At 49.2% G+C, this 57,671-nt stretch carries 56 protein-coding genes and 2 pseudogenes (1 of these 58 running past the window's edge); 15 read left to right on the top strand and 43 right to left on the bottom strand.

From position 1 onward, the window contains the following. Nucleotides 1-89: 89 nt before the first annotated feature. From ABID13_RS19115 to ABID13_RS19135, 5 genes and pseudogenes are all read right to left on the bottom strand, one after another. A pseudogene (locus ABID13_RS19115) lies at nt 90-233 on the bottom strand (recombinase family protein); the annotation flags it as partial. Nucleotides 234-378: 145 nt separating this feature from the next. Beyond that, nucleotides 379-573, bottom strand: a complete 195-nt coding sequence (locus ABID13_RS19120) for a hypothetical protein (RefSeq protein WP_002334813.1) — start codon at nt 571-573, stop codon at nt 379-381. A gap of 71 nt (nt 574-644) precedes the next feature. Then, nucleotides 645-1,589, bottom strand: a complete 945-nt coding sequence (mobV, locus tag ABID13_RS19125) for a MobV family relaxase (RefSeq protein WP_032548335.1) — start codon at nt 1,587-1,589, stop codon at nt 645-647. A gap of 182 nt (nt 1,590-1,771) precedes the next feature. Next, nucleotides 1,772-2,167 (bottom strand): replication initiator protein A, encoded by a 396-nt coding sequence (locus ABID13_RS19130; RefSeq protein WP_002584984.1) that lies wholly within the window; start codon nt 2,165-2,167, stop codon nt 1,772-1,774. A gap of 111 nt (nt 2,168-2,278) precedes the next feature. Then, nucleotides 2,279-2,692, bottom strand: coding sequence for a cysteine-rich VLP domain-containing protein (locus tag ABID13_RS19135; RefSeq protein ID WP_048929681.1), 414 nt, complete (start codon nt 2,690-2,692; stop codon nt 2,279-2,281). A gap of 454 nt (nt 2,693-3,146) precedes the next feature. Between ABID13_RS19135 and ABID13_RS19140 the strand changes: the two genes are divergently transcribed. The 4 genes from ABID13_RS19140 to ABID13_RS19155 all read left to right on the top strand — a co-directional run bounded on the left by ABID13_RS19140 (nt 3,147) and on the right by ABID13_RS19155 (nt 5,879). Continuing rightward, the gene (locus ABID13_RS19140) at nt 3,147-3,452 is read left to right on the top strand and encodes a hypothetical protein (RefSeq protein ID WP_021434975.1); all 306 of its coding nucleotides are present in this window, start codon (nt 3,147-3,149) and stop codon (nt 3,450-3,452) included. Between the two features lie 34 nt (nt 3,453-3,486). Then, entirely contained in the window at nt 3,487-4,287 is an 801-nt protein-coding gene (locus ABID13_RS19145; protein ID WP_021434974.1) for a helix-turn-helix domain-containing protein, read from the top strand. A gap of 36 nt (nt 4,288-4,323) precedes the next feature. Beyond that, the gene (locus tag ABID13_RS19150; RefSeq protein ID WP_021434973.1) at nt 4,324-4,839 is read left to right on the top strand and encodes a hypothetical protein; all 516 of its coding nucleotides are present in this window, start codon (nt 4,324-4,326) and stop codon (nt 4,837-4,839) included. A 173-nt stretch (nt 4,840-5,012) separates the two neighbouring features. Next, a complete protein-coding gene (locus ABID13_RS19155) occupies nt 5,013-5,879 on the top strand; it encodes an aminoglycoside 6-adenylyltransferase AadE (RefSeq protein WP_001255868.1) in 867 nt (288 codons plus the stop codon). A 628-nt stretch (nt 5,880-6,507) separates the two neighbouring features. Here ABID13_RS19155 and ABID13_RS19160 read toward each other — a convergent pair. Further along, nucleotides 6,508-6,630: pseudogene (locus ABID13_RS19160) on the bottom strand (helix-turn-helix domain-containing protein); the annotation flags it as partial. Between the two features lie 362 nt (nt 6,631-6,992). Here ABID13_RS19160 and hcp point away from each other — a divergent pair. The 3 genes from hcp to ABID13_RS19175 all read left to right on the top strand — a co-directional run bounded on the left by hcp (nt 6,993) and on the right by ABID13_RS19175 (nt 10,484). Then, the gene (gene hcp / locus ABID13_RS19165) at nt 6,993-8,630 is read left to right on the top strand and encodes a hydroxylamine reductase (RefSeq protein ID WP_007861382.1); all 1,638 of its coding nucleotides are present in this window, start codon (nt 6,993-6,995) and stop codon (nt 8,628-8,630) included. Between the two features lie 325 nt (nt 8,631-8,955). Beyond that, on the top strand, nt 8,956-9,504 hold the full coding sequence (locus tag ABID13_RS19170) for a DUF6323 family protein (protein ID WP_045092750.1): 549 nt from the start codon (nt 8,956-8,958) through the stop codon (nt 9,502-9,504). A gap of 32 nt (nt 9,505-9,536) precedes the next feature. Beyond that, the gene (locus ABID13_RS19175) at nt 9,537-10,484 is read left to right on the top strand and encodes a DUF6179 domain-containing protein (protein WP_053095346.1); all 948 of its coding nucleotides are present in this window, start codon (nt 9,537-9,539) and stop codon (nt 10,482-10,484) included. Here the strand turns inward: ABID13_RS19175 and ABID13_RS19180 are convergent. From ABID13_RS19180 to ABID13_RS19195, 4 genes are all read right to left on the bottom strand, one after another. After that, on the bottom strand, nt 10,473-11,378 hold the full coding sequence (locus tag ABID13_RS19180) for a Cof-type HAD-IIB family hydrolase (protein ID WP_048929680.1): 906 nt from the start codon (nt 11,376-11,378) through the stop codon (nt 10,473-10,475). The genes ABID13_RS19175 and ABID13_RS19180 overlap by 12 nt on opposite strands. Before the next feature lie 63 nt (nt 11,379-11,441). Next, complete coding sequence (locus tag ABID13_RS19185; RefSeq protein ID WP_045092748.1) at nt 11,442-11,984, bottom strand: GNAT family N-acetyltransferase; 543 nt, start codon at nt 11,982-11,984, stop codon at nt 11,442-11,444. 87 nt (nt 11,985-12,071) lie between these two features. Then, nucleotides 12,072-12,590, bottom strand: coding sequence for a permease (locus ABID13_RS19190; RefSeq protein ID WP_048929679.1), 519 nt, complete (start codon nt 12,588-12,590; stop codon nt 12,072-12,074). Continuing rightward, a complete protein-coding gene (locus tag ABID13_RS19195) occupies nt 12,587-13,075 on the bottom strand; it encodes a hypothetical protein (RefSeq protein WP_007861396.1) in 489 nt (162 codons plus the stop codon). The genes ABID13_RS19190 and ABID13_RS19195 overlap by 4 nt, the downstream gene beginning before the upstream one ends. 204 nt (nt 13,076-13,279) lie before the next feature. Between ABID13_RS19195 and ABID13_RS19200 the strand changes: the two genes are divergently transcribed. The 3 genes from ABID13_RS19200 to ABID13_RS19210 all read left to right on the top strand — a co-directional run bounded on the left by ABID13_RS19200 (nt 13,280) and on the right by ABID13_RS19210 (nt 17,470). Further along, entirely contained in the window at nt 13,280-13,789 is a 510-nt protein-coding gene (locus tag ABID13_RS19200) for a PAS domain-containing protein (RefSeq protein ID WP_048929678.1), read from the top strand. A 91-nt stretch (nt 13,790-13,880) separates the two neighbouring features. After that, a complete protein-coding gene (locus ABID13_RS19205; RefSeq protein WP_048929677.1) occupies nt 13,881-15,347 on the top strand; it encodes a GntR family transcriptional regulator in 1,467 nt (488 codons plus the stop codon). 56 nt (nt 15,348-15,403) lie between these two features. Beyond that, nucleotides 15,404-17,470, top strand: a complete 2,067-nt coding sequence (locus tag ABID13_RS19210; RefSeq protein WP_048929676.1) for a thioredoxin domain-containing protein — start codon at nt 15,404-15,406, stop codon at nt 17,468-17,470. Nucleotides 17,471-17,547: 77 nt separating this feature from the next. On the opposite strand, the gene ABID13_RS19215 is transcribed toward ABID13_RS19210, so the two are convergent. From ABID13_RS19215 to ABID13_RS19240, 6 genes are read right to left on the bottom strand one after another with little or no spacing between them, the layout of a single operon-like run. Further along, on the bottom strand, nt 17,548-18,285 hold the full coding sequence (locus ABID13_RS19215) for a phosphatase (RefSeq protein ID WP_007861401.1): 738 nt from the start codon (nt 18,283-18,285) through the stop codon (nt 17,548-17,550). Nucleotides 18,286-18,325: 40 nt separating this feature from the next. Next, nucleotides 18,326-19,168 (bottom strand): metallophosphoesterase family protein, encoded by an 843-nt coding sequence (locus ABID13_RS19220; protein WP_007861403.1) that lies wholly within the window; start codon nt 19,166-19,168, stop codon nt 18,326-18,328. Between the two features lie 33 nt (nt 19,169-19,201). Beyond that, nucleotides 19,202-19,984 carry a phosphonate ABC transporter, permease protein PhnE gene (gene phnE / locus ABID13_RS19225; RefSeq protein ID WP_007861405.1) on the bottom strand — a complete coding sequence of 261 codons (783 nt, stop codon included), beginning with the start codon at nt 19,982-19,984 and terminating at the stop codon, nt 19,202-19,204. Then, entirely contained in the window at nt 19,981-20,760 is a 780-nt protein-coding gene (gene phnE / locus ABID13_RS19230) for a phosphonate ABC transporter, permease protein PhnE (protein ID WP_007861407.1), read from the bottom strand. Before phnE (ABID13_RS19230) ends, phnE (ABID13_RS19225) begins: the two co-directional genes overlap by 4 nt. Then, on the bottom strand, nt 20,750-21,523 hold the full coding sequence (gene phnC / locus ABID13_RS19235) for a phosphonate ABC transporter ATP-binding protein (protein ID WP_007861409.1): 774 nt from the start codon (nt 21,521-21,523) through the stop codon (nt 20,750-20,752). Before phnC ends, phnE (ABID13_RS19230) begins: the two co-directional genes overlap by 11 nt. Nucleotides 21,524-21,546: 23 nt before the next feature. Then, nucleotides 21,547-22,464, bottom strand: coding sequence for a phosphate/phosphite/phosphonate ABC transporter substrate-binding protein (locus ABID13_RS19240; RefSeq protein WP_040415860.1), 918 nt, complete (start codon nt 22,462-22,464; stop codon nt 21,547-21,549). A gap of 277 nt (nt 22,465-22,741) precedes the next feature. Between ABID13_RS19240 and ABID13_RS19245 the strand changes: the two genes are divergently transcribed. Further along, on the top strand, nt 22,742-23,443 hold the full coding sequence (locus tag ABID13_RS19245) for a cyclic nucleotide-binding domain-containing protein (protein WP_048929675.1): 702 nt from the start codon (nt 22,742-22,744) through the stop codon (nt 23,441-23,443). Nucleotides 23,444-23,538: 95 nt separating this feature from the next. Here the strand turns inward: ABID13_RS19245 and rny are convergent, their stop codons facing one another. From rny to ABID13_RS19305, 12 genes are all read right to left on the bottom strand, one after another. Then, nucleotides 23,539-25,089 carry a ribonuclease Y gene (gene rny, locus ABID13_RS19250; protein ID WP_007861413.1) on the bottom strand — a complete coding sequence of 517 codons (1,551 nt, stop codon included), beginning with the start codon at nt 25,087-25,089 and terminating at the stop codon, nt 23,539-23,541. A 125-nt stretch (nt 25,090-25,214) separates the two neighbouring features. Beyond that, on the bottom strand, nt 25,215-25,841 hold the full coding sequence (locus tag ABID13_RS19255; RefSeq protein ID WP_045092740.1) for a regulatory protein RecX: 627 nt from the start codon (nt 25,839-25,841) through the stop codon (nt 25,215-25,217). Next, nucleotides 25,838-26,974 (bottom strand): recombinase RecA, encoded by a 1,137-nt coding sequence (gene recA, locus ABID13_RS19260; RefSeq protein WP_007861415.1) that lies wholly within the window; start codon nt 26,972-26,974, stop codon nt 25,838-25,840. The genes ABID13_RS19255 and recA overlap by 4 nt, the downstream gene beginning before the upstream one ends. A 329-nt stretch (nt 26,975-27,303) precedes the next feature. After that, nucleotides 27,304-28,347, bottom strand: a complete 1,044-nt coding sequence (locus ABID13_RS19265; protein ID WP_007861416.1) for an acyltransferase family protein — start codon at nt 28,345-28,347, stop codon at nt 27,304-27,306. Nucleotides 28,348-28,676: 329 nt separating this feature from the next. Further along, nucleotides 28,677-29,846: a ribose-phosphate pyrophosphokinase gene (locus tag ABID13_RS19270; protein ID WP_007861419.1), complete on the bottom strand. Its 1,170-nt coding sequence runs from the start codon at nt 29,844-29,846 to the stop codon at nt 28,677-28,679. Nucleotides 29,847-29,964: 118 nt separating this feature from the next. After that, complete coding sequence (locus ABID13_RS19275; RefSeq protein ID WP_048929674.1) at nt 29,965-30,945, bottom strand: ATP-binding protein; 981 nt, start codon at nt 30,943-30,945, stop codon at nt 29,965-29,967. A 15-nt stretch (nt 30,946-30,960) separates the two neighbouring features. Then, the gene (locus ABID13_RS19280) at nt 30,961-32,412 is read right to left on the bottom strand and encodes a DnaD domain protein (RefSeq protein ID WP_048929673.1); all 1,452 of its coding nucleotides are present in this window, start codon (nt 32,410-32,412) and stop codon (nt 30,961-30,963) included. A gap of 350 nt (nt 32,413-32,762) precedes the next feature. After that, on the bottom strand, nt 32,763-34,148 hold the full coding sequence (gene murC, locus ABID13_RS19285; RefSeq protein WP_045092895.1) for a UDP-N-acetylmuramate--L-alanine ligase: 1,386 nt from the start codon (nt 34,146-34,148) through the stop codon (nt 32,763-32,765). Between the two features lie 177 nt (nt 34,149-34,325). Further along, on the bottom strand, nt 34,326-34,823 hold the full coding sequence (locus tag ABID13_RS19290; protein ID WP_007861423.1) for a QueT transporter family protein: 498 nt from the start codon (nt 34,821-34,823) through the stop codon (nt 34,326-34,328). Nucleotides 34,824-35,037: 214 nt separating this feature from the next. Further along, entirely contained in the window at nt 35,038-36,159 is a 1,122-nt protein-coding gene (locus ABID13_RS19295) for a tyrosine-type recombinase/integrase (RefSeq protein WP_048929672.1), read from the bottom strand. 33 nt (nt 36,160-36,192) lie between these two features. Then, nucleotides 36,193-36,444, bottom strand: coding sequence for a DUF6809 family protein (locus ABID13_RS19300; protein ID WP_048929671.1), 252 nt, complete (start codon nt 36,442-36,444; stop codon nt 36,193-36,195). A gap of 577 nt (nt 36,445-37,021) precedes the next feature. Then, nucleotides 37,022-37,294, bottom strand: a complete 273-nt coding sequence (locus tag ABID13_RS19305) for a hypothetical protein (protein ID WP_048929669.1) — start codon at nt 37,292-37,294, stop codon at nt 37,022-37,024. 246 nt (nt 37,295-37,540) lie between these two features. On the opposite strand from ABID13_RS19305, the gene ABID13_RS19310 reads away from it, so the two are divergent. Genes ABID13_RS19310 through ABID13_RS19320 form a run of 3 tightly spaced genes read left to right on the top strand, consistent with a single transcriptional unit; the run spans nt 37,541 to nt 38,256 of the window. Further along, nucleotides 37,541-37,750, top strand: a complete 210-nt coding sequence (locus tag ABID13_RS19310) for a helix-turn-helix domain-containing protein (RefSeq protein WP_048929668.1) — start codon at nt 37,541-37,543, stop codon at nt 37,748-37,750. Nucleotides 37,751-37,771: 21 nt separating this feature from the next. Continuing rightward, the gene (locus tag ABID13_RS19315; protein ID WP_045092732.1) at nt 37,772-37,981 is read left to right on the top strand and encodes a hypothetical protein; all 210 of its coding nucleotides are present in this window, start codon (nt 37,772-37,774) and stop codon (nt 37,979-37,981) included. A gap of 2 nt (nt 37,982-37,983) precedes the next feature. After that, a complete protein-coding gene (locus ABID13_RS19320; protein WP_045092731.1) occupies nt 37,984-38,256 on the top strand; it encodes a type II toxin-antitoxin system YafQ family toxin in 273 nt (90 codons plus the stop codon). Nucleotides 38,257-39,048: 792 nt separating this feature from the next. Here the strand turns inward: ABID13_RS19320 and ABID13_RS19325 are convergent. The 11 genes from ABID13_RS19325 to ABID13_RS19375 form a co-directional block, all read right to left on the bottom strand. Then, entirely contained in the window at nt 39,049-39,381 is a 333-nt protein-coding gene (locus ABID13_RS19325; RefSeq protein WP_045092730.1) for a hypothetical protein, read from the bottom strand. A 189-nt stretch (nt 39,382-39,570) separates the two neighbouring features. Beyond that, nucleotides 39,571-41,427: a bifunctional DNA primase/polymerase gene (locus ABID13_RS19330; protein ID WP_048929667.1), complete on the bottom strand. Its 1,857-nt coding sequence runs from the start codon at nt 41,425-41,427 to the stop codon at nt 39,571-39,573. Continuing rightward, nucleotides 41,412-41,840 carry a hypothetical protein gene (locus ABID13_RS19335; protein ID WP_048929666.1) on the bottom strand — a complete coding sequence of 143 codons (429 nt, stop codon included), beginning with the start codon at nt 41,838-41,840 and terminating at the stop codon, nt 41,412-41,414. Before ABID13_RS19335 ends, ABID13_RS19330 begins: the two co-directional genes overlap by 16 nt. 3 nt (nt 41,841-41,843) lie before the next feature. After that, the gene (locus ABID13_RS19340; protein ID WP_048929665.1) at nt 41,844-42,044 is read right to left on the bottom strand and encodes a hypothetical protein; all 201 of its coding nucleotides are present in this window, start codon (nt 42,042-42,044) and stop codon (nt 41,844-41,846) included. Nucleotides 42,045-43,117: 1,073 nt separating this feature from the next. After that, on the bottom strand, nt 43,118-43,942 hold the full coding sequence (locus tag ABID13_RS19345; protein WP_048929664.1) for a TrmH family RNA methyltransferase: 825 nt from the start codon (nt 43,940-43,942) through the stop codon (nt 43,118-43,120). A gap of 41 nt (nt 43,943-43,983) precedes the next feature. After that, a complete protein-coding gene (locus ABID13_RS19350; protein WP_007861425.1) occupies nt 43,984-44,835 on the bottom strand; it encodes a sugar phosphate isomerase/epimerase family protein in 852 nt (283 codons plus the stop codon). Next, the gene (locus ABID13_RS19355; protein ID WP_048929663.1) at nt 44,804-45,850 is read right to left on the bottom strand and encodes a LacI family DNA-binding transcriptional regulator; all 1,047 of its coding nucleotides are present in this window, start codon (nt 45,848-45,850) and stop codon (nt 44,804-44,806) included. The genes ABID13_RS19350 and ABID13_RS19355 overlap by 32 nt, the downstream gene beginning before the upstream one ends. Nucleotides 45,851-45,885: 35 nt before the next feature. Beyond that, on the bottom strand, nt 45,886-47,484 hold the full coding sequence (locus ABID13_RS19360) for a glycoside hydrolase family 28 protein (RefSeq protein WP_048929662.1): 1,599 nt from the start codon (nt 47,482-47,484) through the stop codon (nt 45,886-45,888). A gap of 178 nt (nt 47,485-47,662) precedes the next feature. Then, nucleotides 47,663-48,514, bottom strand: coding sequence for a carbohydrate ABC transporter permease (locus ABID13_RS19365; protein WP_048929661.1), 852 nt, complete (start codon nt 48,512-48,514; stop codon nt 47,663-47,665). 6 nt (nt 48,515-48,520) lie between these two features. Beyond that, nucleotides 48,521-49,414, bottom strand: coding sequence for a carbohydrate ABC transporter permease (locus tag ABID13_RS19370; RefSeq protein WP_048929660.1), 894 nt, complete (start codon nt 49,412-49,414; stop codon nt 48,521-48,523). A gap of 80 nt (nt 49,415-49,494) precedes the next feature. Then, on the bottom strand, nt 49,495-50,844 hold the full coding sequence (locus ABID13_RS19375; RefSeq protein ID WP_048929659.1) for an ABC transporter substrate-binding protein: 1,350 nt from the start codon (nt 50,842-50,844) through the stop codon (nt 49,495-49,497). 431 nt (nt 50,845-51,275) lie between these two features. On the opposite strand from ABID13_RS19375, the gene ABID13_RS19380 reads away from it, so the two are divergent. Further along, complete coding sequence (locus tag ABID13_RS19380) at nt 51,276-52,403, top strand: glycoside hydrolase family 88/105 protein (RefSeq protein WP_007861435.1); 1,128 nt, start codon at nt 51,276-51,278, stop codon at nt 52,401-52,403. A gap of 100 nt (nt 52,404-52,503) precedes the next feature. Here the strand turns inward: ABID13_RS19380 and ABID13_RS19385 are convergent, their stop codons facing one another. The 4 genes in view from ABID13_RS19385 to ABID13_RS19400 are tightly spaced (at most 42 nt apart) and all read right to left on the bottom strand, a layout consistent with a single transcriptional unit that may run on beyond the window. Continuing rightward, nucleotides 52,504-53,907: a sugar transferase gene (locus ABID13_RS19385; protein ID WP_048929658.1), complete on the bottom strand. Its 1,404-nt coding sequence runs from the start codon at nt 53,905-53,907 to the stop codon at nt 52,504-52,506. Between the two features lie 42 nt (nt 53,908-53,949). After that, a complete protein-coding gene (locus ABID13_RS19390; RefSeq protein ID WP_048929657.1) occupies nt 53,950-55,689 on the bottom strand; it encodes a two-component system response regulator in 1,740 nt (579 codons plus the stop codon). Nucleotides 55,690-55,711: 22 nt separating this feature from the next. Then, complete coding sequence (locus ABID13_RS19395; protein WP_354021174.1) at nt 55,712-56,710, bottom strand: radical SAM protein; 999 nt, start codon at nt 56,708-56,710, stop codon at nt 55,712-55,714. A 40-nt stretch (nt 56,711-56,750) separates the two neighbouring features. Then, nucleotides 56,751-57,671 carry the 3' portion of a glycosyltransferase gene (locus ABID13_RS19400; protein ID WP_048929656.1) on the bottom strand. The gene runs 291 nt beyond the window's last position, so 921 of the gene's 1,212 nt are visible here — the last part of the coding sequence; its start codon lies off the right edge, out of view; its stop codon occupies nt 56,751-56,753.

Consider the following 57,671-nt stretch of genomic DNA (forward strand, 5'->3'; position numbering starts at 1 on the left):
CCGACGTAAAGAGTTATGCTATCTAACATACATCAAAAAGAGGTAAGATAACACCCTCTGCAAAAAAGGTATCGTTATCTTACCTCAACAAAGTTCGTTCCAGACCATCCATCGTCGATATATTCATCTATGACATTCAGGCCATGCTCGGCGGCATATTGCCGGAGCATCATGCGTTGTGTCTGAATACTCCCGCTTTCTCCTTGCAGTTCATCGTCCCGGCTCAATCTCATATAAAGCGCCGTGTTGTAAATCGTAGTATTGTAAGGTTGTTTCACCGTTAAAAATCCTCCTTCTAAAGAAACAACCCACGCTTACAATACTTTTGCTCTATGGCAATTATATCATAAGCGTGGGCGTGTTATCAATGATGGGCTATCAGGTTGAAGCGGCTTTTTCTGCGGTATGCCGCACCACATCTACAATCAGATCACCGAGGGGCTTCCCGCCTGCGGCGAAGTGTTCGGAGATTTTTATACGGTTGTTCCCACATACAAAATACTGCGTGCCGTTCTCTGCTTGTATGACCTGCCCTGTCCGGGGTGTAAAAATATCGCTTTCGCTTTTTGCCATCCAGTGTCCTCCATATTCAGTTTTCAAGGTACAATGCCGCACAGAGGCGGCGAAAATTTCTGCTTATACTATCACCTTTCCTTTACCGTGTGCCGCTGCTGCCGTTTCAGTTCCGCTAGTATATCCGGCGGGATACGGTCAACCAGCCGCTGTAAATTGTCCAGTTCGCTTTTCAGCTTTGCCCGTTCCATCGTATCTTTCATCTTGCCTTTTTCACTGGCCTTTGCCCTTGCTTCCAACTTCTCATTCTCCGCCAACAGGTCATTGATTGTGACCTTGTACTTTTTCAACTGCCCGGAGAAGTTCTCCATCTGCGGGAACCACTTTTTCAGCATGGAGAGGGCTTCCTCTTTTTTCTTTCCGGCGTTCAGTGGGTTAATGCCGTCAAGGGCGGCTTCAATGGCTCTGGCCTGTTTGGAGAGGGAAACCGCCTGTTTGAAAAGCCGGGTGGGGATATGCTTCCGGCCTGTCTTGCTGGCACTCTCCCCACGCTCCAAGTCGGGATATTTCTCCACCATATAGGCGTGAAAATCGTCCTGCCACTTCGTCAGGTTTGCCCGGTTGCCGATAATCTCTTTAGCGCACAGGCGGTTGTCCTTTGTCAGCGGAACAAAGGTCAAATGCAGGTGGGGCGTTTTCTCGTCCATGTGTACCACCGCCGACACGATATTTTCCCGTCCTACCCGGCCAATGAGGAAGTCCGACGCCCTTTGGAAGAACGCCTGTATCTCCTTTGGGGATTTCCCCTTAAAAAACTCCGGGCTGGCGGTTATCAGCGTATCGACAAACCGTGTGCTGTCCTTGCGGGTTCGGCACCCGGCCTGCTCGATACGGCTCTGAATGAAGTGGTAATAGCGTCCCGACCGCTTGACGATATGGAAGTTGTATTTACTCCGGCTTGTGTCAATGTCGGGGTTGCTGGCGTATTGTTCTTTCTGTCTTTCGTGATGGGCTTCCAGCGGCCTTGCCGGGTTGCCCTTGTGCTTCTCAAACCGTAAAATTGCGTGTTGTGCCATTCTGCTCCTTTCCCCATTCCTTTCCTATCCGGGGTTTTCCACAGGGAAAATCCCGCAGAAAATAGCTCGGATAGGATTGGAATGGATAGAATATAAATCAATCTTTTTATCTTTGTATTTCTATATACCGTCCGGTTTTCGTACGTCTCAGGAGTGATTTCCGTACTTCATGGGTACGGTTTTCAGTCCTCCGGCGTACCAGAACGGGATTTCTTGAAGTCGGTGTTTGGAACCGCTTCATAGGATTTTGGGAAAATGCGGTTGGGTTTTCCACATCCCTGCTTCTGGATCTCCACCAGTCCGGCATATTGCAGTTCCCGCAGGGTGTTCACCGCTTTCTGCCGCCCACAGTGGAGCAGGTCAACCACCTCGCAGATAGGGTAATACAGGAAAATCCGTCCGCAGTCATCCGCCCACCCATTCTTGCGGGACAACTCTGTCCGGCGCAGGATAAAGGCGTACAGAACCTTTGCCTCGTTGGACAGGGGCTTGAATGTGGGGGCTTCAAAGAGGAAATTTGGGAGCCGGGTGAAGCTGAACGCCTTTTCCGGCTGATGGATATAGATGGTATTTGTCATAGTGCGTTTTGTGGACGGTTAGAAGCCCGTTTTCCGGGGTGGGCGATACTTTATACCACCCGCCCCGGTTTGGGGCTTGCAAAGCCTGATAAATCAAGGCTTTTTTCGCTCCTAACTGTCCACAGCAGACCTCCTTTTCCGTTCACTTTCTGTTTTCTGCCGCCTGTGAACTCTGGCGGCACAGCCGGGGCAGTATTTTGCCCGGTTGGATTTAGGAACGAACACACCGCCGCAGACCGCACAGCGTTTCAAGTCCTTATCCCGGAAAATCTCCGCTTCCAGCGTCCCGTCCAGCGGCAAGACCGCCCAGCGAAACCACTTACAGCAGACCGAGAAAGAAACCGTCTGCGGGCAGGTGCAGGTGTCCCCATCGTCAAGGACAATGCAGTTGCCGTCCTCACAGCAACAGCACTCCCGGCGTATCAGGCTGGCCGCCTGTTTCTTCTGCGCCGGTGTCATGCGGTAAAGGGAACCGTTCGGCCTGCGTTCCAGCGGCGGCAAGTCTTTATAGGGGTTATCTCTCATGCGTTCCCTCCATTTTGCTTTCCGTTGCCGTTCTCCCCGAAAAGGTTTCCTGCCCCATGCCTGCGGCGTGTTCCCAACAGGGGCCCCCACAAAGTCGTCAGACTTTGTGGGGAGAGGAGCCGCAGCGGAGCGAGTGAGCTTTCGCCCTCTGGCGGAAGCGAATGATACGCAGCTTGCGGCGACGAGGCACGCTCCCCGCAACTTCGGGACAATTGTCCCGAAGTCCGGCTCCTTGCGGTGCTTCCCCAGCCGGGGTATCCCTTTTCGGACGGTCATTCTGTTTTCAAGGTGCTGTCCATCGATGAACTACCCTAAGTCTACACCTAAATGACCGCCCGTCCCGTATATCCAAGAGGTAGGAAATCCGTCCGGAAAACTCCCTATTTCCACGCTCTCGGAATTGTGGTAGAATGGAAACAACGGAACGACAAATCGAAATTGAACGAGGTGCAGGATGAAAACAGTTACAATATGTGGAAGTATGAAATTTGAAACAGAAATGCAAAGGATAGCATTTCTGTTAGAAACAAAACATAATATGAATGTTTTACAATGTGTATATAATGTAGATAATTTGGATATTACACCTATGGAACAGGTCTCTCTTGAAAATGCGCATTATAGAAAAATCGAACTCTCCGATGCAATTTATGTTGTGGATATTCAAGGATACATTGGAAATCAAGTTTCAAAAGAAATTGCGTTTGCAAAAAGTAAAGGAAAGAAAGTCATTTTTCATTCGGCATACAGAGGAAATTAATTTCCCGTTTATTGAACAAACAAGGAGGGAGAGCATGGAGTTATCCATACAGGAACGGCTAAAAGACCTGCGTGTGGAGCGTGGGCTGACATTGGAACAACTTGCGGAGCAGACCCATCTCTCCAAGTCTGCTTTGGGCAGTTATGAGGGGGACAAGTTCAAAGACATCAGCCACTATGCCCTTATTGAGTTGGCAAAGTTTTATGAAGTGACCGTTGATTATCTGCTGGGCCGCTCCCAAACAAAAAATCACCCAAACGCCGATCTTGCAGACCTGCGTTTGAGCGACGATATGATTGAACTATTGAAAAGCGGGCGGGTGGACAATTCCCTTTTGTGTGAACTGGCGACCCACCCGGATTTTCCCCGGCTCATGGCCGACCTTGAAATCTATGTGAACGGCGTAGCGGGAAAGCAGGTGCAGAGTGCAAACGCCATTGTGGACGCTGTGAGTGCAACGATTATGAAACAGCACAATCCCGGCTTGACTGACCCGCAGTTAAGGCAGCTTATCGCCGCCCATATTGACGACGACAGCTTTTGCCGCTATGTGATACAGCAGGATATAAACAAGATAGCCCTCGACCTGCGGGAAGCCCATAAGGACGATTTTTTCAGTGTCCCGGAGGACAACCCACTGGAAGATTTCTTGCAGACCGCAGAGGAAACCACCAGCCCGGACAGCGACCCGGAGCAGGCGGCTATGGCATTTATCTGTAAGCGGCTCAAGCTGAACTATGGGAAACTGTCAGAGGAAGAAAAGAAGTGGTTGAAAAAGATTGCACAGAAATCGGATTTGCTGAAAAATCCAAAGCCGCAGCGGGGACGCAAGTAAGAGAATAATAAATCAGATTATATGGAGGTATTGGTTATGAAAAAGTGGTTACTGATAATTTCAGCGACTGTTATTTGCGTTGCTGCCGCTTTTTTATATTTCTTTAGTTTAACTCCCAAAAGAGATACCATTACCAGCAGAGAAAGCATATTGAACACCGCAATTTCAAAAGGGAATGAATGGACTATCGCAAAAGAACTGGAACTTGGCGGTTATATCGTGAGTGGAGCATACAGTACAGATAATAAATCTACACTTGCTATCTTTGAACCAACAGGAAATGGAGACTACAAATTTAGTACATCAACAAACCGAAATAGTGATGAGATTATTGTCGGTGGCGTTGCAATAAACGGAGAATGGTATGATTTAATTTGGTTTAATGGTGCTAAAACAGAGTATGCTGAAATCACTTATACAATAAATGGACAAGTGCAAGATACATTGAGATACAACACAGATGATATGGATATTATCTCAATTAAAAACCCAGAAAAAGAGTATTCCATTCATGTGGCTTACTATGACAATGATGGAAATAAATACGAATAAATTGTTTTTCATCGAGAAAATAGCAAAGCCAGCCGAGCCAGTCAACGGTCAAGATGAACGGCGCATTTCATGCGCCGCCGTTGACAGTCCCGCCCGTCTTTGCTAAAGGGTAATCAAGGCGGGAAAGCCCTAAAATGGCTTCACACCTATTTCAATAATTGGAGGAGATAAAAATGAGATCAGAAAAGGAAGTTTATGATATTGTTTTGAATTTTGCAAAAACAGACAAACGCATTCGCATGGTTACTTTGGAAGGATCTAGAACAAATACAAATATTCCGCCTGATGATTTTCAGGATTTTGATATTACTTTTTTTGTTACGGATATGGACAGCTTCACAAGTGATGATAAATGGCTAGATATATTTGGTGAAAGGTTGATTCTGCAAAAGCCGGAAGATATGGAATTATTTCCAGCTGTAGAAAAGGGATTTTCATATTTAATGCTGTTTACTGATGATGTTAAGATAGATTTAACTTTGCTGCCGCTGGAACTGATAGACGAGTATTTTACATGGGATAAACTGGTAAAGTTACTGTTGGATAAAGACAACCGTATCGTAAAGCCGCCAATACCAACGGATATAGACTACCACTTGCAGAAGCCTACTCAAAGAATGTTTGACGATTGCTGTAATGAATTTTGGAATACTACAACATATGTAGTAAAGGGCTTATGCCGCAAAGAAATTCTTTTTGCTATTGACCATATGAATGATATAGTACGAAAAGAATTGCTTCGCATGATTTCCTGGCTGATTGGTATCAAACAGGGATTTCATTTCAGTTTGGGAAAAAACTATAAATTTATGAAGCAATATGTCCCAGAGGAATTGTGGGAACGACTTATGTCCACTTATAATATGGATTCCTATCCCCATATGTGGGAATCCTTTGAACAATGTATGGCATTGTTCCGGGAGGTTTCGTCAGAAGTGGCATGCCAGTTGGATTACCAGTATCCACTATATGATGAAAAAATCAGTAATTATGTGATTCGGCAAAAGAAAAAATATGGCATTGAAGATGATAACAAATAAAATTTTTTCAATCGAAAAAATTTATTTTGATTATTCAATTTTGAAAAACTGAATACCTCAAAATCAGAAAGAGCGCGGCCAAGCACTTTGAGGGATTGGCCGCCTTGTCCACCCATCCAGCGGGGCGGCGGGCGGCGGTCAAGGCCGGGTGTAACCCCGTTCATTTCAGCCTTGACGGTTGCCCGCTGTCCTGCTACTTTTCCGGGAGTGTGGCCACAACTTCGGGACACTTTGTCCACAAGTCGGAGCGTAGGACGAGGGACGGGGGCTTTCATATACGCTCTGTCTGCTGATGAAACCAGACCTGCGCTTGCGGCTCCACGCCACGCAAGCACAGCCCTGTTTTCTTGCCGCTTCAAATCTTGCCGCTTCAAATGCCCTTGCCCTCCCCGGCGGCAACGGCATTTTCACGACAACGCCGACAGAGCGTATAACACACTACACTTTGCTTCGCAAAGTCGTGTGCCAAATGGGGGCGTTGCCCCCTTTGGAAACCCCCACAAGAAAAGGCGATATGCTACCCCTCCACGGGGCGCATACCGCCTTTTCTTGTTATCCAGCCCTCCGGCTGTATTGGTTGAGCAAAAGTCAGCGTGGGATTGGTGTGGTATCTTTATCTAAGTGAACCCCCCCTCTCCCATTTTGAGATCGTCTTGTCACTGATGTTCATGGCATCAGCCAGCTGCTTCTGAGTCCATTTCTTTTCTTTCCTCAGACCCGCAATCAGCCCCCCTACCTTGGCGCAATCCATCATGCCCACCTCCGTTTACTATAATATTGGCAACAGTTCAGGATAGCGGGAAAATGGGGCAAAAGCGGGTGATAAACTTGCTTATAAGTCCGTTTTTGCATCCATTTCCACATCGGATGTCCTGAACCGTTGCATATGTTGGAACATTTATTTCCAAACCCTCTATGGAACAATTCCCAAGCCCTCTATAGAATACCCCCATACGCGCCGGATTACAATCAACGCTCCGTAGAGTCAGCGCTGGACAACCGAAAAATATTTTTACATTGTGTTGTTTCAACAACATACATGTTGTTTTGATTATATTATACTAAAGCCAACACAATAAAAACCTTGGGAAATCAAAAGGAGGATCCATCATTATGGAAAACAAAATGTTCTGTTACCAATGTCAGGAAACCGCAGGATGCACCGGATGTACCCGGGTGGGGGTCTGCGGCAAGAAGCCGGATGTGGCCGCCATGCAGGATCTGCTGGTCTATGTGACCAAGGGCCTGTCCGCTGTCACCACCGCGCTGAGAAAGGAAGGCGCTGAGGTCCGTCCTGAGATCAACCACCTGATCACATTAAACCTGTTTACCACCATTACCAATGCCAATTTTGACAAAGAGGCCATTGTCAGCCGTATCCGCGCAACCCTGGATACCAAGAAGGAACTGCTTTTACTGGTAAAAGACATGGATCAGCTTCCCGATGCAGCCCTCTGGTCAGGGGACGATTCTGCATTTGAGCCAAAGGCAGCCACGGTGGGCGTGCTCTCCACGGAAAATGAAGACATCCGCTCCCTGCGGGAACTCATCACCTACGGGCTTAAGGGACTGTCCGCCTACTCCAAACACGCCAATGTCCTTTTAGAGGAGGATGTCCAGGTGGATGCGTTCCTGCAGCGCGCCCTGGCCTCAACGCTGGATGACACCCTTACCGCTGATGACTTGGTAGCCCTGACTCTGGAGACCGGCCGGTACGGCGTGTCCGGCATGGCCCTGCTGGACAAGGCAAATACACAGGCCTTTGGAAATCCTGAGATCACCAAAGTCAATATCGGTGTGGGAACACGCCCCGGAATCCTGGTTTCCGGCCATGACCTGCGGGACCTGGAAATGCTTCTTGAGCAGACACAGGGAACCGGCGTGGATGTATATACCCATTCGGAAATGCTGCCCGCCCACTACTATCCGGCTTTTAAGAAATATCCCAACTTTGTGGGCAACTATGGCAATGCCTGGTGGAAACAGAAGGAGGAATTTGAGTCCTTTAACGGCCCCATCCTTATGACCACCAACTGCATCGTCCCCCCAAAGGACAGCTATAAGGACCGCCTTTACACCACCGGTGCGGCCGGATTCCCGGGCTGCAGGCACATTCCCGGCTCCATTGGGGAGGAAAAGGACTTTTCTGAGATCATCCGGCACGCAAAGCAGTGCGCGGCTCCCGCAGAGATTGAGACAGGCGAGATCATCGGCGGCTTTGCCCATAACCAGGTGCTGGCCCTGGCCGACCAGGTTGTGGCAGCTGTAAAATCAGGCGCCATTAAAAAATTCGTGGTCATGGCAGGATGTGACGGCCGGGCAGGAAGCCGCAGCTATTACACAGACTTTGCAAAGGCCCTGCCAAAGGACACGGTTATCCTCACCGCAGGCTGCGCCAAGTATAAATACAACAAACTGGATCTGGGCGACATTGGGGGAATCCCCCGCGTGCTGGACGCCGGACAGTGCAACGACTCCTATTCCCTGGCAGTGATCGCCCTTAAATTAAAGGAAGTATTCGGCCTGGAGGATATCAACGACCTGCCCATTATCTATAACATTGCATGGTATGAGCAAAAAGCTGTCATCGTACTCCTTGCCCTGTTATACCTGGGAGTTAAGAACATCCATTTAGGCCCCACACTGCCTGCTTTCTTAAGCCCCAATGTGGCTAAGGTGCTGGTGGATAACTTCGGCATCTCAGGCATCGGCACCGTGGATGAGGATATGAAGCTGTTCTTTGGGGAATAAATTCCTTATGCCCCACAAACTGATCCATCCATAAGAAAAGGGCGCTGCACTCAAATTCAGTTGATCCCACCCCATATCCCGTCTCCCGTTCCGGCGTCAGGACATGAAAATACCGGCGTCATCAACGCCGGTATGGGATTTCTTAAAATTGTTGCTATCTGCTGGTATGCCTGCAGATCACCTCTGATAACGCCCTGCTTGTGCTTGGCGCCATGCTTTTTCTATTTTCCACACCATTATAATACCACAAAAACGGCCTAAATACAAGACTTGTAATGGTCTCCCACCCGCCGTATAATGGGTGTCCACAAGAAGGAGGACACATATGGAAGAAGAAAAAGATTTCTATGAAATGCTGTGGCAGGGAAAGCAGTCCCAGGAGCTGGCAAGGCTGGCAGCATGCAACGAGGACACGGCCCGCTTTGGACTGTCCCTGTCCCAGGAAGAAGCCCTGGAGCTGGCAGCGTGCAGGAATGAAAGCCTGAGGAAGTGGAGACGCGTGGAATTTGGAAAAGGGATCCTGGAAACCCTCATATGGACATTCTGTGACTCCCCCTATCTGGAACAGGACAACTATATGGAAATGCTGGCCCGGCTCCAGGATATTTTCTATGAGTTCAAGGACAGCACCGCTGACCGCGTAACAGACCGGGAGCTTTTGAATTTTATGAGGGAGCAGTTTGACGAAGTATGCTTCGGAGACGCAGACTATCTGGAAGATACCTGCCTGGACCGTTTTGCAGCAGGTGTACGGGCCGGATATTCCGGATACCAGCAAAGCGAGGGCCGCGGAGTATACGAACAGTTCAGCGGCGAAGCCAGGTGGGATAAAGGCTTGTATCTCCAGGCCCTAAAAGACCTGTGCTGGCGTTAATCCCCCATTCCCGGCTATGAAGGAGGTTATCAATGGAATATCACATCGAACGTCTGCTGCCCATTGTGGCAGAACTGTCAGTCCGCTACACGTCCGGGGAGAGCTGCTCTGTCTCCTACGAGGCAGCCCAGGCCCTGATGGAGGCTGTTATTTACTGTATCCGTGAGTGCGTAACAGATACAGAACACGGAATCAGCGCCGGGCGCATGCCCCATGAGAGGGAGCTCTATGACCGGGGTGCACATCTCGTGATCCAAAAGACCCTGCAGGCCAAGGAAATCTATGAATCCATCCTTCCATGTTTTCATGATTACGGCTGCGCGAACTACAGGGATACCATATTAAAGGGAATGCCTGAATTCTTTGTCCGGTATGATCCCGTCTTTTTCCCGGGAAACCATTTGCTGACACTGGATTATCCGCTGCTTAACAAAACTGCCTGTCTGGATGGTTCCGCCTGCCAGGACCTGCTTCCCCAGCAAAATGGCCCCAGACCCCTAAGCCCCCTAAGAGGCATTGATCTGATTTTTAAATACCTGAAATCCATTGCCATGGAGGTGCATTTCCTGAACCGCTTCCATCCTGACACCATATGCAGGCTAATGGAACGGGTATCGCCGGATTACAGGGAGCTTTACCTTGACAATCTGTGTGAGCCGGTCCTTCTCTGTACGGTGAGCCGCCTGCTGGCAGCGGAGGCAGCCGGGTCGGATTTTTCCGCCCTAAGGGCTTTGGATATACCTCTGCTGACCGTTGAAGAATGCAACCTGCTGCGGACCCGCTTCCTATCTTCTTGCGTGGAAGAGATCTGCACATGCATAAAACCCGCGATCCGCGCAGCAGTCAGCCGGATTCCGGGAGCCGGTCCATATTTTGAACAGGCTGCTTCCGATTATGCTGTGCGGATACGCTTTGGAATTGATTCCGACTGTCTGGAAACAGTGCTCTACGCTTCAAACCAGACCCAATCATTTTCCTAACCCATTTTCCGATTCATTTCCCCAATCCGTTTCTCCAAACACATACGTTCTGATCGCCCAGGCCACCCCATCCTCCTCATTGGAGAGGGTGCGGTACCGGGCCGCTTCCAGGATGCACGGCATGGAGTTGGACATGGCAACGGTCCAGCCAAAGTCCTGGGTAAACATGGACAGGTCGTTGTCGCTGTCCCCCAGGACCATCACGTCCTCCAGCGGGATCTGCTTTCGCCCGGCATAATACTTAAGGGCCAGTCCCTTTTGGGCATTTTTTCCAGTGACCTCGATATTGGTGGGAAAGGAGGAGGCCACTGCCAGCTCCGCATAGGCCTGGAATTCATCTTTTATCTCCATCACGGTTTCCTCCGCCAGGTCATCGGCACATATTTTATAGACCGACACCTGGGAAGGGATCTCCGAGGAATGCCTGATAAAGGTGATGGAGTCCATCCGCTCCTCAACCCGTTCCCGAAGCAAAGGCGGCAGCCGGCCGGGATCCGCTATGCCGCCGTTCCAATGCCTGCACAGTTCGTCCAGCACCGCCTCCCTTTTTGAAGTGCTGTACCATCCGCCGGACGTCATGAATTTCATGGTTGCCCCCCGGCTTAGAAGCACTGCCTCGGCATCGGCCACATCCTGCCGCGCCATGGGTATTTCCAGCAGCCGTTTTCCTTCCCTGTCATAGACGGCAGCGCCGCTGAGGCAGATAAACCCACACTTGATCCCCTTGCTTTCCAGCAGGGCTTTGGCTCCGCCATAATCGCGGCCGCTGCATATTATAAACTCCACTCCATACTCATCCAGAGCCTGAATGGCCCTGATATTGGCCTCTGAAACATCAGAATGCCGATCCAGGAGCGTGCCATCCATATCGGACGCAATTAAACGTATTCCCACAAAGTTCCTCCTTCATCATCCCTGCCCCATATGTATTGGGGTGTTTTCTTTCTGTCCAGCTGCCTATAACAGCTTTTGATACAGTTCAAACCGATCCAGGCCGTATTTGCCGTATCCCAGATCCACTGTATCAATATACTGAAAGCCATACTTTCTGTACAGCCTGATCGCCGGCAGATTCTTTTCATATACATCCAGGCGTACGGCCTTTGCCCCCTCGGCTTCTGCGTGGCTTATGATAAAATCCATCAGCTGCATTCCCACCCCTTTGTTCAGATAATCCGGGTGGACCGCTAGGGTGTACACCACCAATATGTCCCGGTAATCCAGGTCCGTATGCCAGTCCGCCTTCTCATATCCCGGCTCAGGCTCACGGCGCAGGATCACAGTCCCCGCAATAGGCCCCGGTTCCCGGTTCCCGCACTCCCTGGCCACATACAGGCACCCTTCCCCGATCCCGCTCTCAGCAGTGTCCCGGGCCGGATAGATACCGCTGATCCATCCGGGATAATTAATATGTTTTCCCAAATGCTCATGTAACCTGCCATACAGCTGTTCCAGCTCGTCCGTATCAGCCGCTGTTCCCTTTTCGATCACCGTTGTCATATGCTGCTCCTCCGTTTACCCCAATGGGAAATTCACCTTTCCCCTCTCTTCATTATAAACAGTTTTTTACTTTGGCACAATCGTATTTTAGGATTGGTTCCTTCTGTACATCTCCTCCCTTTCCGTTTGTGTCAGCGCCCTCTCCACCAGGGCCGCTATGGCAAACACCGCCAGAAGATTCATTAAAAAGCGGCAAAGGGAAAACGCAGCTCCCAGGGAAGATATCTCAAACAGCAAAAGAGGGATCCGTACGCTTGCGCTGGAACACAGGAAAATGAGTACATTGGATATCCTGCCCCCCTTTTTCAGGAGCATGCCGGCAATGGGCAGCAGTGCGTAAATAGGCACCGCAGTTACAATCCCAATCAGCAGTGAGATGGCCATACCCCTAAGCCCGGAATCCGTTCCCATGATCTGCATCATTTTTTCTTTCTCCACCCACACGTCCATCAGGCCTACGCACAGAAAAACAGGGATCAGATTCCACAGAAACTGAACCGTCCCCTTTCCCGTATACACAAGCACATCCTTGGCTCCATCCGGCCGGATCACAATCAATACAGCGATCAGGGCCGCTGCCAGCCCCCATATCCTCTTGTTCTTCATGCCAGGATCACCCCCAATGCCCAGGATGTGATAAATGCGGACACAAAGAAAAAAAGGTTGCGCAAAATAGAAGCCTTCACTCCCAGATACCGTATCTCCAGTGGAAGCGTGGCAATTCCCACCGTGGTGAGCGTGGAGATAAACACTGCCATCTGGGGAATACCAGCCCCGCTTTCAAGGAGCCGGGAGACCATAGGAAACACTGCCAGCACCGGTACCAGGGCAACTGCTCCGGTCAAGGCTGACAGGACCATTCCCCTGAAACCGGACCCGGTTCCGATCACGTCCCGGATCATCCCCGGTGTCACGGCTGTAAATAGAATGCCCGTGATCAAAAGGATGGTGAGAAAATGGGGCAGCACTCCCAGAAACATGCGAAACCCCTTTTTTACTGCCTGATTTGTCTTTTCCCGGTCCTTACGGAAGGATACGGCCAGACAGGCTGCGGCCGCTCCATATAAAAGCCCTGTAAATGTCAGATTCATTGATCTACCTCCTGTTATTTCCTGTTTTGCCCATTATAATTTAAAACCATTAAAAAGTACGTTGCACAGGCAACCAAAGAGGCAAATCACCCTATTGCTTTTATTCCGTTTATTAGATATAATATGATCAAGGTAGATTTTCATATTGTTTGCTAAAGGGATCTATCCATTATTTTTACACCGACAAAGGAGAACAATTCAAATATGGTACTTCAGAATAATACATCGATTAACAGTGATCCCAGCAGGTCTGCTGCAGCTCCCACCAACAAATCCAACAAAATAATGGCCGGTACGGACAGCAGTATCATCAAGTGCATATTGGATGAAGATCTGACCATTCTGGTGGCAAACGCGTCCTTTTATAAGGAGATCGGCTATACCAAGGAGGATTTTCTTTCCAATTTTATGGGTCTGCGCCAGTATTTAGGCCAACACACCAAGGAATTTGACAAATTAAGGCTTGCGCTGACAGAGGCCGCGGCCAATGGAAGCAAGCATCTTGTCACAGCCTGCCTTCTGCCAGCAAAGGATGGAAGACTTTTATGGTTCCGTCTGAACATTATGTTAACCGGCGCCACAGCCAACAGCCGTCCCATGTTCTCCGCATCCCTGTCCGACATCACCGAACAGACGGATGCAGCCGAACCAAGGATGCAGTACCTCCACTGGATGATGGATGAGTATTCACGGGCTGTATGCTCCGCCTATTGACACCGGGCATCTTCCCTGTCTCCTGCTAAAGCATGGATTTCTTACCATGTTTTTTCAGCAACTATAAATACTCATGAAAGGAAGACGTCCCATGTCCAATTCCAACAGCAGGGAACGGACCATTTATCGGAGCCTGGCAGGAAAAATACAGCTGGGCTTTTATGATAATGAAACCCGCTTTCCCTCTGCCAAGGAAATCGCCAGCCAGTATCAGGTATCCTACTGTCCTGCCCAAAGGGCCCTTAAGATGCTTGAACAGGGTGGCCTTATTAAGCTTTGCCGCGGAAAATCCACTGCGATCCTTGACAAACCATACAGGGATTACCTGGAAAGCCCTGTTTTCAAACAACGTGCCCATTCCCTCTTAGATGTGATACGGACCCTGAATTTAATCCTGCCGGACCTCTGTTTATACGGCATGATCCACGGTGACAGCCGCCACCTGTCCGTACAGCCGGGTGACAGAAAGGCTCTCAGCATCCCCGGCAGATATCTCTACCAGCAGTTTGAAAATTCCTTTCTGGCCCTTGGAAGCCGGACCGCCCTCAGTCTCTATTATGACATCAGCTCATTTGCCGAAAGCGCCCTGCTGGATATCCTTTACTCCAAGCTGGGAAGTTCCAAAGCAGATGACCTGATGACGGATGTATCAGCGGAATACGATTACTGCGTCCGGAACAGCAGAGCGCTTCCCCCTGTCCGGATCAGGCAGCGCCTGGAGCATTTAAGCGGTATCTTTTATGGAATCATAGAATCTTACCTGCTGGAAGTCCCCGGTATCACGGCACCGGGTCAGAGGGAGGTCTTTTCCTGGGCGCCCCGCAAGGGACGCACACGGTACTGCGATACCCTGGCGATCAACATTGTATGTAAAATCAATCAGGGTGTTTATCCTGTTGGAACGCTTTTGCCAAGCGGGTCAGCGCTGGCAGATATCTACCATGTATCTGAGATCACCATGCGCAGGACCATCCATCTGCTGAACCAGCTGGGAGTGGTCAAGACCTTGAACGGAATCGGCACGCGGGTCATTTCCGCCAGCGGGCCTGAGCTCCTCTATAAGATCAGGGAACTGATGATGGAAGATCATCTCAGGGGTTTTCTGGAAGCCCTTCAACTGCTGGCAGTGACCTGCGAGCCTGTTATCATGCATTCATTTCCCTATTTTTCACAGGAGGCTGTGGACAGCATTGCTATGGCTGCCTCTGTACCGGATACAAAGGAGTCCACTACAGCTGTGCTCAACGCCGTGATGCAGGCAGTGATCCGTTTCTGTCCCCTTATGACCATACGGGACATCTACCGCAAGATCACACTGTTTTTGTCAGAGGGAAATGTCCTGCGCCCGGAAGTAACAGGTCCCGGGCCGGTCAGCGGATGGAACATGATCTCCCACAGGATACAGGAAAGCTGTGCTGCAAAAGACAGCGCATTGCTGGCAGGGACATTCCGGCTTTTGTCTGAGAGAGCCTTTCTGTCAACCAAACATGCACTTCTTGAATTAGGGATCAGTCAGGCAGAGGAGGTGGCCGGTGAGACTTTCCTGATTTCCGGTTAAGATCCGAAAAACCGCGGATACTATTCCCAAACGATCAGGAAAAGAGAGGAAGCAATATGCCCAATCATCTGTACAGCGAAAAATCCCCTTATCTGCTGCAGCACAGCGAAAATCCTGTGGACTGGTATCCCTGGTCCGACCAGGCGTTTCTCAAGGCGCAATCAGAAGGAAAACCGGTGTTTTTAAGCATCGGATACTCCACATGCCACTGGTGCCATGTGATGGCACACGAATCCTTTGAAGACAAAGAAATCGCCCGGATCCTAAATACCCATTTTGTGCCTGTGAAAGTGGACCGGGAGGAACGCCCGGAGATTGACATGGTATATATGTCGGTCTGCCAGGCCATGACAGGCCGGGGGGGATGGCCCCTTACCATCATCATGACGCCGGATAAAAAACCGTTTTTCGCAGGAACTTACCTGCCGCCCAGGTCCAGGTATGGGATGACTGGGCTGACGGAACTCCTTGAAAAGGTGTCCGGGCTTTGGGAGACAGACCGGGAACAGCTGCTTCAGATGAGCCGGCAGGTCATGTCCCTGATCCACGGCAGGGAAGGGAATGGGGCGGATGGGATGGGAACGGCCGGAGATGGGATGGATGGCACGGGAACGGCCAGGGATAGAACGGAAGATTCTGTATCATGGGAACTGGCTCATGAAGGATTTAAGGAGCTCAGCGCCATGTTTGACAAAAAACACGGCGGTTTTGGCCGGGCTCCCAAATTCCCTGCTCCCCATAACCTTCTGTTCCTAATGATGTACTACGCTGCGCGGGATGAGGATCATGCCATGGACATGGCGGAACAAACGCTGACAGCCATGGCCCGGGGCGGGATCCACGATCAGATCGGCGGAGGCTTCTCCCGTTATTCCACGGATGAAGCCTGGCTGGTTCCCCATTTTGAAAAAATGCTGTATGACAATGCCCTGCTGGCCCTGGCTTACCTGGAAGGATACCGGCTCACGGACAATCCCTATTACAGGCAGATCGCGGAAAGGATCCTGCTCTACGTGGAACGGGAATTAAGTGACAGTGACGGAGGATTCTACTGTGGTCAGGACGCTGACAGCGAGGGGGTGGAAGGAAAGTTTTATGTATTTTCAAAAGATGAGATCAGACAGATTCTGGATACCCCCCGGGAATATGATGATTTCTGCCAGTGGTTCGGCATTACGGAAAAGGGGAACTTTGAGGGGAAGAACATTCCCAATCTCCTTCACAACCCCGGCTATAAAGATACCTTCCCTTTCATGGGTCCGATCTGCAAAAAGGTATATGATCACCGTATCAAACGGATGGCTCTTCACAGGGATGATAAGATTTTGACTTCCTGGAATTCAATGATGATCACGGCTTATGCAAAAGCCGGTCTGCTGCTGGATCAAAAGGCCTATGAGAAAAAGGCCCGAAATGCTCAGATGTTTGTGGAACAGCATCTGGTGGATGAAAACCACAGAATGTTTGTGAGATACCGGGACGGCGAACGCGCCTTTCCGGGCAATCTTGACGATTATGCCTACTACTGCCTGGGGCTGCTGGCACTGTATGAGGCCACACTGGAGGTGGATTACCTGGAACTGGCCCTTAAAAGGGCGGCGCAGATGGCGGACCTGTTCTGGGACAGCCGGCAGGGAGGCTTTTACTTTTACGGCAGGGATGTCCAGGAACTGATCCACCGGCCAAAGGAGATCTATGACGGAGCTGTTCCCTCCGGAAATTCAGCCGCCGCCCATGTGCTTCTTGCACTGGCCTCCCTCACGGCAGAACCAAGATGGCAGGAGTTTGCAGACCGGCAGCTGGCATTTCTTGCAGCCGGTGCAAAGGGGTATCCCTCGGCCCACTGTTTCTCTCTCATGGCGTTTATGAAAGCCCTCTCCATATCCCGGGAGCTGGTGTGTGTATCGGCAGACAACAAGGCGCCGGATGAGCTTTTTGATTATATGAGGAGGCAGAAAAAAACGCCTATCTCCATTCTGTTTAAGTGCCCCGGGAATGAGGATCGCCTGTCCCGGATCGCTCCGTTTACAAACGCTTATCCCATTCCCGGGCAGGGAGTTCTTTACTATCTGTGTGAGAACCACACATGCGGCGTTCCCGCATCCACCCTGCCCGTATCATAATGCGCGGCGCCTGTCTCTGCCCGTATCATATTGCGCGGCCCGTCCCTGCCCGTATCATATTGCGCGGCCCGTCCGGCTCAGGCTTCCAGGCAGCGCCTCTTTCTTCTCCGGGCCAAAAGGTCCAGGAATCTCTCTGTTGAAGTATTGGCCACCAGTTCCTCCGGGAAATCCACCTCCCGGAGCACCTGGGGCGCCTGGTCAAACAGGCCCACCGCACCCGCATAGTGGGCGTCCGTACCCATGGAAACAGGGACCTGGTACTGTTTGCACAGCTTAAGCATGGTCTTCATATTCTCCCTGGTATTCAGACGGTAAAATGCTGTCTTTACAGAGGAGTTGTTGATCTCCAGCAATACCCCCTGCTCCTTTGCCTTTTTTACAAGACGTTCAAAATCCACCGGGATGTATCCGTCCTCCGGATGCCCGATGATATCCACATATGGATTTTCCATGGCCTTTAAATAGGCCTGTGTGTTTTCCTCCATGGTCCCGGCTTTTGTGCAGGCAGTGTGGAAGCTGGCAATACACAGGTCCTGCCGCTTAAGGATCTCCTCATCCAGATCCACATTTCCCTCAAAGTCCAGTATGTTCAGCTCCACCCCATAAAGCATACGGACACCGTACATTTCCCCGGGCAGCACATGATAGTTCATAAAATGCAGCTTATGGCTGGAATCCGCCAGGGCCGGGCCGTGGTCCGTGATGGCCAAAAGCTCCAGTTTCCTGTCCGCCGCCGCCCTGGCCATCTCCGCCACTGTGGAGTAGGCGTGGGCGCTGGCAATGGTGTGGGTGTGGGTATCTAAAACCAATCTCATGTTTAATTACCTCCTAAAAAAACTGCACCCTGAAGTTTCCTTAAAACGTCAGAGTGCCCAGTATACGGCCATTTGCAAAGGTCTCGCTTCTGCTCATCCTGACCATACCCTCTTCTATCCTGTAACTATTATAACCGTACTTTTCCTGGAACCGCACCTTCCCGCCTCCCACGTTATCCCCGCAAAAGGACAGGCTGTCCGCAATGTGGCAGGGACGTCCCGCGGCCAGGCCCGCGTAGTGGTGATGGGTATGGCCGCATAGGATCAGGAAGATCCCGCTGTCCCCGATCAGTTCCAACAGTCTGCCGCTTTCCGGCAGGGGCGGGATCTGCCCCTGTTCGCACAGCAGATGGTGGTGGGTTACCAGGATGGCCGGGTGGTTTCCCACTTCCTTTAAGGCAGTCCTGAGCCAGTTGAGCCGTTCCTCGTCCAACCTTCCGTCCGGAACCCCCTGAGCCGAGGTGTCAAAGGAGATCACAGCAGTCCCATCCACCCACTCCACCTGGTGATAGGGCCGGCTGTCACAGGAACCTGCAGTTCTTTCTCCGTCCGTCCCCTCCTTTAACCACCCTTCCCTGAAGCTTTGTTTGTTATCATGGTTACCCAATGTCACCACCAGGGGAACATCCCCGATCCGCTCCCTGATATGGTGTTTCAGGCTTCTGTAATCCTCTGCGTTCCCATCTTCCGTCAAATCGCCGGTGACAACCACCAGATCTACCGTCTCCCGGTCCCCTGCCACCCGGTCCAGGCATTCATCCAGGAAAACCGTGGGGTTCTGCATGGCGGACAGCATGTTCTGATATCCATCTCCATTGGCGTTCCTGAACCCTTTTCCAAATTCTCTCCTGTAATGAATGTCTGACAGATGTAAAATATACATTTCCTATATCCTTTCCTTTTTCTGTCTCAGCCCCTATTTCAGCTTTTTGCGAATGTAACCTGCCAGGCTGTCAATGGCAAATACCGCCACGATCACACCGATCAGGATCACGCTCACCTTATCCCAGTTTCTGGCCTGGATGGCAAATACCAGAGGCGCTCCAATACCGCCCGCTCCTACCAGTCCCAAGGTGGTGGCGCTTCTCACCGCGATCTCAAAATGGTTCAGTGAAAGGGAGCTGTATATGGGCATAAGCTGTGGGATCCTTGCAAAAAACATGGTCTGCCAGAACCCGGCGCCAACGGCCGTCATGGCCTCCACCGGGCTCTCCTCCATGGCCTCCATTTCCTCGGTATACAATTTGCCCAGCATACCGATCTGATGGACGCCAATGGCCAGCACGCCTGCAAAGGGCCCTGGTCCTACCATCTTAACAAAAATAATGGCATAAACCAGCTCCGGGAATGCCCGCAGCACATTACAGACAAATTTCCCTGCCTTGGCCACCCAGGGATAGGAACGCCACAGGTTGGATGAGCTTAAAAGCGTAATGGGAAGGGCCAGGATCGTTGCAATGGCTGTTCCCAAACATGCGATCCCCAGTGTGAGAAGCAGAAGGCTGATCAGATCCTCCCCGCTTCCGTCATAGATATATCCCCAGGCCGGCTTTGCCAGTCCCCGGAACACATCCCCTGCCATGGATGGTGAAAAATACGCCAGGCCTGAATAATCAATCCCTGCAGCGGAGTAGACCAGAACCGCCAGCACCACGGCTGCGATCACCCATTGTTTCCTTGTTCTCTTATCCGTCATCATGCCAGCCTCCTTCTGATCGCCTCGCTGAGGCCGTCCACGGCCGCCACCACCACAAGGATCAGGAGAATGATGATGGACACCCTGTCGTACTGGAGCAGGGCCAGGGATGAATTAAGGATGATCCCAATTCCTCCCGCGCCCACATAACCCAATACCGCGGAGGCACGCACATTTACCTCCAGGGCATAGAAGGTATACCCGGCCACCTGGCTCATGATCTGGGGTGCCACGGACCAGAACGCAACCTGCACCTTGTTGGCCCCCACTGACACGGCAGCCTCAATAGGCCCCTCATCTATGGCTTCTATGGCCTCATACACAAGCTGGGAAACCAGACCAAAGGTAAACACGGCAATGGTCATAACGCCTGTAAACTCCCCGATCCCCACAATAGCAACCATCAGGGCTGCCAACAGCAAATTGGGTATGGTGCGTATAATGTCCAAGAAAAACCGGATCGCTGATGTAACCACACGGTTTCCCGTCACCACGGTGGTGCCTAAAAATGCCACCGGCACTGCAAACACCACCCCCAGGGCAGTTCCCACCACCGACATCTGGAGGGTGGAGATCATGGGACCGATCAGCTTGGGAATATAGGAAAAGTCAGGTTTCAGAAAGCGGGACAGGAAGCCGGACATCTGCTCCAGGTTTCCGAACACATCCAGGATATCCGCCTCTGTGACCCCAGCGCTTGCCGCAACACACAGGCCGATCACAAGCACAATGAACAGATGCTTATACCAGTTGAAATGGATGGTATCTTTAAGCTTCATCGGCAGCCCCTTCCTTTTCACTTCCAATATCCTTTCCGTAAATCCGTTTCAATTCTTCTGAAGTGAGTTCTGCCGGGGTCCCGTCAAAAATAACCCTGCCCGCCTGGAACCCCAGGATCCTGCCTGCAAACTCCTTTGCCAGCTCCACGGAATGGATGTTGATGATCACTGTCTTTTTCATATTCCGGTTGATCTGTCTCAGGTCTTCCAGGATCTTTCTTGTGGTCACCGGATCCAGGGATGCCACCGGCTCATCCGCAAGGATGATATCCGCCTGCTGCACCAGGGTCCTGGCAATGGATACACGCTGCTGCTGCCCGCCGGAAAGCTCATCACTCCTGGAGTGGAGCTTGTCTAAAAGCCCCACCTTTTCCAGTGCCTCACTGGCCAGCCTGTAATCTTCTTTGGAAAATATTCCCAGAATGCTCTTCCAGGTTGGATAATATCCCAGCCGCCCTGAAAGGACATTCTTTTGCACCGTGCTCCTCTTTACCAGATTAAATGTCTGGGAGATCATGCCGATATGACGCCGGATGACCCTTAGCTGTTTTTTCCCTGCCCTGGTTACCGAGACATCGTTGATACGTATATCCCCTTCCGTAATATCATGCAGACGGTTGATGGAACGCAGGAATGTACTTTTCCCAGCGCCGCTGAGGCCGATCACCGCCACCAGCTCGCCATCTCCAATGGACAGGTCCACCTGGTCCAGCCCCTTTACGCCGTTGCTGTATATTTTGGAAACATGTTCAAATATAATCATAACGCGTCCCTTTCCATCCAACCTTACTCAGCTGCTTTTGCCGTATAGTCCTTTACCGTATCATACACAGAGTCATTTGCTTCCTCATATCCCTTGTGGTTCCATAAGGACATGGCCTCCTGGCCTGCTTCATCATCTTTCATGTTCAGGAACACTTCCTTGACCTTTTCCTTTAATTCCGGCTCCATATCTGTCTGGACCGCAATGGCGTCATTGGGAATGTCCCCTTCCGTGAGGTAGAGGACCCTTAAGTCCTTCAGCAGGTCATGATCTGAAAACTTGGACGCAAACACGTTCCTGGCGCCCTCAAAGACAAAGCACGCATCCTGCTGCCCGCTTAAGACAGCGGTCATCTCACTTGGGATATCATTGACCGTGGTGAGGGTGCAGTCCTTGGTTGGGTCAATTCCCAGATCCTTCATCTCCGCAACCGGATAAATATAACCGCTGGCCGAATTGGGGCTTAATGTGGCGATTCTTTTGCCCTTTAGATCCTCCAGTGTCTGAAGGTCACTGTCTGCCTTTACCAGCACCTCTCCCTTAAAGGTTCCGCTGAGCTTTCCCTCCTCAGGAAGGCCTGTCTCATGGCTGTAAGCTCCCAGCTGTGAGGTCAGGATCGCCTGCGCCGCTTTCTGATCCCTGGCCTGCACATAGGCGGCCGGAGGCATGATCCCGATATCCACCTTTCCTGAAGCCATGGCTTCCACAATGGTGGAATAATCAGTGGCCAGTGTTACATTTACTTTACATCCCAGCTTTTCAGACAGGTATTCTGCAAAGGGTTTTGCCTTTGCCTCCATGGAACCGTCATTATTGGTGGGTACAAACTGAACATTTAACTCCTTTGCCCCGGCAGATGCCTCTTTTTTACCGCCGCATCCGGCCAGCGCCAGCAGGCTTAACCCCAATGCTAATGTACAGACCACAACTTTCTTTTTCATGTCCCTGTTTCTCCTTTCGATGATACCGCTGTTTTCTTTGTCTGTTACCACTCCCAGCGCACAGGGGAACACACGGTTGTGCACTGAGGGCATATGAATCATAAAAAGTATACCAGACTGATTTCCCATTGCAAAATGACCTATGTCACATTTTGTATAATGTTTACTTACATTTTACGCCAATTTTCCAAAAAACCGCCTCCCGCTCTTGCGGCAGACCGAAACCTTGACTATAATGGGAGAGGAAAGGCCATCAGGCGGCAGAGGGAGGACTGACATGAGACGGGAGTATGATGAAGAAAAACTGCATTCTTATATCCGGGACAACCATCTTGAAAACTATATGTCCGCTGATATTTTTACCATCTCAGAACTGCTCCTGTTTGATAAAAATGATTATCTTGTGCAGGCCGGATATCCCGCCGACTACCTGTGTTTCCTTGTAAACGGAGAGGTCATCATCTCCTCCTGCTCCACCAATGACAAGAGTACCTGCATCAGCTACTGCCGTCAGTTTACCATTATCGGCGAAGCCGCCTCCCTGTGGCAGATGGCGCCCTGCCGCAGCGTCAAAGCCCTGACCCGGTGCACCTGTATCGGCATCAACCTGACCAAACACCGCCAGATTCTGTTAAACGATCTTTTGTTCCTGCAGAATATATGCCAGATCCTTACCTGCAAGCTGAACTCTGAGAACGAACTGTCCCAGACCTTGTCGGAACCGCTGGAGGTACGGCTCTCCCGTTTTGTCCTTACCTATTCCGTCAACCAGATCTTTACATTTCAGCTGACCAACTGCGCGGATATCCTTAACACCAGCTACCGCCACTTGCTGCGGATGTTAAAATGCTTCTGCGCCATGGGCGTCCTGGAAAAAGCCAGAAACTGTTATGTGATCGTGGACAGGAAACGGCTGGAGGAGATCGCAAACGGAACCCTTGTGATCGGAAATCCCCAGGGAGGGGAACCGGTCTCCTAAAGCGCGGCGGTATAATACCCATATAAAAAATGCCCTAAAACCTCAGAATCTTATATTCTTACGGTTTTAGGGCATTATCTTTGTTTTCTAATTCACTACTTCGCGTAGTCGGTAACCCGGCTCTCACGTATTACATTGACTTTAATCTGTCCCGGATACTCAAGCTCGTCCTCAATTCGCTTCGAAACATCTCTTGCCAGCAATATCATATCGTCATCGCTGATCTGCTCCGGAACAACCATGATACGAACCTCACGGCCTGCCTGAATAGCAAAAGACTTGTCCACTCCCTTAAAGGAGTTGGTGATATCTTCTAATTGTTTTAATCTGTTTGTATATGTCTCCAATGTCTCACGTCTTGCACCAGGTCTAGCAGCAGATATGGTATCAGCTGCCTGAACAATGCAGGAGATGAGGTTGGTGGGTTCAACATCGCCATGATGGGATTCCACTGCGTTCAGCACGGTTGCGGACTCTTTGTACTTCTTACAAAGATCTGCTCCCAGCTGTACATGTGTACCTTCCATATCATGGTCAACGGATTTACCGATGTCATGTAATAAACCGGCACGTTTTGCTAAACGTACATCCACTCCAAGTTCCGATGCCAGAAGTCCTGACAGCTGGGACACTTCAATGGAATGCTTAAGGGCATTCTGTCCATAGCTTGTCCTGAACTTCATCTTACCAAGTAACTTAACCAGTTCGGGGTGAATTCCATGGATACCAACCTCAAGACAGGCGGCTTCGCCTTCTTCCCTCATGTTGTTCTCCACTTCTTTCTGTGCCTTCTCTACCATTTCCTCAATTCTGGCCGGATGAATACGTCCGTCCACAATCAAACGCTCCAATGCAATTCTTGCAACTTCTCTACGTATTGGATCAAATCCGGATAACACAACTGCCTCCGGGGTATCGTCGATAATCAATTCCACACCAGTCAGGGTCTCCAAAGTACGGATATTGCGGCCCTCACGTCCGATGATGCGTCCTTTCATCTCGTCATTGGGAAGCTGTACAACAGAAACTGTTGTCTCGGCCACATGATCCGCGGCACAGCGCTGTATGGCTGTCACCACCAGATCCCTGGCCTTCTTGTCAGCTTCTTCTCTTGCCTTGTTTTCAAGTTCCTTAATTAATTTAGCAGTGTCATGTTTTACATCTTCTTCAACAGATTTTAAAAGATATTCTTTTGCTTGTTCGGAGGTTAGACCGGATATCCGTTCCAGTTCCTGTATCCCCTGCTCATACTGGGCTTCCACTTCAGCTGTGCGCTTACTGAGAACATTTTCCCTTCTGACCAGGTCAGCCTCCTTCTTTTCCAGGGCATCTGCCTTTTTCTCAACGTTTTCTTCTTTGCTTAATACACGTTTTTCATAACGTTGAAGTTCCGCTCTTCTTTCCTTGGTTTCCTTCTCTAATTCATTTTTCGTCTTTAAAGATTCTTCCTTGGCTTCCAGGAGAGCTTCTCGCTTCTTTGTCTCTGCGGTTTTTAATGCTTCATCTATTATTTCCCTTGATTTCTCTTCTGCACTTCCTACTTTGCTGTCGTACTGCTTACGCTCATAGTTACGTGCTGCAAACCAAGTAATAATAGCCACAATTATCATAGCGATAATCATCATAGGGACCATTATCTCTGACACAGGAGCACCTCCTTATTTAATTTTCATTGTACTAACTACAACGTATTAATTTTATACTTTTTTCAGAATTATGTCAAGTATCTTCCCTCTATTTTCCCGTTAATACAGTCAATATAGACAAATTTTCAGTCCTGCCAATTCTGGTCCATATGGTCCGTTAATTCCCGCATAACTCGGTTGATTATCTCATAAGAATACCCTTTTCTGCCTAAATAGGCAGATAATCGGCCCTTTTCCTCATATGAAATCTCTCTTTTCCCCCTCAAACGCTTGCACAAAAGCTGTCTGGCGCTTTCCTCATCATCCACTTTGGATTGTGAAAAAGCCTCCTCAATATACTCCTGGCACACTCCTTTTTGCTGCAGATCATAGACCAGCTGCCTGCGGCTCTTCTTCTCACCATAGGATCGGATATAGCTGTCTGCATAGTCCCTGTCATTAATAAAACCATACTCCTTCAGGAAATTCATGGCATAATCCACCGCATCTTCGGGGTATCCGCAATCGGAAAGCTTTTTTTTCATCCAGGATTCTGTCTTGCCTGAGGATTTAAGCAGATATAGGGCGCGCTCCTTAGCCCGCCCTAATAATACCTCATCCAGGATCCTGCGGTAAACCGCTTCCTCCAGTTCCTTTCCCTCTTCTATGCCAAACCGTTCCACCTCACCTCTGTATAAAACAAAGGCAAAGCCTTCCTCAAGGAAGACTTTGCTCTTTTTCTTATCTACAGGGGTGATGGATGTGACCATCATACCAGCCCGGGAGCATCTTCGGTCTTAGCTCCCTCCGGTGCCTTGGTCTTCAAGGTCTTGGCAGCTGCATTCTCAGCCGCCTCCATGGCTTCTTCGGCTCCCGGCAGCTCATATCTGGCCCTTACCTTTGCCTCCACCTCAGCCATCATGGCCGGGTTATCCGCCAGGTACTGCTTGGAGTTCTCACGGCCCTGTCCAATCTTGGCACCGCCGTAGGCAAACCAGGCACCGCTCTTCTCTATGATATTCTCCTTAACTGCCAGGTCCAGGATATCTCCTTCCTTGGAAATGCCCTTGCCAAACATGATATCAAATTCAGCTTCCTTAAACGGAGGCGCGATCTTATTCTTAACCACCTTTACCCGGACACGGTTGCCGGTCACTTCCCCGCCCTGCTTTAAGGTTTCGATCCTGCGCACATCCAGACGCACGGATGAGTAAAACTTCAGGGCACGTCCGCCAGTGGTGGTCTCCGGGTTGCCAAACATAACCCCTACCTTCTCACGGAGCTGGTTGATGAAAATAACAATACAGTTGGACTTGCTGATAACAGCAGTCAGCTTACGGAGGGCCTGGGACATCAGTCTTGCCTGGAGGCCAACATGGGAATCACCCATCTCTCCATCGATCTCCGCCTTGGGAACCAGGGCAGCCACGGAGTCCACGATCACAATATCAACGGCGCCGGAACGCACCATGGTCTCAGTGATCTCCAGGGCCTGCTCTCCGTTATCAGGCTGGGATATGTACAGGTTATCAATATCCACGCCGATATTCCTTGCGTACACGGGATCCAGGGCATGCTCCGCATCGATAAAGCCGGCAATACCTCCCCTCTTCTGAACCTCCGCCACCATGTGCAGCGCAACCGTGGTCTTACCGGAGGACTCCGGTCCGTAAACCTCTATGATCCTTCCCTTGGGAACACCGCCCAAGCCCAGGGCAATGTCCAGGCTGATGGAGCCGGTGGGAACTGTCTCGATATTCATATTAGCCCTGGAATCCCCCAGCTTCATCACGGATCCCTTGCCATATGCTTTCTCTATCTGTGTCAGGGCCGCATCAAGGGCCTTTAACTTCTCTTCTTTATTCATATCTCTGTTGATTATATTACTTTTCTCTTCTCTGGCCATCATATCCTCCAATGCGAACAAATGTTCTCTAACAGTTACAATCATAGTATAATTCAATGAAAATGTCAACCACTATTTTCCCGGGATTCCCCCTTTCCACGCTGTTCTTTCCTTGTGAGTACCGGGCGAACCGCCCCTTCACAGGTGCCTGTGCATGCACCCAACAGACCGCGCCGCGGCGCAGACCAAAGCTGTCGCAGGTAGATGCCTGCGGAAGTAGTTTTAGGATAGCATAGAAAGGAAGGTTTGGCAACAGGAAGGTTTGGCGGCAGGAAGGCAGCAGGGTTCCTCTGCCTGTCTGCATCCGCCTGTCCCTTTTGGCTCTCGCCTTAGCGGTTGCCGGAAAGAATGCGGTATAGTCCGGGTGAAAAGCGGGTCAGGACTTTTACCAGCAGGGTATTGATGGCTACCATCATAAGGGGCATGAAAAAGTAGGCAGCCAGCGCGGAGGCCGGGTGAGAAGGCAGGATCAGGGCTCCTGCCTTGTTAAAAAGGCGGACCCAGGCAAAGTGGATGGCATAGAGGAAAAAATTATGCTTCATCCACTCCCCGGCCAGGGGAAGGGGGAGAACCGCCAGGACGGACCAGACAGCGGCAACGCCCCATACCCGGTACAGGACGATCGCAAGAGCCCTGCCATGCAGAAGGCTTCCCGGAAGGGACAAAAAAATGAGCAAAAGCAGGGCAGAACCCAGGAGGGCAAACAGCTTTCCGGCGTGTGCCGGGCGTGCTTCAGCCCCTGCCCCCCATGCAGTGCGGTGAAGGCTTATATAGGCGGCAATGCAGAAATAGAACAGGGCATCCATGTTCAGGTGCGGAAAATCCCAGCCTTTCCACAGGGCAAAGGCGATCAGGAGCAGGGCCGCTCCCCCGGTCAGAGTCCGTCTGAAAACAGGATAGATAACAGGGGCCAGGGCAATGAGGATAAGGAGCTGGTACAAGTACCAGAATACGGGATTATAAGCGTAGTTTATAAGGGCATCCAGAAGGTTGGGCAGGTTAAAGGGAATGGGAGGTTTTCCTATGAGGCCGTGTATTGCCGGTATATGGGTGACTGCCACATACCCTGCATAATACAAAAAATTCCAAAGCAGATAGGGAATTAGGATGCTTTGAATGCGGGATCTCCATTTGGCGGCCAGAAGGGACCACTGAAAATTGCGGTAGAACAGATAGGAAGACACCATGAAAAAGCCGGGCACTGCGATCTGTCCCAGGTCTTCGCCCAGAATACGTTCCAGACGGCCCGCACGGGCAGCGGCCTCTGTGGCTCCCAGGTATAACTCTGCATTAAACGAATGCACCCATATGACAAGGATACTGAACAGAAATGTGATCCAGTAGATCCGGTTGCGAAACTGCCTGTCTTCCATAAAAGATATCCTCCCCTTGATAATGGTGTTCGCCAAAAATCTCCTGGCACTCAGATTTGAGAGATGGGTTTTTGTCGGTTGTACATAAATTTGTGAGGCGTACACGGTGTGTACGTTAAATCAATTTGTGTGCGGCCGGCGGGAAATCAGCCGCAAAGATGGGTGCCGGGGAAACTTCGATCGAACACAATGTACGCTCCCGAAAAAGAAAGACCGCTTCCCGGGACCTTACAGCCCTCATTACCGGAAAACGGCCTTTGGATCATTTGCGAACAGCAGGGTTCAGACACATACTGTGCTGTGTCGTCCACCGTACCTACGCTAAAGACCTAACTGCGGTACTGTGCCAGCAGCTTGTTGATCCTCTTGGTAGGTGTGAGCAGATCGCTTAATGAAGCATCATGATTCAGGTTGTCAATGATAAGGGCAATGTACTTGCTCATATCAACGTCAATGTAATACGGTCTTTCAAGCAGGTCAGGAGTCTGGTAAACCAGGTTGGTGGTCAGGATCCTGTCTATGATACCCTTTTCATAGTACTCGTCAAACTTGGTAAGCCCGCCGGTAAATAGACCAAAGGTAGCGCATACAAATACCTTTCTGGCTTTTCTGCGCTTCAGTTCCTTTGCAACATCCAGCACGCTTTCCCCTGATGAGATCATATCGTCAATGATCAGCACATCCTTGTTCTCCACGCTGGCTCCCAGGAACTCATGGGCCACGATTGGATTACGGCCATTGACGATTCTTGTGTAGTCACGGCGCTTATAGAACATACCCATATCCAGTCCCAGCATGTTGGCAAAGTACACGGCACGGCCCGTACCGCCCTCATCCGGGCTGATGACCATCATATGGTCGCTGTCGATTTGAAGATCGGTCTCATTTTTCAGAAGGTATTTTAAGAACTGATAAATCGGCTGAACCGTCTCAAATCCCCTGAGAGGAATGGCGTTCTGGACACGTGGGTCATGGGCGTCAAAGGTAATGATGTTCTCCACTCCCATGTTTACCAGTTCCTTAAGGGCCAGGGCACAGTCCAGGGACTCCCTGCCGGAGCGCTTGTGCTGTCTGCTCTCATATAAGAAAGGCATGATCACATTGATCCTGTGGGCCTTGCCCGCAGCGGCCGCGATCACACGCTTTAAATCCTGAAAATGGTCATCGGGAGACATATGGTTGGTCATTCCAAAAAGGGAATAGGTGAGACTGTAATTACATATGTCAACCATGATATACAGGTCATCCCCACGGATGGACTCAAGTACAAGCCCCTTGCCTTCGCCAGAGCCAAACCTGGGCGTAATCGCATTTATAATATAGGAATCCCTTTGATATCCTGAAAATGCAATCGTAGATTTGTGCTCGCTCTCCCGCTCCCGTCTCCAGTCTACCAGATAAGCATTTACCTTGTCCCCCAGTTCCGTACAGCTTTTCAGCGGAATCAGACCCAGCGGTCCTACCGGGATAGTCTCAATGATCTTTTCCTCATATAACATGGTTTTAATCCTCCTGTTTTAGCCGGCGGCCTCTTTGCCGGACCGGCATATACTTTTATACCATCATTCTCCATGGTTCGTCAAGGGCATATCCCTTAGGAATTACCATGTTTTGCGGTTATTTTTTTAACAGTCTGATATCCCCACCGTACAGCGGGATCATCCTGTACCCGCTCATGATCCTGGATGTCACCCTGTCCGTGTAGGAATCCCTTAAACGGGCCGGAGACAGATTGGTGGAAATAATCGTGGAGCGCTTCATGTTCATCCGCTCATTGATGCAGTAGAACAGCTGGGACGAGGTAAAGCTGTTGTTCAGCTCCGTACCCAGGTCATCGATGATCAGCAGGTCACAGTCCAGGATAAAGCGGTACATATCCCTCATATCCTCTGCATTTTCATAGTCAAACTTATTCCTGGAAAAAACCTCAAACAGGTCACTGGCGGTAAGGTAGACAACGGAATGGTACGTGTCCATCAGTTCCCTGGCAATACAGTTGGTGAGAAATGTCTTCCCCACCCCGGTGCTTCCTGTAAACAGAAGGTTCTCGTGCTGCTTGTCAAACTCCTTTACAAAATCCCGGCATTCCTTCACCACCCGTCTCATGTAGGCGGCATTGGTCATGCCGATCTGAGGAAGTATCTCCTTGTCATCATAGTATGCAAAGGACAGGGCTGAAAAATTCTCCCGCTCCAGAACATCCTCCAGATTGGACTGGTCATGGAGCAGCTTCATCTGGGCCTTGAGGAAACAGTGGCATTTCTTTCCGTCCACCAGGCCCGTGTCCCGGCAGTCAGGGCAGCGGTACTGTAGCTCCAGATAGTTGTCCGGATAACCTGCCGCCTTAATGATCAGAGCTTTCTGTTCCCGCAGATCCTGAAGATCCTCCCTCAGCTTGTCAAGAACGCCCGTCTCCCCCTCCAGCAGCTTCCTGGCGCAGGCCACGGAGCGGCCGGCGATCTCCGCCTCCAGTTCCTTGATCACAGGCAGCTTCCTGTAAATCTCCCGGCGGCGTTCCTCCAGCTGGTGGTGGTTCTCGATCTGCTGTCTTCCATATGCCCTCATGATTGCGTCATACTGGGAATTGCTAAGTGCCATTGTCTGTTCTCCTTACTATTGCTGCTGGCCTACCCATTCCTTTACCTGCTTTAACATCAGGGCATCGTAGTCCGTGTCCCTCTGTTCAAAATTATGGAACTGGTTGGGAGCTCCTTTTCTGGGACGGCTGCCCTGGGTGCTTACGCCTGTGTCATATTTCTGGAGGCGCTTGTCCCTGGCCTGGGCATTCTGCTCCTTGTCCGCCATGCGTTTGTGGTCCAGTTCCCTGATATCCCCCAGAACGCGGACTCCGGACTTCTTCCAGTCCGTGAGGATCTTATCCGCATACTGGAAGCTGGGGTTGTGGATCGCCGTGATGGTCCTGTCACAGGCCTCCAGCACGACCTCCCTGGTAAAGCCGTAATCCCTGAACCATTTATCCATTAGTTTCTGCTCCGGCGCGGCCGGCTTTCTGCTGTTGATTCCAAATGCCTTCATCACGGCAAAGGAATCCTTATTATAGGCGGATGAATAATCCTTGGCCTCCTGGGCCGTGCGGATCCCCTTTTCATGCCAGTTCCTGGCCACTGCCTCAATGTAACGCACTGAGGTATGGCCATTCTGTACACAGTATTCCACCAGGTACTCCAGCAATTCGCTTCCCATCCCCAGATCCTCATACAGGTAAGCGAACACTTGGCAGTCCCTTGGTGTAAAGACCTTATTCATATACTTCTGGGCAATGTAGAGAAGCTGGGAAAATTCCTCGTCCTGGGAAAGGCGGTTTACCTGTTCCGCTGAATACACAGGCGTGTCCCCGGCTTCCCGGACCTCAATTGTAGGTTCGCCTGAGGCCTGTCCCGCAGGGTTCTGCGCCATGGCATTCCGTCCCATAAGGTTCTGCCCTGTGGGATTCTGCCCCATGGGATTCTGTCCAGTGGAGTTTTGTCCCGCGTCATTCTGTCCCACGGAGTTCTGTTTCATACCGCTCTGTGCCGCGCTGCTCTGTGCCATGCTGCTCTGTGCCATGCTGCTCTGTACTATGCTGCTCTGTGCCATGCTGTTTTGTCCCGGGGGATTCTGTTCAGTGCAGCCCTGTCCCCGGCCATGTTGCTCACGGCCCACAGGATCATAGATCCCCTGTTCCCTTACAGCATATTCCCTTGCCCCCTGGTTCCTTAAAGGAGCTCCCCTTAAAGATCCATCCTTTAAACCGCGGTCACCGGCAGTCTGTCCGCTGGAGCTGGGCACTTCCCGGCACTCCGGGCAATCCCCCTGCCGCCCTTCCATGGCAGCCGTGATCACGCCCTGCTTTTCCCAGTATGAAAGCGCCCTCCGCACATCCGATTCCGTATGGTTAAGGGCGTCAGCTATCTGTTCTATGGTAATCTCTTCATCCTGATGGCGCAGCACATAGAGATATACCTTCACATATTCCCCGTTGGCAGCCGCCATATATTCATCAATAAACTCATGAGCCACCGCCGTGGACGGCACGCTCCATCTGTCCTTCAAATTCCCACCCATGTTCACCACTCCTTACTGCTGTCCGGCTCATTCCCCCTGCCCGCCGATACCGGGCTCCATGGAAAAAAGCCTGTCAAATACAGTGACAATGCCAATCAGGCGGCATATTCATATAATAACACATCCACTTACAAAAGAAAATAGGCGCATTTTTACACAATCCGACTTGTGGACATTGTGGATAATGTGGATAGATAGTGGACATAATTGTTCTCAGGCATGTCCAAATCCCCTTTTTTCCGTATAAATCCTGGAAATTCGGAATTGATTGACATTTTTTTATGTTAATCAAAGAATCCACATAGCTTCTTTACATAAAATGTTGAAAACTATGTGGATAATGTGGATAACTACTGCCCTAACAGCTTTTCCCCTACTTTTACAATGTCTCCGGCTCCCATAGTTATCAACAAATCACCGTTCATACAATTTTCCAAAATAAATGTTTCTATCTCATCAAAAGACGGGATATAATGGACCTCTGTGCCCAGCTTTTTGATCCGGTCCGCGATATCCCTGGAGCTCACTCCCAGGGTATCCGTCTCCCTGGCAGCATAGATATCCGCCAGGATCACCACATCCGCTGAGGAAAGGGTATCTGCAAACTGGTCTAAAAATGCCTTTGTCCTGGTATAGGTGTGGGGCTGGAACACACACCACAGCCTTTTGTGGGGATAATTCTTCGCAGCCGACAGCGTGGCCCTGATCTCCTGAGGATGATGTGCATAGTCATCAATGATGGTGACTCCGCCCACCTCACCTTTTTTCTCAAACCTTCTGTCCGTGCCCGTAAACTTTTTAAGGCCGGACATAACCGCATCAAATCCCACTCCCAGTTCCATGGCAACGGCAATGGCTGCAAGGGAATTATATACATTGTGTTCACCGGTCACTCCCAGTGTAATGCGATTAACGATCTCTCCCTGCACCACCAGGTCATAGGATGGCCTTGCGTATTCGTCATAGGATATATTCTGTGCCGTATAGGTGCTGGCAGCGTCCTTTCCAAAAGTCACCACCCGGCACTTTAAGCCCTTTGTTATCTCATCCACCGCCTCAATACCGCTGTTCACCACCAGAAGTCCGGCAGCCGGCAGCTTCTCAGCAAAGAGCCGGAAGGAATGGCGTATGTCCTGGATATCCTTAAAGAAGTCCAGGTGGTCTTCCTCAATATTCAGTATGACCTCCATGGTTGGGAAAAAGGACAGGAAACTGTTGGTATACTCACACGCCTCTGTCACAAAAAGCTCCGGCCCGCCCACCCGGATATTGCCTCCGATATCCTGAAGGATACCACCCACGGAAATGGTGGGATCCATGTCGCCTGCCAGCAGTATATCCGTGATCATGGATGTGGTGGTGGTCTTTCCATGGGTTCCGGACACAGCCACCGCCTGCTTATAGTTGCGCATCATCTCCCCCAGGAGTTCAGCCCTGGAAAGCATGGGAATCCCCTTTTCCTTTACCGCCATGAACTCAGGATTATCCTCATGGATGGCCGCCGTATACACCACCACATCAATCCCCGGCTCCTTCTCAATATTGGCAGCCCTCTGGCCGTAATACACCCTTGCCCCTCTATCCGTAAGGCGGTCTGTAAGCTCTGTCTCATGGGAATCAGAGCCAGTGACCGTAAACCCTTCTTCCAGAAGGATCTCGGCCAGGCCGCTCATGCTGATGCCTCCGATTCCTATAAAATGAACATGTTCTGGTTTGCTAAAATCTATCTGATACATAATAAATTGTCCTTCCCTGTGCCTTCCCGGCTGTCTTAAGCGCTGTCTGCACAAAAATATCTCTTCCTTATTATATCAAAAAAAAGCTGAAATGCTATAAGAAAAATGGAGAATTACCGGTTCCACGGCAATTCTCCATTATGGACTTTATTAAAATATATGGTGCGCAGGCAGCATTTATGCTGTCCTATGTCTAAAAACCAGGTCTTTATACCTGACCAGGGTGATGAGCAGGGCATTGCCAAGGACTCCGATTGCAAGGATCTCGCCGATCCCAACCGTTCCCATGGCCACAAGGATCAGGTCCTCTGAACCATAGGCATACCTGAGAACCCATGGAATGATAATGGTATTGGCCAAAATAGGCGGAATACACACAAACCACCTGTGCCTCCTCACATACCATGATCCTGCTGCTCCAATGAGTGTGGCCAGGCTTCCGAATACCACGTCCAGCGGCATGGCGCCGCAGAGCAGGTTGGAAAGCAGGCACCCCACAAACAGTCCCGGCACGGCAGCCGGCGTAAAGAACGGCAGTATGCACAATGCCTCCGCGATCCTGAACTGGACCGGGCCAAAGCTGATGGGCGCGAACACCATAGTGAGCACCACATAGATGGCTGCAATCATGGCCCCCTGGACCAGCATGTACAGCTTGGTGTTGTTTTCTCTCATATTCTGTTGTCTCCTTTAGTTTTGTTTTAGGTGTGGAAGGTCTCGAACACACCGGTCTGTGATTGCAGATCGTCCCTGAAATGCTGATAGGCGCCGGGAATCTGCGACCTTATTGCAGGGGATAGTTTAGCATATTAAGAGGGAAAATGCAAGCCGTACCCACAATTTACCCACAATGAAATTTTTGTATAGGAAAAGGGCCGTTTTCGTTCCTTTAAAATGCATTTGCTATCAATTCCATTTCCTCCGCTCTGGTTGTGGGCAGTACATGGGAATATAGATCCATGGTCATTGACAAGGTGGAATGTCCCAGGATAGTCTTTAACGTCTGTGGTTTCATTCCATTCTCTATGGCCCTTGTTGCGAATGTATGACGAAAACAGTGGGGAGTGAACCGCTCAAACGCTGTGCCATCTGCATTGATCCGCTTAACGATCCTGTCAATCTCATTTTGCAGCCGTTCCCTGCTTATTGGTGTGCCGTCTGGTAGGTGAAATATATATCCGTCCATCCGCAACACCTTTTCACCGTAAACCGTTTTCTGCCTGTCTATAATCATGACCATATCCTTAGTAAGAGGAATATCTCTCCTGGATGTGGCTGTTTTGGGTACATCCTCAAAAAATCCCTGACCTGACGCATATTTAAGTGTCCTCTGTATGTGTAATAAGTTGGCTGCCTTATCCACGTCTGACAGCTTCAATCCCCGTATTTCACCGCCTCTTAATCCCGTCCTGATTGCCAGGGCAAACAGGTTATATAAATAGCTGCCTTTGGCATACTCCATGAAAATATCCTGTTCCTCTTTCGTGAATATCCGGCGCTGTTTCTTTGGACTCCCTTTTGGCAAGGTTGCCATGGGGACCGGATTACGTTCTATCAACCCATTCTTCATTGCCTGTTTAAAGCACCCGTTAAGGATTGCTGATACTACCTTAATGCTTGAAAGTGCCATTCCCTTCTTTACCAGACCGTTATATAGTTTCTGTATATGCTCCCCCCTGATATCCACCAGTTTCTTTTTGCCCAAGCTTTCCTTTATGTATATATTGAAATAATCCGTATATGAAATAATCGTTCCGGCCTTAACCTGATTCTCCTTATACTGTTCCATCCAGGTCTTGAACCACTCCTCAACTGTAATCTTTGAACTAGCAATAAACTCTCCATGCTCCAGCTTATACCGCAGCTCTGTCATTTTCTTCTTTACTTCGGTAATGGTATCCCCATAAACGGAATAACTTTGATAATCCACCTTTACCCGGCCCTCATACTTCCCATTGGCCCTCTGCCGGATTCCCGGCGGCAGAGGCTTTCCATTCTTATCCACTGCCATGTGATCACACCCTTTCTATCCGTAGCCGGGGCGCTATTCCTGTCCCGGCCACTCCATACACTCCACCATGAAAGCAACCCCGTATTTAAAGCCGCTGATAAATCCGTACTCCTGACTACAACAGCTTATCTCCAGGCAGATTTCCGGTATCTCCTCAAAGCCCTCCCGATCCCTCAGGGGATTTTTGATCCGCTCGATCTCTCTATGTAATGGCTCCAGCGCCGCTGCGGTCTGTGTAAGTTCCCCATAAACCAGACCATATATTTCCTTTAATAATCTAATCATAATATCCCTTCTTTCTGAATTCTCATTTCTAACCTTTTATGTGGATAAATATGGCGTAGGTGTCCGGGGAATTTTCCCTTTACTCTCTGCCCCTCCGGGGATGTAGTTGCTGCATTCCTCGTGGTCATTTCAAGAACGCCATCCGCTGCATTAGTTATAATCTTCTACTTTTTGATTGCAAAGGGATAATTCTGTGCTATAATCAGAATATCCCTACTGCATTGGTGTGTGGTCGGGTATTGTTTTTTCAGCCCTGTGTGTTTGCCGACACATGGGGTTTTTAAATGCTCTATTGCGTTTTTTGCGTTTCTCTGCTCCAGGTGGGTATTTCTGCACCTTAAGCAGTTTAAATGGAAACTATCTGTTTTCGCCTGTACTGGACTTTGATAACAGACCATCAGCGCGCATAGCCTCCATCCGTTCTTTTGCCTGTCTCCGCTGTTCTTCCGAAACCTCCCGTGGTGGGCCAATCTTTACCCAACTGATAGGAACATGAGCAAATATACTGCCATCCTTATTCCTGGCCAAAAGTTCACATTCCCCCGGCCGCTCTGCCGCCAACTTTTCAATACGGGATTTAAACCTCCCTTGGGTGAGCGTGAGGGATGCCCATGTATTTCTGGTAAAGCTTAGGATGATCTGCTGCAAATGCCTTAGCATTAAATTTGTTACTGATAACAGCCTTAAACCTGACCATCCAGTCCCCTACCTCTGTTTCCTCCTGGCCCCTGGCCTGTAACTCCTTCTTGATATCCTCCTGCAGGATTTCCCTTTGCTTTTCAATGGCTTTCTTCTGGGCCTCCAGTGCCTTAAGTTCGCTGACTTTCTTAAGTAATGTTCTCTCTGACATATTGTGATCTCCTTTCCGTACAGCCCCTATCAGTCTTGCGTGTCTATTGCTTTTGGCTCACAGGTACGATTGATAGGTTTGTGGGGAATTGTCTGCCCCGGCTGCTTTTGTTTTCCTTTGATAATTACATTATACAGCAATCGCTAAATACTATCAAGCATTTTATTAATTTATTGCTTTACATTCTTGATTTATTGCTTGATTATATACAGCAAATAATGTATACTATCTTTAGGAGGTGTTTCTATGACCATTGAACAAAAAATTAATATGGCTTTATCTTACAAAGGTATAAGTCAAGCGGAATTGGCTCGTAAAATTGGTACTACCCCATCAAATCTTAATCAAAAAGTCAAACGCAACACATTAACAAAAGAAGAACTAGAAAATATAGCAAACTCTTTGGGCGCATCATACCGGGCAGAATTTATTTTTCCAGATGGAACCATAATATAATCTCAGGAAGGAGTATAAACCATGAGCAATAGAGACTTAGCCAAAAATCTGATAGACCAAATACCAGAAGGAAAGCTTGTTTTCATCATTCCATACCTTCAAGGAGCCGCCATACCAGATGAAACACCCAATGCGGAAACACTAGAGGCTTTTGCAGAGCTGGAGAATGGCGGCGGTCATATTTTTACCGGAAGCACTGAGGCGCTTATCAAGGAATTGATGGAGGACTGACTATGCTGGATGTACGGTATTCCACCAAATTCAAAAAGGACTTTAGAACCTGCATGAAACGCGGCCTTGATGCATCCCTATTCCAAAAGGCAGTTGATACTTTGAGGATTCCAGCTCCCTTACCGCCCAAAAATAAAGAGCATAATTTGTCTGGTAATTACTCTGGTTATCGGGAATGTCACTTGCAACCAGATTGGTTATTGATTTATCAGCAAACCGATACCGAACTACATTTACACAGAACCGGTACACATTCTGACCTGTTCGGAATGTAAACCATTGCAGCAGAACCATACCGGGACTGCTGCTTTTTCTTTGTCCTCTGCCTCTTTTTCCCATGTTCACAGCTGAAAAATCAGCCGCCAAATTACAAACCTGTTCCCCGGCTCCACGGTCACAACCAAATGGTTGCCAGCTCCATCCTGACTGTATCCTTCTGCCCTGCCTCTCACAGGCTCTACAGGCCACGTCCTGACCTTTTATGTCCTCTTCCCATACTTTTTATCGTTCAATCCACATACTTGAATGCGTGCGATACTATACCGAGCGCACGCTATTATTGTTCCGAACGTTCGCATGGAAAGCTGTGTATCCAGCGCACACCTTATAATATAGCGTTACCAATGGAGTACACTATAAGGCAGCGGAGTACTACAACGGAAACTCCCTTGTTTTCCCTGGTAATTGTGTTGTTTTGTAAACATTCGTTTCGTTTTGAAATCTTAGCAAATCTTAGCATTGTTAGCAAATGTTAGCGTTTGTTAACCTTGACAATTCCCAACATTCGTTGATCTGAGGAGAGCGGCATTTATGTTTGTTTTGTAACCGCGTTCCTTTATGGTAACCAGGTTGGGAATTATAAGTCTCTGCCTATTGCGGCATAGCGTCTTTCTGCCTTTTCTTCCATTTTTTTCCTCCTATTCAGCGAAACGAAACGCCCATTTTTTTCGCCCAAAACTAGCAACCCTATGCGCTCGGCGACCCGTATCGGGGTCTTGTCTCTGGAAGGACCCGTTTACCTAATAGATCAGAAACTTCACGCTCTGGGAATAGTCACATTCATCAGCCTATGGATGGGCCTCTTTCTTTGCCATTTCTACGTCTATGTATAATGCTCTCATAGGATACTTACCATAATCGCTGCCGTTGAAGATGTTCTCCAGTTCGTCCATTTCAAAATCCCCCAGGACTTCCGATATCCCACAGACAGTGAAGCCTTGCTGCCTTACCTCTGTCCGTATCCTGGTGACTATCTCCATATCATCCTCCATGCATTCCGGCGGCGTGATGGTCTGCATTGGCTTATGGAAGTGATTCCCCCGGTTGTCGCAGTAATCTACCATTAAGTTTCTGGTTAAAATCGGTATCCCTATTGATTCAAATAATTTGGTCAATATCATGTGCCTCTCCTCTCTTTACTCTGCCATTCTCATATACCCACAGGCTTCGTGCGTGAGTACGGCAAAAACCCTTATTTTATGCGGCCTGCCCGTACTCACGCAGGTGCAGGAGTACGGAATGGCGTACTCCCATACTCACGCAAGGTGCAGGAGTACGGTAAAACCCTTATAAATACTATATTTTTTACCCTACTCACGCACGGTTCCACTGGGTATAGGATTGGTCAGCTTACAGTAATGGACCTTAGGTTTAAAACCTCTGCTGAAATAGACTATCTGCCCATCTTTTTTCAACTCTGCCTTGGCCCTCTCCAGCGTCCCCTTAGAAATCCCCATAGCCTTCATCATACCATCCAAATCCGCCGTTTCCTTCTCCCCATCCTTCAGATAGTCCAGTATGAAAGCTTTGGCATCCTCACGTGCCGGGGCCTGATACGTGGCCGCCGCTGCCGTCACATAGTCTTTGTCCTTCTTATCCGTATAACCCTCAAACTCCACCTTCCCGGAATCCAGACGAAAAAGGACTGTCTGAGCCAGTGGGCCGTAATTGCTTTTCTCCTGGGATATGTAGCGTAGGCCGTCATTGGCCTCCCCGGCAATCAGAACGCTTCTGGCAATGTCCCATATATCAGCGCTGTCTGCTATGCGTTTACGTCCCCATAACCCTGCCTGCTTATTGGTATGGACAATAATAATAAAGGTTGTCCCGTACTTCTCTCCTAGGCCAATCAAAGGGTTTAAACACGCCCTCATGGCATTCCTCTGCCCCATCTGGATATCAGGCGGCACATAACTCTGTAAAGGGTCAAATATAACCCGTTCCGGCCTATGCTCCTTTATTAAATCCTCCAACAAGGGGGCATTAAACTTAATCTCCGGGAACCGTTCATCTGCTAAATCCAAAGATAAAACATTTTCCAGTTTTGCCCCAGATCTCCGCAGCCTCCCCTTTAAGGTATACTCTGCTGAATCCTCAGAGGAAAAGAACATTACCCGCCCCGGTACACAATTCTTTGCGAAGGGGTTATCCTGATTAAGGAAGCACTGCCCGCCACTGCTCACCGCCGCAGCAATAGAACACCAAACCGTGGTTTTGCCTGAACCGCCATCCCCGGCCAGGACTGTTATCTGTCCTCTGGGTATGTAGTCTGTCACCTGCCATTCCGGTTCCTTTTCTTCAACGGTATCCATAGATACCAGATTCACGAGCCCCTTCTTGATGATCGGCTGGAAACTCCGTGTCTTATGATCGTAAGTAGCTGTATACGGGGCCGTTCCCTTTTGATAGCGTGTAAGCGCAGGGAATACCTCTTTCTTCAATTCCTTTTCCGTAAGAGGCGGCACACATTTGGCCTCGTTCTCGGCCCTCACAGCCGCCATGATAGCATCATCTGAAAGCCCTTTTGCCTGTTGGCTGCATACCAGTTTGACCATTGTCGTTGTCCGTTGTCCGTCCGGTATCTGCTCCGGTATTTCAAAAGGGATTGTCTCCGGATCCTTCATTACAGGGCCTACAAGAAAATCAAATACCGCTCCGCTCGCCTCTGCCAGTGGATACAACATGGGGTCCTGTTCCCATTCATAAGTATTCCCGTTTGGGTGTATGCTAGGAGGCGCCACAACATAACCGCCATCCCCTCTTATATCTATTCCCTCATAAATCCCCGTGCGATTCCTGACAGTGGATGTATCATGGTAAAAATAGTGGTATCCACCGCGGCCAGTTATCGCCAGCCACGTGCTGTTCGGTAGTTTCTCATGCTCTGCTTCCCACTCCCGAAGCGTTACACGGCCATCTATTCCCTTATCCTTATCCTTATCCACATCCAGATCAATCACCACAAGCCCACCCGAAACGGCTCCTGTGGCTATTCCAATGTTTGCCGTAGGCCAGCGGCTCCACCAGCTTTCAATCTGCGCCGGATCCTTAGAGGCATCCTTCAGCCCATGATCTGTAAGCGGCTGTTTGCTCCTGGGCTTAATAGGAAATACCGCCATTCCCATTCCTGCATAGTGTAACGCCCACTGCTTCATGTTTCCTTCCATTCGTCTATCTCCATTTCGGCAGAGGTGCCCCACTGCCGCAGCAGCTCCCTGGCTGACTTTAAAGCCATTAACGTATTCTTACCCCGGCTCTCTAATGTTTTTATAAATGCTCTAACCTCCCGGACGTTCCCCGGCAGGAAATAACCGCCGTCCTCCTGACAGGCGAAGATGATCACGGCCCCGGCTGCCCTCTCCCTGGCAATCTCCTTTTGCAGTTCCCGGACTGTCTCAAGCCCTAAACGGCTACATAGCGCCTCTGCGCTTACAGCATTTTCTTTTCCACTAGGGAGTACGTCCGCAACGATCAGCCGTAATCTCTTCTTATTTACAGGTTCCACGGTTGCCGCCGCTCCCTGAACTGGTGTATGGTCCTGATACTCTTCTTTCAGCCCTGTACTGTTTCTTTTATCCATGGCTTATACCCCCGTAAGGTCATTAATGTACTGATCAATCTTAACCTTGTCCCACAGAACACGCTTTCCTATTTTTACCTTTGCGCCGATCTCCTCCCCCAGCTTCATTGCATTGTTGCGCCCCAGGTTAGTGTAGGCCCTTAATTCCTCCGTGTCCATAAGGCGGCTTTCTCCTGCTACTGTGTTCATTGCTCTTGCTCTCATTGTGTTGGCTCCTTTCGTTCATTTAAGATGGTTTAATCAAATGTAATTGGCCTACAGGAATATTATAGCAAACACACATTCTCGAAAAATGATGATATTTTCATAGAAATTTAATAATTCATGTCAATATAAGTATTTTCATTCTCATATATGCACAAATATATCCATATTTGCATGTAGTGCAATTTTCTCTTAATTCCCCTCCTGCAAATTAATTTTTTATTAATTTTATAAATTTTTTACAAACTCTTATATGCTTATTTTACCCACTCTGTACCCACACAATGATAAATCCCCCTAACCAAAGACAACAAGAAACGCCACGGAAATACTGATTCCCAGTACCCCATGGCGCATGATAAACCGCTATAAATAAGTAGTGTTTGAAGTTTTGTTTTAGGTGTGGAAGGTCTCGAACACACCGGTCTGTGATTGCAGATCGTCCCTGAAATGCTGATAGGCGCCGGGAATCTGCGACCTTATTGCAGGGGATAGTTTAGCATATTTTTAGAGAAAACGCAAGCCGTACCACATTTTTACCCCATTAAGCATTTTTATCCTCATTTTTATCAAATATCATCAAATATCTGCCCAAGTATTTTCTCAAGTATTCTCTCCTGGAAAAAGGGGCCGGTTTCCCGGCCCCTAAAATGCGTTCGCCATCATTCATCTCCCAGCCCTGGTTGTCAGGAGTATATGGGGGAAATATTCAGATGCCGCCAATGAAAGATCCCTTGACTGTCCATTCCATTCATTTGGTTGATTGAATAAAATATTCCTTCCTGTTCCCCATTCATATCTGTAAATGAGTAATGGGACGCACTATTGGTCAATCCATTCTGGTTTAACAGGGAATATTCCCTTTTGTTATAATCCACAGTGTACCTCTCTTTCAGCTATTCACATGTTTAAGCCTATGATGTCCATTTTCCTGCCCTGTGATGCATTGAAAACCAAAACACGGTACACGTATCTTATTATCCTGACAAAAAACAGAGCGTACTAAAACCATAAGTTCTGGCGCGCTCTAATAAAAAAATTCTTATCCTATAGACTCCCTCCATCCCCGCCCGTCACCTACGTCCCAGCTGCCAAAATGCAACCGCGCTTGCCGCCGCCACATTTAAGGAATCCACACCATGGGACATGGGGATACGGACCGTGTAATCGCAGTCGGCAATGGTTCCCGCCGACAGTCCGTCCCCTTCTGTCCCCAGAATAATGGCCAGCTTTTCCTCCCGCATCAACTTCGTATCATCAATGGTGACGGAATCATCCTTTAATGCCATTGCGGCAGTTTTAAATCCCAGTTCATGTAACCGGCGGACCCCCTGCCCCGGCCAGGAATACCCGCTGTCCAGAAACGTCCATGGGATCTGGAACACGGTCCCCATACTCACCCTGATGGCGCGGCGGTACAAAGGGTTGCTGCATGCGGATGTGAGCAGGATCCCATCCATATTCAGTGCCGCGGCCGAACGGAATATAGCCCCCACATTGGTGGGATTCATAACATTTTCCAGCACCGCGATCCGGCGTGCCCCAGCGCAGACCTCCTCAAGCTTTGGCAGAGGCGGGCGATGCATTGCGCACAGCATTCCCCGGGTCAGATGAAAGCCGGTAAGCTGTGTCAATACATCAAACTCCGCCGCGTACACAGGAATCTCACCGCAACGCCTGATGATCTCTTGGGCCTGGCTCTCCACGTGTTTCATCTCCATCAGCATGGAAATGGGAACGCAGCCCGCGTCCAGGGCGCGTTCTATGACCTTGGGGCTTTCCGCAATAAAGATCCCCTTGTCCGGCTCGTGCCGGTTTAAAAGCTGCCCTTCTGTAAGCCGGGCATAAATGTCAAGCTCCGGGGCGGCAAAATCCGTTATCTCGATTATATTTGGCATATGTAAACTCCTGCTCTTGTAACCGGCTTTGTTCTCCCGAATCAGATGTTGCCATATATTCTTTGAAGAAATTCCACGTCTTTCCAAAACCGTTCCCTGCTGGAATTCTCCAGCAGCATGGTAATATGCGGCTTCATCTCTTTCACCCGTTCCATTAACGGCGGATAACAGAACAGGCCTTCTCCCACATGGCGGAACAGCTGATCTTCCCCATCAAATACAAAATCTTTTACATGAAGAACGCTGATCCTGTCACCATAATATGAGAACGCCCTGTCAATGACCTGCTTTTGCTGTTCGGGCCTCACCTGATCCGGATGGATCAGGTTCACTGCGTCCAGGATCACCTCCACATTGGGAGAATCTATATCTTCCAGAAAGCGCTTCATCCTGGCCGGGCTGTAAAGAGTGTGGTTAAACACGCCCTCCACTCCCACTATAACTCCCAGCTTTTCAGCTGCAGAAACAATTTCCTTCATACTTTTTAAAAGAAGCCGGTATGCATCCTCTGTATAAGTTTCACCAGTGACATTAAAATCCGGGTCCAGGCGCCCGGTCTCCGTCCCAACCATATCGGCGCCCAGAATACGGGCATATTTCAAATGCTCGATAAAGCGCGCCACTTCCGCTTTCCGCCGGGCCTCAATGGGATTCACCGGATTAATGTAGCACCCCAGTACAGCCACATGCAGATGGTTCCTTTCCAGTTCCGAGGCAATATAGCGGGCAAACCCAGGGCTATAATGTCCTGTGGTAAAATCGTAATTGCTCACCGACTTTGAAAAAGCCAGCTGGATCTGATGTATGTGATTGTCCCTAACTTCTTCAAACACCCTTTCCATCTCCATTTTAGGACATAGATCATGGCATCTCATGCCTATGTTCAGTTTCATTCTCCCACCTCTCATTCCTTACCGTATCATTCAGGTTCCTGACAGTATCCCTGATAATCAGTTTATTATTCAGATAGATCCTGCGGTTATCTATGATCCCATCATCCAGCTGGCGCAGAAGCACTCTGGCCCCTTCTTTGGCAATCTGTCCCATATTACGCTCCACCGTGGTCAGGCGCATATCCGAGTACCCTGACATATCCCAATTATCAAACCCAATGAGGGACACATCGCCAGGCACCTCAAGCCCGGCCTGTGTTATGGCGGTTCTGGCCCCGAAGGCCATCTCGTCATTAAAACAAAGCATGGCCGTAGGTTTATAGGCCAGCAGCTGACTTGCCGCAGCATATCCACTGGCATATCGGTAATTTCCACAGATAACCGGAAGGCTGTCAGGATTCATTCCATGGCGTTTCACAGAAGCGCGCCAGCCCTGCCGGCGCAGTCTGCTGGAATCCAGTTCCGGATTGCCTTCAATGATCCCAATATTCCTGTGCCCGTTCTCAATCAGGTAATCCATGGCAAGTTCCATGGCCCGTTCCTCGTCTGTTGTCACATTGGGAGCATCCACATCAACGGTACGGCAGATCACAACCATGGGAATACCTTTGCCCAGAACTTCCTGCATAAAATCCATATCCTCACTGCGCTGGGACAGAACAATGATCCCATCATAAAATGTGGGGTTTAAGGTGCCTGTATCATGCATATCAATACCCTTTACCACTACATTATATTTGCTCCCTGTAATCTGATAAACTCCTGTCAGCACATCATGCAATACAAATGGGGACGTCATCTTACTGATCGCGGAAAAATACAACCCTATGACATAGGATCTGGATTTTTTCAGATTAATGGCTGCCTGGTTCGGCACATACCCCATCTCCCTGGCAATACGAAGGATGTTCTTCTTATTCTCCGTATTCTCTGTCCCTATGCCGTTTAGCGCCCTTGATACCGTTGAATAGGATACTCCTGCCCTTTTGGCGATATCCTTGATCGTCACTGCCATATTAACCCCCGTTTTGATAACCCTCCGTTATCCCATTATCTTTTATCTATATGTCCTATATGTTCCGTCTCAATCTCCGGCCCCAGCTGCCCCTCTATCTTCACATTCCGAAGAACCAGCTCTTCTATATTATTTGCATAGATCCCCTGGCGGCAGGTCTGCTCACTGCAGCCCTCCATCATGGCCGGCTGTCCCTTCTGCGCATCCGGTGTAAAGCTTATGGAGACGCGTTCCATCTCCACCTTTCCTATCTTCCGCTCAGGAAGACCGTACAGATAGGCGGCCGCCACATGGCAGTTCACCGCCTCTATATCCCGAAATGTAAGATGCTTGATCCATGGGGTCCTGTCATCCACAGGAAGCCTCTCCTTTGTCCTTACATACTCACTGTTTCCGTCCGGATCACAGTAATAAAAGCTGTTGATCACAAACGGCGTCTTCACTTGATCCATGTGGATACGCTCAAACAGGATACCATCCACCACAGCATTTTTCCCTCTGCCCCTGCGGGTTTTAATGCGCAGCCCCCGGTCCGTATGCCGGAATACACAGTCCCTGACCGTCAGGTTCTTAACTCCCCCCGCCATCTCACTTCCTATGGTAACTGAACCGTGTCCGTCCCTCATGCAGCATCTTGATACAACAATGTCCTCCGAAGGTCTTTTGTAAGTGGTTCCCATATAAATCTTACCGGATTTGACAGCAATACAGTCATCTCCCACTGAAAAACAGATCCCTGTGATCTCCACATCCCTGCAGGATTCCGGGTCCAAACCATCTGTATTAGGCGAGTCCTTAGGGCTCAATACCCTAAGATCCAGGAATTTTAAATGCTCTGAAAAATAAGGGTGTATATTCCAGCTGGGGCTGTTGCGCAGAGTGAGTCCCTGTATAACCACATGCTTACACCGTTCCAGAAAAATCATCCGCGGCCGAAAAGCTGTTTTCATCTTTTTGGGATCGTGCCACCAGTTTTCTTCACCGAATCCTGCATTTCCTTCAATCACTCCCCTGCCATAGATGACGGCATTTTCTATATTAATGCCCGTGACCACTGCTGAAAACATGGGCAGAGGATCCCCCTCCCATGTTCCCAGATTGTATTCATCTTTACCATCAAAGCTTTTGATCATCCCTTTCAATACCGGGAACCTGGATCTGTCTGTATCAGCAGACAAAACCGCCCCTTTTTCCAACTCAATCTTCACATTATCTTTTAGAAACAGTGATACAATACGGTAAGTACCTGCCGGTACCAGTACCCGGCTGTCCTTTGGGCAGGCCATGACGGCAGACTGAATAAACAGCGTGTCATCCTGTATCCCATCTCCTTTGGCACCGAAATCCCGCACATTCAGCGTCACAAATTCCCAGTCCGTTGTGAATCCTGCCTCAGCGCAAAACGCAGTATCTTCCTGTGCATCCGCTCTGTCCCCAAACGCCGCGCGCCGGATTTCCACCTTATAAAATGTCTCCGGTTCTAGATCATACAGGCTTGTTATGGTCCTTTCTGTTTCCAAAAAAAATTCCCCATTAAGGAAAATATCGTAGGGTTCCAGGGTCTCGTATGCTCCTCCATCCCCTATCTCCAGCACGGCACAGCGCGCATTTTTGTAAATCACCTTTAGTTCCATAGATCCAGACTCCTTTCAAAATATTTTAGCACAATCCAGGCGTAAAGTATATACGGTTCATATACAGTAATAGCGGGGACCCCTGACCGGAGTTCCCCACTATTACAGAAATTATAAGTCCGTTTTGGCACCGTTTTCACATCGGACGTCCTGAGCAGTTATAATTTTCCGATTTTTCTCAGCCTTTAACTCCCCCTGCGGCAATACCGTCAATAAAGGAATCCTGGGCACAGAAAAATACGATCAGGGACGGAAGTATGGAAATGAGGGACATGGCCAGGATACGATTCCACTGGAATCCCACATCTCCGTCCATGGACATGCGTAGGTATACGGAATTAGTATACTTCTGCATGTCGGAAATATAGATCAACGGTCCCTGGAAATCATTGTTCGTCCACATGAACTGGAACAATGCGCAGGACACAAGGGACGGCTTCAGCATAGGTACGATCACATACCACAAGGTTTTTAATGTATTGCACCCGTCAATCTTCGCGGCCTCCTCCAGTTCCTTTGGCACTCCTCTCAGGAACTGGATCAGCATGAACACAAAATATGTGTCAACTGCAAACAGTGAGGGCAGGACCAGGGGAAGGTAGGTGTTAACCCAGTTCCATTTATTAAACATGATGTACTGGGGTGCGTTCAACACTACCTGGGGAAGGAACAGGGTAGACATCATCAGGGCAAAAAATATCTTCTTTCCTTTGAAGTCAAACCTTCCAAATCCGTATGCTGCAATCACAGCGGAAAACACTGTAAAGATCACCTTGGGGATTACAATCTTATATGTATTGATCAGGGAAGTGATCAGGCTTATCTTACCGCCGTAACTTTTAAACGCATTATTATAACCGTCAAACACAGGATTCTTGGGAATAAACCATGCGCTGGTGAATATCTCGGAATTAGTCTTAAAGGTAGCGCCCACCATCCAGATCAACGGATATACCATAATGAAACCAACCAGGATTAAAAGAGTATAACGGATCATTGTACTGATTTTATGTTTTGTCTCTCTTGTCATCAGGCCCTACCTACCTTCCTCATCTGAATAATAGACCCACTTTTTCTGGCTTATGAATGCAACCGCGGTCAAAGTCATAACAATCAGGAACAGGATCCATGCCTGGGCACTTGCCATGCCCATCTTATGACGCAGGAATGCATTATTGTAAATCAGCATTGAAATCAGGGTCGTGGCTCCGTTCGGTCCTCCTTTTGTCACCAGGAACGGAGCGTTAAATTCCTGGAACGCCTGGCAGAGCTGTGTGATCAGGTTATAAAAGATAACCGGCGTGATCAGCGGCACAGTGATCTTAAAAAACTGAGTCCATTTTCCGGCCCCGTCAATGGAAGCAGCCTCATAGAGGTCCTCCGACACACCTTTTAATGCTGCCAGAAATATTACCATGGCAGAGCCAAACTGCCACACACGCAAAAGCACGATCACAAATAGAGCGCTGTTTGCTCCGGCCATCCAGTTGATCTTAGGACCGCCGAAAAATGCGATTACCGTGTTGATCAAACCATCTGTATTGAACACGGCCCTCCACAGGATAGCGATGGCAATGGAACCGCCCAGAATGGAGGGGATATAGTAAGCTGTCCTGAAAAAATTAACGCCTTTCAGCTTAAAGTTCAGAATATAGGCAATAAACAGTGCAAAGGCCAGCTTCAGGGGTACATCAAATATGGCATACTTAAAGGTAACCGCAAATGCTTTGATAATATCTTCATCAGTAAATATCTTTTCGTAATTCATGAGCCCTGTCTTTGTTATGCCGTTAAACAAGTCGTAGTTAGTGAAGCTGTAATACAGCGAAGATGCAAACGGATACACCTTGAACAAAAGAAATCCAACCAGCCACGGGAGAATATAAATCAGGCCGATGTTCATTGCCAGGAATCCTTTCTTGTTTTTCATACGGTTACCTCCAAATGTTCTTGTTCAAAAAGCCTTTTTGCTTTTACACAGGCAGCATGCCTGCTGCAACCCCCATACTGTTAGTAATTGTAACAGTCATCAATGCCTTTCATCAGATCCTCTGCGGCTTTGGCCGAACTGATGTCGCCTGCGCTTAACTTGCCGAACACTTTATAATATACTCCGTCCGGATTGGCTTTTAAGTCATTGTGTTCAAACATGGGATCCAGGGGGAATTTGGAATATCCCAAAACCTTTTCATTGGCTTCCATAACAAGGGCGTCACCGATCCCTTTATCTTTGAGCACTGCCATCCCCTGGGCTGAACAGGGGATTCCTCGCTCAGTACCGCAAATTTCAATGCCTTCTTCATCATTTAACAGATAATTTATCAGCATAGCCGCTTCCTTCGGATGGGCTGAATTGGCGGATACTGCCAGAGCCATGGAAATCTTGGTGAAACCGCCATTGTAATCGCCAAACTTAATAAAATCACCGATCACCAGTTCCTGTCCGGGCTTGTCAGTGCTCTCCACAATTGCCTTCTGAACTTTGGTAACTGCCGAGTCCCACTCAAACACGCCCGCATACTGGCCGTTAATAACCTTTGCATTCTTATCCAGAGAATCAGCCATATCGCCCTGAAGCGTGGCAATGGTCGGGATAACATGAGCTTCCTCCAGCTTTGTCATGAAATCCATAGCTGACTGGATCTCTTCCGCCGTATACTGAAGCTCTCCATTCTCAACCCAGGGCTTCCCATATACGCTTTCCAGATAATACACCATAAAAATAGCGCGGTCATATTCCATCATGGCCAAAGGATAGTAACCCTCATTAAATGCCTTGAACTTTGCTCCCGCCTCTAAAAGAGAAGCTTCATCCACAGGGATATCACATCCAACCTCATCAAATGTGGTTTTATTCCAGTAGAACAAACGCCCTGTCATCGCTACCGGCACAGCCATCAGCTTGCCATCGGCCTTGCACTGCTCCAGACTGCCCTGGTCAAACTGTGCCAGATCCAGGATCTCACTGTAATCTTCCAGATTGGCAAAGTTGGTACCATTGCCGCTGTAAGAGGTAATCCAGTTCCAGTTGATCTGCATCACATCAGCAGCATTGCCTCCCTGGATTGCCAGAGACTGTTTCTCCTCCCATCCGGTCCATGCGCCATACTCGCACTCCACCTTAATATTCGGATACTTGACCATGAATGCCTCCACAGCCTTTTCAGTGGCTTCATGCCTGGAATCGCCTCCCCACCAGCAAAACTTAAGGGTTACTTCTCCGTCTGACGCCGCACCGCTTTCAGCTACCGCCTGACTTGTTCCCTCCTTGGAGCCGCCTCCATTCCCGCAGGCTGCAAGAGATAATACCATTGCTGCCGCCAGAGCCAGTGATACTGCCTTTTTCATTCTTTTCTTCATTCTTTTTCTCCCTTCCATTCTTACTTTCCCTATTTGCAAACCTTTGCAAATAAACTTAAAATATTATGCATATCTGCTATTTGTAAGCTATTACAATTCGATTTTTTCAAGCAAATATGCATTTTATTTTCTTGTATTTTCATAGTAACACCATTTTTGTTCGATGTCAACCGTGCATTATGTATAGTATTTTCATATATTTTTGTGCATGATTTACATTTATCTTTGTGGTGTCTTTGTGGTAATATATTTCTAAAGCTATATATTCAATTTTTTATGGAATTTGTAGTAATAATCTTTTACAACTTGGGATATTTCCGATCATTAATAGGAATATTTACCATTGATATTATTGCAAACGTTTCCGCATCACATTATGATGTATTTGACTGAAGGCATATTACCGATAATTATAAAGGAGTATTTGAAAGATGGAAATTCTGGATTGTTATATTGATCAATTGCTTGCACAGAGTACACCGCAAGCTCCTGTATGGAATATTGAGAACATAAAAGAAGGAAGAAAACCCAATTGGAATTACATTGATGGATGTATGATAAATGCTGTCATTGAACTGTATTATATAACAAAGAAACAACAGTTTCTGGATTTTGCCGATGGATTTATTGATTACTTTGTTAAGGAAGACGGATCGATCCTATCTTATAACCCCAAGGAGTATAATCTTGATAATGTAAACGCGGGCAAAACACTCTTTGACCTTTACCATCTTACACACAGGGAAAAATACCGCCGGGCCATGGACACGGTCTACAGCCAGCTTCTTGGACAGCCGCGCACATCCACAGGCAACTTCTGGCACAAAAAAATATATCCCAACCAGATATGGCTGGACGGCCTCTATATGGCACAGCCCTTTTATATGCAGTATGAAACAGAATATAACAGCTGCAAAAACTGTATGGACTCTTATGAGCAGTTTTTAAATGTCTATCAGCTGATGCGTGATACCAGGAACGGCCTCTATTACCATGCATATGACGACTCCCGCCGGATGTTCTGGTGTGATAAGGTCACCGGGCTGTCTGATACGTTCTGGCTCAGAGCCATGGGCTGGTACGCCATGGCCCTGATCGACACCATGGAAGTCATGCCCGACTTCATGAAGGAAGAAAAGAAACGCATGAATTCAATCTACAGGGAACTGATCGATGCCATGCTGCCCTACCAGGATGAAAATTCCGGCATGTGGTACCAGGTAGTTAACCGGGGCGGTATTCTTCCTAATTATCTGGAGGAATCCGGCTCAGCTATTTTCTCGTATGCCATTATGAAAAGCGTCCGGCTGGGATATCTGCCTGATGAATATTACTGTTACGGTGAAAGGGCCTTCAATGGCATCTGCAAAACTTATCTTTCCGAAAAAGACGGAAAACTGCAGCTTGGGGGCATCTGTCTGGTGGCCGGTCTTGGAAACTCAGATATGCGTGAAGGGACCTTTGACTATTATATGCGCGAACCCGTGGTGGAAAATGATGCAAAAGGAATCGCGCCACTTATTCTTGCCTATATAGAAACCATGTTCCGGTCACGGTAATAACTTTGCCCCGGAATAGCCGCCCTCAGTCCGGTCCGTGTACCGGACTGTTTTCTGCCCGCTGTCATACCCCCTGTCATACCCATTGTCATACCCGCTGTCACACGCTCCCCTTTCGTTCCAGCATGACAAGGATCGTCCTGAAAATGATCTTCAGGTCCATTTCCAAATCCCACTGGTCAATATACCGGCTGTCCAGTTTTACCACCTGCTCAAAGTCCGTGATGTCGCTTCTTCCGCTGATCTGCCACAGGCCGGTGATTCCCGGCTTCATGGCCAGACGCTTTTTGTGGGCAAAGCTGTATGACTCATACTCGTCCACGGTGGGCGGCCTTGTCCCCACCAGGCTCATATCCCCTTTGAGCACATTAAAGAACTGGGGAAATTCATCCAGACTGGTTCTTCTGATAAACCGGCCAATGCCAGGAATGATCCTGGGATCGTCATCGATCTTAAACATATTTCCACGGATCTTGTTGCGGGCCATCAGGCTTTCCTTCTGCTGCTCCGCATCCATAACCATGGAACGGAATTTATATAACCTGAATTTGCGGCCATTTTTTCCCACCCTGATCTGGGAAAAAAGGATGGGACCCGGAGACTTCATGTATATAATGGGTCCGATCACAAGGCCCACCCCAAATGCCATCACCACCCCCATCAGACTCCCCACAATGTCCAGCATCCGTTTGCAAAACAATGATCTCGGGGGGATTTCCCGGTTATAGCAGGTTACCACATTTATATCGCAGATCTTTTCCAGGGTCTTCCTGGGTATGTCCTGAAGAAACTGTTCAATATAGACATGGACCACCATTCCAATGGACAGGAACTGATTGGCCAGTTCCGATTCCTGCTGTGGATCATCCGGTATGCTTAACAGGATCTCGTCCACAATATGGCCGGTTACATAATCGGTCACCTCACCCATGGAACAACTCACCGTAATCCCCTGTATCCTCTCCCCCTTCATATTCCGGTCAGTAACCGCTAGTCCCTGGATATGAAAGACTGAAAAATCCCTGGCAGACAAACGCCCGATCAAAACTTCTGCCTGCTGTTTTGTGGCGATCACCATGATCGTCCGGGCATATTTGATTTTCTGGTATTTCCTTTTCAGGAACCTTTTTATCAGCAGACGTTCCCCATATATAAACAGGATGCCGAGAACGAATATGGCAAAGAGGACCACTCTTGAGAAAAGCCCGCTTAACTGGAATGCAAACAGACATATGACCTCCACCGCAAAGGTTATGGTCATCTGACGGCTCACCGCGATCATTTCCTTCAGGTACCCTCTGTGAAGGATATTACTGTAGCCATCGGTCATAAATGCAACCGATAGGGTGATGACCACCAGCAGGATCCCCAGCTGGATGTAATACGTATACAGCACCCTGTTCAGTTTATCCTGGTTCAGGATCATCATCAGAAACTGGGCCATGCCCAAAGCCAGCATATCCCCAATAATAAAATCCAGATGCTTTGTCCTTGCGTTCTTCATGGTGTTCCTTCCCCCTGTGCTCTCACTTTTTTAACCCCCGGGTCATCCCCTAACCTCTTTTTTCCTGTAAATATATTTTGTCTCATACTCCTCCTGGGGCATGGGCCTGGCATAATAGAATCCCTGTACATAATTACAGCCTATTTTGTATAAGAACCGCTTCTGTTCCTGAGTCTCCACTCCCTCCATGACAACAGGCATCCCCAGGTTATTTGCCATCTGGATCACGGACTCCAGGATGATCTTCCCTTTCCCGGGAGATACGCCGCCAGACAAAAACTGCATGTCGATTTTCAGTACATCCACCTCAATGTCCTTGAGCATGTTCAGGGAAGAATAACCGCTTCCAAAATCGTCCATGAGCAATATGAATCCTGCCTGGTGCAGTCTCCGGACCGCTTCCTGTATCACTTCCGGGTCGGACACATAGGCGCTTTCCGTTATCTCCAGATTCAGCAGGCCGATAGGCACATCATACCTTCTGATCAGCTCCAGCAGAATGCATGACAGCTTGGGGTTATACAGACTGATCCTTGATATGTTCACCGTAATGGGGTGCAGGCTGATCCCGTCCTGAAGCCACTTATGTATGAGCCTGCACACATGCTCCCATACATAATAGTCCAGCCTGGAGATAAAACCGTTCCTTTCAAAAACAGGGATAAAATACTTTGGTGACAGCAGGCCCGTATCGGGATGCTTCCATCTCACCAATGCCTCCGCCCCAACATCCCTTTCATTGGTAATATCAAATTTGGGCTGGAAATAGACGACAAACTGCTCCTCATCCATGGCTGTCTGCATGCTGCTGACAATGGCTGCCTCCTCCGCCTCCCTGATCCCCTCGTCCATATCGTAGAATCCCAGATAGGAGGCAAACTTGTTTTTGCATTTTTTGCTTCCTATAAATGCCCGTATATACATCTCCTCCACTGCAAGATCAGGCTCCTCCACAATATACGCGCCCACCGTGGGTTCCAAGAGATAGTCCTCCTCAAATCCGGCCAGTTCCTCCTTTACCATCTGCACCTGCATGTTCAGCTTTTCACAGTCATATGGCTCGCATATGCAGAATGTGTCCGCGTTGATCCTTCCATAGGTACAGAACTCAAAGAACCCGGTTATGCCCTCTATGGTATCTGCCAGCAGCAGGAGAAGCTTATCTCCCCTTTTTTCGCCAAACACAGCATTATACAGCCGGAACCTATCTATATCAAAACGCAGAAATACAAACAAGATATCCATATGCCGGTCGATCATACGCCTTGTTTCCGCAAACATCTTTTCACGGTTATACAATCCTGTAAGCCGGTCCCGGTCCCTCATATAGCAAAACTCCTTGTGAAGTGATGTGCTGTATGGAGAAAACTCACTCCCAGGAGAGCTCCCGGGAGACAGGGGCATCCTGTGGGACAGGAGCGCATGGTCCAGCCTGTTTTTCAGCGTCTTAGGCCGGATGGGCCCGGTCACGTAATCCCACGCCCCGTGGTCCAGGGCTTTTAAACCGCGTTCTTCCCCGGAATCCTCCAGAATTACAATAACAGGGACGGAGGCGTAACCGGACTTACGGATATGGTCCAGAAAACCCACGGTCCTGCTCCCATGCATCAGGCTGCCCAGAAGTATGGCATCCACAGGACCTGCCCATGTGAGCTGCAGGATGGCGTCCTCCTCACTTTCAGCTTCTTTGATTTCATATGTGCCTTCAAGTATTTCTTTTACTTTCTCTCTCTGTACAGGTCGGCTGTCCACCATCATTATGGTTTTTCTATGTTCATCCATTGTCGCCCTCCTGCCGCTATTTTCATAATATAAAAGAATTTTCATCCAGGGAATACCGTCCCCCCTTAAGAAACTTGTGCTTTATAACCCACCAGGCCGGTACCCAGATATATCTGTGCATGGCGGGGGATGCGCTTCCGATCATCCAGCAGTTCCTTTGGCATTCCCTTGTGAGGCGCCTCACCTGCCTGGCCTGCTCTGAGTTCCACAGTTCCTCCCACTCCTGTTCCCTTAAGTTTCCCATGACCGCCTTTTGGCACATTCCGTTGCAGGGGATCACATCACAGAAAGGGTCGATAAAAAATGCGTTTCTGGACATGTCGCAGGTGAGCAGACGGGGGTTCCCGTATATGTAATTGATCAGCCCGTGATTAAAATACGCCCGGAACCATTTCTTGGGTGAACTGCTTTTTAACAGCTCACAGATCAGCTGTTCAAAATGTTCAGCCACTTTTTTCTTATCTTCTATGCGGTTATCGTTCTTCCTGAAATAAAAGGAATTGTGCAGTGCGGCTGTGGCAAACTCCATCCCCATCTGGTCCGACAGGCGGTAGAGGGGGACCAGGTCCTCACAGTTCATATCCTGGACCGTCATCCCAAATCCCACATCCGGATGCCCCATTCCAACCAGGGCGGTCAGGGTCCGGTAACCACGGTTGAATCCGTCCGGGATCCCACGGATCCGGTCATTGGTCTCCTGAAGGCCCTCGATGCTGATACGTATCCCCACCTTTGGAAATTCCCTGCACAGGTCAATGATACGGTCCGTGAAATAACCGTTGGTGGAGATCACGATACGGTCCGACTTTTTATAAAGCTCCCTTACGATATCCGGTATATCCCTGCGTATGAAGGGTTCCCCTCCGGTGATGTTGGTAAATGCCATCTCAGGCAGCTTCCCGACCACGTCCAGGGTAATCTCCTCCTCCGGCTTTGTGGGGTATTTAAAGCAATCACACATATTGCAGTGTGCATTGCAGCGGTATGTTACGATCACGGTTCCATACAGATTCCTTGCCATTTTTTCTCCTTGCTTTCCTGTTTGATCACAGTCCCGGCCATCACCCCTCCCGGCCTGCTCCATATAGTTCCAGCAGTTTGTTACAGTACGTCTCCACGGTGTCATATGGGATGTCCCTGCAGCGATCGGACCACTGTGCGCACAGCTGGGGCCGGTCCCACAGATACCTGATCTTCTCCTTCAGGTCTCCCAGGTCCCCGCTGGTAAACAGGGCGCCGTTCACTCCCTCCTGTATCAGCTCCGGGATTCCTCCGATTCTGGCCCCCAGGACCGGGGTCCTGAGCAGCTGGGATTCTATGACGGAAAAGGGACAGTTTTCATAATATTCCGAGGGATAGATACTGAACCGGGCTTCCCGGATCAGCCTGTTTAACCCTTCCCCCTTGACAAACCCCAGATTCTTTATGTTGGGGATGCCCCTGATCCTGTCCTCCAGTGGCCCCGCGCCCGCAAGGACAAAGGGGATATCCGGCAGTTCCCTGCAGGCCCTAAGAAGGGTCCCGATCCCCTTTTCCCTGGAATATCGTCCAAAGTACAGGATATAGTCCTTTTTTACGCCGGGGACCTCCTCCCCACGGACGGCAAAATTATGCATGGTGATGGTCCTGCCCCGAAACAGATCCACATGGTTCATCTTCTCTTCCATAAAATAACTGGGGCAGATGACCCGGTCAATGTATTGGTATACCTTCAGTTTTCTGTACACCATCCCTTCCGCAGCGCCCAACAGGCTCTTTGCCATGGACAGGTGGATGCACCGTTTTCTGACGCAGCTAACATAGTGACCATCCACGCACAGTTCGCAGTTCTGTCCGTCCCCCGGTGAATTCAGCATGTGGTTGGGGCAGATCAGCTGGTAATCATGGGCCGTGTACAGGACGGCCGCCCTTTTCCCCGATCTCCTTTCATGGTCTCTGATGCCATAGAGAATGGAAGGGGTCAGCTGGTAGTTGAAGTTATT

This window comes from Enterocloster citroniae (genome assembly GCF_040545455.1).
GTDB classification, from domain to species: Bacteria; Bacillota; Clostridia; order Lachnospirales; family Lachnospiraceae; genus Enterocloster; species Enterocloster citroniae.

Excerpts from the sequence above, each read along its gene's own strand:
- ABID13_RS19300 (WP_048929671.1), bottom strand. The coding sequence starts at position 36,444 with ATGATTAGATTATTAAAGGAAATATATGGTCTGGTTTATGGGGAACTT.
- phnE (WP_007861405.1), bottom strand. The coding sequence starts at position 19,984 with ATGATGACGGATAAGAGAACAAGGAAACAATGGGTGATCGCAGCCGTG.
- ABID13_RS19200 (WP_048929678.1), top strand. The coding sequence starts at position 13,280 with ATGGTACTTCAGAATAATACATCGATTAACAGTGATCCCAGCAGGTCT.
- murC (WP_045092895.1), bottom strand. The coding sequence starts at position 34,148 with ATGTATCAGATAGATTTTAGCAAACCAGAACATGTTCATTTTATAGGA.
- ABID13_RS19350 (WP_007861425.1), bottom strand. The coding sequence starts at position 44,835 with ATGAAACTGAACATAGGCATGAGATGCCATGATCTATGTCCTAAAATG.
- ABID13_RS19210 (WP_048929676.1), top strand. The coding sequence starts at position 15,404 with ATGCCCAATCATCTGTACAGCGAAAAATCCCCTTATCTGCTGCAGCAC.
- ABID13_RS19320 (WP_045092731.1), top strand. The coding sequence starts at position 37,984 with ATGCTGGATGTACGGTATTCCACCAAATTCAAAAAGGACTTTAGAACC.
- ABID13_RS19290 (WP_007861423.1), bottom strand. The coding sequence starts at position 34,823 with ATGAGAGAAAACAACACCAAGCTGTACATGCTGGTCCAGGGGGCCATG.
- ABID13_RS19155 (WP_001255868.1), top strand. The coding sequence starts at position 5,013 with ATGAGATCAGAAAAGGAAGTTTATGATATTGTTTTGAATTTTGCAAAA.
- ABID13_RS19345 (WP_048929664.1), bottom strand. The coding sequence starts at position 43,942 with ATGCCAAATATAATCGAGATAACGGATTTTGCCGCCCCGGAGCTTGAC.
- ABID13_RS19130 (WP_002584984.1), bottom strand. The coding sequence starts at position 2,167 with ATGACAAATACCATCTATATCCATCAGCCGGAAAAGGCGTTCAGCTTC.
- ABID13_RS19340 (WP_048929665.1), bottom strand. The coding sequence starts at position 42,044 with ATGAGAGCAAGAGCAATGAACACAGTAGCAGGAGAAAGCCGCCTTATG.
- ABID13_RS19335 (WP_048929666.1), bottom strand. The coding sequence starts at position 41,840 with ATGGATAAAAGAAACAGTACAGGGCTGAAAGAAGAGTATCAGGACCAT.
- ABID13_RS19185 (WP_045092748.1), bottom strand. The coding sequence starts at position 11,984 with ATGACAACGGTGATCGAAAAGGGAACAGCGGCTGATACGGACGAGCTG.
- ABID13_RS19355 (WP_048929663.1), bottom strand. The coding sequence starts at position 45,850 with ATGGCAGTGACGATCAAGGATATCGCCAAAAGGGCAGGAGTATCCTAT.
- ABID13_RS19205 (WP_048929677.1), top strand. The coding sequence starts at position 13,881 with ATGTCCAATTCCAACAGCAGGGAACGGACCATTTATCGGAGCCTGGCA.
- ABID13_RS19175 (WP_053095346.1), top strand. The coding sequence starts at position 9,537 with ATGGAATATCACATCGAACGTCTGCTGCCCATTGTGGCAGAACTGTCA.
- ABID13_RS19280 (WP_048929673.1), bottom strand. The coding sequence starts at position 32,412 with ATGGGTGGGAATTTGAAGGACAGATGGAGCGTGCCGTCCACGGCGGTG.
- ABID13_RS19135 (WP_048929681.1), bottom strand. The coding sequence starts at position 2,692 with ATGAGAGATAACCCCTATAAAGACTTGCCGCCGCTGGAACGCAGGCCG.
- ABID13_RS19365 (WP_048929661.1), bottom strand. The coding sequence starts at position 48,514 with ATGACAAGAGAGACAAAACATAAAATCAGTACAATGATCCGTTATACT.
- hcp (WP_007861382.1), top strand. The coding sequence starts at position 6,993 with ATGGAAAACAAAATGTTCTGTTACCAATGTCAGGAAACCGCAGGATGC.
- ABID13_RS19190 (WP_048929679.1), bottom strand. The coding sequence starts at position 12,590 with ATGAAGAACAAGAGGATATGGGGGCTGGCAGCGGCCCTGATCGCTGTA.
- phnE (WP_007861407.1), bottom strand. The coding sequence starts at position 20,760 with ATGAAGCTTAAAGATACCATCCATTTCAACTGGTATAAGCATCTGTTC.
- ABID13_RS19360 (WP_048929662.1), bottom strand. The coding sequence starts at position 47,484 with ATGGAACTAAAGGTGATTTACAAAAATGCGCGCTGTGCCGTGCTGGAG.
- phnC (WP_007861409.1), bottom strand. The coding sequence starts at position 21,523 with ATGATTATATTTGAACATGTTTCCAAAATATACAGCAACGGCGTAAAG.
- ABID13_RS19385 (WP_048929658.1), bottom strand. The coding sequence starts at position 53,907 with ATGAAGAACGCAAGGACAAAGCATCTGGATTTTATTATTGGGGATATG.
- mobV (WP_032548335.1), bottom strand. The coding sequence starts at position 1,589 with ATGGCACAACACGCAATTTTACGGTTTGAGAAGCACAAGGGCAACCCG.
- ABID13_RS19220 (WP_007861403.1), bottom strand. The coding sequence starts at position 19,168 with ATGTATATTTTACATCTGTCAGACATTCATTACAGGAGAGAATTTGGA.
- ABID13_RS19145 (WP_021434974.1), top strand. The coding sequence starts at position 3,487 with ATGGAGTTATCCATACAGGAACGGCTAAAAGACCTGCGTGTGGAGCGT.
- ABID13_RS19395 (WP_354021174.1), bottom strand. The coding sequence starts at position 56,710 with ATGGCAAGGAATCTGTATGGAACCGTGATCGTAACATACCGCTGCAAT.
- ABID13_RS19245 (WP_048929675.1), top strand. The coding sequence starts at position 22,742 with ATGAGACGGGAGTATGATGAAGAAAAACTGCATTCTTATATCCGGGAC.
- ABID13_RS19120 (WP_002334813.1), bottom strand. The coding sequence starts at position 573 with ATGGCAAAAAGCGAAAGCGATATTTTTACACCCCGGACAGGGCAGGTC.
- ABID13_RS19380 (WP_007861435.1), top strand. The coding sequence starts at position 51,276 with ATGGAAATTCTGGATTGTTATATTGATCAATTGCTTGCACAGAGTACA.
- ABID13_RS19310 (WP_048929668.1), top strand. The coding sequence starts at position 37,541 with ATGACCATTGAACAAAAAATTAATATGGCTTTATCTTACAAAGGTATA.
- ABID13_RS19140 (WP_021434975.1), top strand. The coding sequence starts at position 3,147 with ATGAAAACAGTTACAATATGTGGAAGTATGAAATTTGAAACAGAAATG.
- ABID13_RS19325 (WP_045092730.1), bottom strand. The coding sequence starts at position 39,381 with ATGATATTGACCAAATTATTTGAATCAATAGGGATACCGATTTTAACC.
- ABID13_RS19315 (WP_045092732.1), top strand. The coding sequence starts at position 37,772 with ATGAGCAATAGAGACTTAGCCAAAAATCTGATAGACCAAATACCAGAA.
- ABID13_RS19295 (WP_048929672.1), bottom strand. The coding sequence starts at position 36,159 with ATGGCAGTGGATAAGAATGGAAAGCCTCTGCCGCCGGGAATCCGGCAG.
- ABID13_RS19170 (WP_045092750.1), top strand. The coding sequence starts at position 8,956 with ATGGAAGAAGAAAAAGATTTCTATGAAATGCTGTGGCAGGGAAAGCAG.
- ABID13_RS19370 (WP_048929660.1), bottom strand. The coding sequence starts at position 49,414 with ATGAAAAACAAGAAAGGATTCCTGGCAATGAACATCGGCCTGATTTAT.
- ABID13_RS19390 (WP_048929657.1), bottom strand. The coding sequence starts at position 55,689 with ATGGATGAACATAGAAAAACCATAATGATGGTGGACAGCCGACCTGTA.
- ABID13_RS19275 (WP_048929674.1), bottom strand. The coding sequence starts at position 30,945 with ATGGCACTTAGCAATTCCCAGTATGACGCAATCATGAGGGCATATGGA.
- ABID13_RS19305 (WP_048929669.1), bottom strand. The coding sequence starts at position 37,294 with ATGTCAGAGAGAACATTACTTAAGAAAGTCAGCGAACTTAAGGCACTG.
- ABID13_RS19375 (WP_048929659.1), bottom strand. The coding sequence starts at position 50,844 with ATGAAGAAAAGAATGAAAAAGGCAGTATCACTGGCTCTGGCGGCAGCA.
- ABID13_RS19270 (WP_007861419.1), bottom strand. The coding sequence starts at position 29,846 with ATGTTATATGAGGAAAAGATCATTGAGACTATCCCGGTAGGACCGCTG.
- ABID13_RS19240 (WP_040415860.1), bottom strand. The coding sequence starts at position 22,464 with ATGAAAAAGAAAGTTGTGGTCTGTACATTAGCATTGGGGTTAAGCCTG.
- ABID13_RS19195 (WP_007861396.1), bottom strand. The coding sequence starts at position 13,075 with ATGAATCTGACATTTACAGGGCTTTTATATGGAGCGGCCGCAGCCTGT.
- ABID13_RS19150 (WP_021434973.1), top strand. The coding sequence starts at position 4,324 with ATGAAAAAGTGGTTACTGATAATTTCAGCGACTGTTATTTGCGTTGCT.
- ABID13_RS19330 (WP_048929667.1), bottom strand. The coding sequence starts at position 41,427 with ATGGAAGGAAACATGAAGCAGTGGGCGTTACACTATGCAGGAATGGGA.
- ABID13_RS19265 (WP_007861416.1), bottom strand. The coding sequence starts at position 28,347 with ATGGAAGACAGGCAGTTTCGCAACCGGATCTACTGGATCACATTTCTG.
- ABID13_RS19255 (WP_045092740.1), bottom strand. The coding sequence starts at position 25,841 with ATGATGGTCACATCCATCACCCCTGTAGATAAGAAAAAGAGCAAAGTC.
- recA (WP_007861415.1), bottom strand. The coding sequence starts at position 26,974 with ATGGCCAGAGAAGAGAAAAGTAATATAATCAACAGAGATATGAATAAA.
- ABID13_RS19215 (WP_007861401.1), bottom strand. The coding sequence starts at position 18,285 with ATGAGATTGGTTTTAGATACCCACACCCACACCATTGCCAGCGCCCAC.